49 protein-coding genes, 1 pseudogene and 1 riboswitch are annotated in these 57,671 nt (G+C 74.6%); of the genes and pseudogenes, 35 read left to right on the forward strand and 15 right to left on the reverse strand.

Going from position 1 to position 57,671, the window contains the following annotated elements:
- Window positions 1-250 precede the first annotated feature (250 nt).
- The 3 genes from thyX to RM555_RS25995 are packed head-to-tail and all read left to right on the forward strand — an operon-like array spanning window position 251 to window position 3,708.
- Entirely contained in the window at window positions 251-994 is a 744-nt protein-coding gene (thyX, locus tag RM555_RS25985; RefSeq protein ID WP_151457408.1) for an FAD-dependent thymidylate synthase, read from the forward strand.
- 46 nt (window positions 995-1,040) lie between these two features.
- Window positions 1,041-1,967 (forward strand): 4-hydroxy-tetrahydrodipicolinate synthase, encoded by a 927-nt coding sequence (dapA, locus tag RM555_RS25990; RefSeq protein WP_311414208.1) that lies wholly within the window; start codon window positions 1,041-1,043, stop codon window positions 1,965-1,967.
- A gap of 52 nt (window positions 1,968-2,019) precedes the next feature.
- Complete coding sequence (locus tag RM555_RS25995) at window positions 2,020-3,708, forward strand: ribonuclease J (protein WP_089001472.1); 1,689 nt, start codon at window positions 2,020-2,022, stop codon at window positions 3,706-3,708.
- A 55-nt stretch (window positions 3,709-3,763) separates the two neighbouring features.
- On the opposite strand, the gene RM555_RS26000 is transcribed toward RM555_RS25995, so the two are convergent.
- Both RM555_RS26000 and RM555_RS26005 read right to left on the reverse strand, forming a co-directional pair.
- Window positions 3,764-5,413, reverse strand: a complete 1,650-nt coding sequence (locus RM555_RS26000; RefSeq protein ID WP_311414209.1) for a type III secretion system chaperone family protein — start codon at window positions 5,411-5,413, stop codon at window positions 3,764-3,766.
- On the reverse strand, window positions 5,410-5,889 hold the full coding sequence (locus tag RM555_RS26005; RefSeq protein ID WP_311414210.1) for a type III secretion system chaperone family protein: 480 nt from the start codon (window positions 5,887-5,889) through the stop codon (window positions 5,410-5,412). The genes RM555_RS26000 and RM555_RS26005 overlap by 4 nt, the downstream gene beginning before the upstream one ends.
- Window positions 5,890-6,003: 114 nt before the next feature.
- Here RM555_RS26005 and RM555_RS26010 point away from each other — a divergent pair, with 114 nt between their 5' ends.
- Window positions 6,004-8,454, forward strand: coding sequence for an FtsK/SpoIIIE family DNA translocase (locus RM555_RS26010; protein WP_311414211.1), 2,451 nt, complete (start codon window positions 6,004-6,006; stop codon window positions 8,452-8,454).
- A 73-nt stretch (window positions 8,455-8,527) separates the two neighbouring features.
- Here RM555_RS26010 and RM555_RS26015 read toward each other — a convergent pair whose 3' ends face one another.
- Both RM555_RS26015 and RM555_RS26020 read right to left on the reverse strand, forming a co-directional pair.
- On the reverse strand, window positions 8,528-8,773 hold the full coding sequence (locus tag RM555_RS26015; RefSeq protein WP_311414212.1) for a hypothetical protein: 246 nt from the start codon (window positions 8,771-8,773) through the stop codon (window positions 8,528-8,530).
- 91 nt (window positions 8,774-8,864) lie between these two features.
- Window positions 8,865-9,179: a DMT family transporter gene (locus RM555_RS26020; RefSeq protein ID WP_132232868.1), complete on the reverse strand. Its 315-nt coding sequence runs from the start codon at window positions 9,177-9,179 to the stop codon at window positions 8,865-8,867.
- Between the two features lie 64 nt (window positions 9,180-9,243).
- Window positions 9,244-9,309: riboswitch (guanidine-III (ykkC-III) riboswitch) on the reverse strand.
- A gap of 89 nt (window positions 9,310-9,398) precedes the next feature.
- Between RM555_RS26020 and RM555_RS26025 the strand changes: the two genes are divergently transcribed.
- From RM555_RS26025 to pspM, 7 genes are all read left to right on the forward strand, one after another.
- Window positions 9,399-10,322: an ornithine cyclodeaminase family protein gene (locus tag RM555_RS26025; protein ID WP_311414213.1), complete on the forward strand. Its 924-nt coding sequence runs from the start codon at window positions 9,399-9,401 to the stop codon at window positions 10,320-10,322.
- A 74-nt stretch (window positions 10,323-10,396) separates the two neighbouring features.
- Complete coding sequence (rimO, locus tag RM555_RS26030; RefSeq protein WP_311414214.1) at window positions 10,397-11,896, forward strand: 30S ribosomal protein S12 methylthiotransferase RimO; 1,500 nt, start codon at window positions 10,397-10,399, stop codon at window positions 11,894-11,896.
- 77 nt (window positions 11,897-11,973) lie between these two features.
- Window positions 11,974-12,567 (forward strand): CDP-diacylglycerol--glycerol-3-phosphate 3-phosphatidyltransferase, encoded by a 594-nt coding sequence (gene pgsA / locus RM555_RS26035; protein WP_207913946.1) that lies wholly within the window; start codon window positions 11,974-11,976, stop codon window positions 12,565-12,567.
- Between the two features lie 113 nt (window positions 12,568-12,680).
- Window positions 12,681-13,268 carry a CinA family protein gene (locus RM555_RS26040; RefSeq protein WP_311414215.1) on the forward strand — a complete coding sequence of 196 codons (588 nt, stop codon included), beginning with the start codon at window positions 12,681-12,683 and terminating at the stop codon, window positions 13,266-13,268.
- Window positions 13,269-13,412: 144 nt separating this feature from the next.
- On the forward strand, window positions 13,413-13,847 hold the full coding sequence (locus RM555_RS26045; protein ID WP_121396018.1) for a helix-turn-helix domain-containing protein: 435 nt from the start codon (window positions 13,413-13,415) through the stop codon (window positions 13,845-13,847).
- A gap of 206 nt (window positions 13,848-14,053) precedes the next feature.
- Window positions 14,054-14,926: a PspA/IM30 family protein gene (locus tag RM555_RS26050; RefSeq protein ID WP_311414216.1), complete on the forward strand. Its 873-nt coding sequence runs from the start codon at window positions 14,054-14,056 to the stop codon at window positions 14,924-14,926.
- A gap of 23 nt (window positions 14,927-14,949) precedes the next feature.
- Window positions 14,950-15,729: a phage shock envelope stress response protein PspM gene (pspM, locus tag RM555_RS26055; RefSeq protein ID WP_311414217.1), complete on the forward strand. Its 780-nt coding sequence runs from the start codon at window positions 14,950-14,952 to the stop codon at window positions 15,727-15,729.
- A gap of 200 nt (window positions 15,730-15,929) precedes the next feature.
- On the opposite strand, the gene RM555_RS26060 is transcribed toward pspM, so the two are convergent.
- Window positions 15,930-19,574 (reverse strand): hypothetical protein, encoded by a 3,645-nt coding sequence (locus RM555_RS26060; protein WP_311414218.1) that lies wholly within the window; start codon window positions 19,572-19,574, stop codon window positions 15,930-15,932.
- A gap of 266 nt (window positions 19,575-19,840) precedes the next feature.
- Window positions 19,841-20,749, reverse strand: coding sequence for a zinc finger domain-containing protein (locus RM555_RS26065; protein WP_311414219.1), 909 nt, complete (start codon window positions 20,747-20,749; stop codon window positions 19,841-19,843).
- 110 nt (window positions 20,750-20,859) lie between these two features.
- Here RM555_RS26065 and RM555_RS26070 point away from each other — a divergent pair, with 110 nt between their 5' ends.
- A complete protein-coding gene (locus RM555_RS26070; RefSeq protein ID WP_311414220.1) occupies window positions 20,860-22,068 on the forward strand; it encodes a hypothetical protein in 1,209 nt (402 codons plus the stop codon).
- An 88-nt stretch (window positions 22,069-22,156) separates the two neighbouring features.
- On the opposite strand, the gene RM555_RS26075 is transcribed toward RM555_RS26070, so the two are convergent.
- On the reverse strand, window positions 22,157-22,945 hold the full coding sequence (locus RM555_RS26075; protein ID WP_311414253.1) for an SAM hydrolase/SAM-dependent halogenase family protein: 789 nt from the start codon (window positions 22,943-22,945) through the stop codon (window positions 22,157-22,159).
- 258 nt (window positions 22,946-23,203) lie between these two features.
- Window positions 23,204-23,569 (reverse strand): annotated as a pseudogene (locus tag RM555_RS26080) (GNAT family N-acetyltransferase); the annotation flags it as partial.
- Between the two features lie 146 nt (window positions 23,570-23,715).
- Here RM555_RS26080 and RM555_RS26085 point away from each other — a divergent pair.
- On the forward strand, window positions 23,716-24,312 hold the full coding sequence (locus RM555_RS26085) for a hypothetical protein (RefSeq protein ID WP_311414221.1): 597 nt from the start codon (window positions 23,716-23,718) through the stop codon (window positions 24,310-24,312).
- 9 nt (window positions 24,313-24,321) lie between these two features.
- On the opposite strand, the gene RM555_RS26090 is transcribed toward RM555_RS26085, so the two are convergent.
- Window positions 24,322-28,917: an ATP-dependent helicase gene (locus RM555_RS26090; RefSeq protein ID WP_396888846.1), complete on the reverse strand. Its 4,596-nt coding sequence runs from the start codon at window positions 28,915-28,917 to the stop codon at window positions 24,322-24,324.
- Between the two features lie 173 nt (window positions 28,918-29,090).
- Between RM555_RS26090 and RM555_RS26095 the strand changes: the two genes are divergently transcribed.
- The 10 genes from RM555_RS26095 to RM555_RS26140 all read left to right on the forward strand — a co-directional run bounded on the left by RM555_RS26095 (window position 29,091) and on the right by RM555_RS26140 (window position 39,521).
- Entirely contained in the window at window positions 29,091-29,477 is a 387-nt protein-coding gene (locus RM555_RS26095) for a hypothetical protein (protein ID WP_311414222.1), read from the forward strand.
- A 255-nt stretch (window positions 29,478-29,732) separates the two neighbouring features.
- Entirely contained in the window at window positions 29,733-32,567 is a 2,835-nt protein-coding gene (locus RM555_RS26100; protein WP_311414223.1) for a Na+/H+ antiporter subunit A, read from the forward strand.
- Window positions 32,564-33,037: a Na(+)/H(+) antiporter subunit C gene (locus RM555_RS26105; RefSeq protein WP_311414224.1), complete on the forward strand. Its 474-nt coding sequence runs from the start codon at window positions 32,564-32,566 to the stop codon at window positions 33,035-33,037. Before RM555_RS26100 ends, RM555_RS26105 begins: the two co-directional genes overlap by 4 nt.
- Before the next feature lie 25 nt (window positions 33,038-33,062).
- Complete coding sequence (locus RM555_RS26110; protein WP_311414225.1) at window positions 33,063-34,568, forward strand: Na+/H+ antiporter subunit D; 1,506 nt, start codon at window positions 33,063-33,065, stop codon at window positions 34,566-34,568.
- A complete protein-coding gene (locus RM555_RS26115) occupies window positions 34,565-35,146 on the forward strand; it encodes a Na+/H+ antiporter subunit E (RefSeq protein WP_311414226.1) in 582 nt (193 codons plus the stop codon). The genes RM555_RS26110 and RM555_RS26115 overlap by 4 nt, the downstream gene beginning before the upstream one ends.
- Window positions 35,143-35,412, forward strand: a complete 270-nt coding sequence (locus RM555_RS26120) for a monovalent cation/H+ antiporter complex subunit F (RefSeq protein WP_311414227.1) — start codon at window positions 35,143-35,145, stop codon at window positions 35,410-35,412. The genes RM555_RS26115 and RM555_RS26120 overlap by 4 nt, the downstream gene beginning before the upstream one ends.
- Complete coding sequence (gene mnhG / locus RM555_RS26125) at window positions 35,412-35,777, forward strand: monovalent cation/H(+) antiporter subunit G (RefSeq protein WP_311414228.1); 366 nt, start codon at window positions 35,412-35,414, stop codon at window positions 35,775-35,777. The genes RM555_RS26120 and mnhG overlap by 1 nt, the downstream gene beginning before the upstream one ends.
- Before the next feature lie 239 nt (window positions 35,778-36,016).
- Window positions 36,017-37,366: a hemolysin family protein gene (locus tag RM555_RS26130; protein ID WP_311414229.1), complete on the forward strand. Its 1,350-nt coding sequence runs from the start codon at window positions 36,017-36,019 to the stop codon at window positions 37,364-37,366.
- Window positions 37,363-38,427 (forward strand): hemolysin family protein, encoded by a 1,065-nt coding sequence (locus RM555_RS26135; protein WP_311414230.1) that lies wholly within the window; start codon window positions 37,363-37,365, stop codon window positions 38,425-38,427. The genes RM555_RS26130 and RM555_RS26135 overlap by 4 nt, the downstream gene beginning before the upstream one ends.
- 167 nt (window positions 38,428-38,594) lie before the next feature.
- Entirely contained in the window at window positions 38,595-39,521 is a 927-nt protein-coding gene (locus RM555_RS26140; protein WP_311414231.1) for a sporulation protein, read from the forward strand.
- A gap of 10 nt (window positions 39,522-39,531) precedes the next feature.
- Here the strand turns inward: RM555_RS26140 and leuE are convergent, their stop codons facing one another.
- Window positions 39,532-40,200 (reverse strand): leucine efflux protein LeuE, encoded by a 669-nt coding sequence (leuE, locus tag RM555_RS26145; RefSeq protein ID WP_311414232.1) that lies wholly within the window; start codon window positions 40,198-40,200, stop codon window positions 39,532-39,534.
- Window positions 40,197-41,441, reverse strand: coding sequence for a bifunctional pyridoxamine 5'-phosphate oxidase family protein/GNAT family N-acetyltransferase (locus RM555_RS26150; protein ID WP_311414233.1), 1,245 nt, complete (start codon window positions 41,439-41,441; stop codon window positions 40,197-40,199). The genes leuE and RM555_RS26150 overlap by 4 nt, the downstream gene beginning before the upstream one ends.
- A 34-nt stretch (window positions 41,442-41,475) precedes the next feature.
- Here RM555_RS26150 and RM555_RS26155 point away from each other — a divergent pair, with 34 nt between their 5' ends.
- From RM555_RS26155 to RM555_RS26200, 10 genes are all read left to right on the forward strand, one after another.
- Window positions 41,476-42,816 (forward strand): aminotransferase class I/II-fold pyridoxal phosphate-dependent enzyme, encoded by a 1,341-nt coding sequence (locus RM555_RS26155; protein WP_311414234.1) that lies wholly within the window; start codon window positions 41,476-41,478, stop codon window positions 42,814-42,816.
- Between the two features lie 148 nt (window positions 42,817-42,964).
- Window positions 42,965-43,669 (forward strand): UdgX family uracil-DNA binding protein, encoded by a 705-nt coding sequence (locus RM555_RS26160; RefSeq protein ID WP_311414235.1) that lies wholly within the window; start codon window positions 42,965-42,967, stop codon window positions 43,667-43,669.
- A 152-nt stretch (window positions 43,670-43,821) separates the two neighbouring features.
- Window positions 43,822-44,964: an acyl-CoA dehydrogenase family protein gene (locus RM555_RS26165; protein WP_311414236.1), complete on the forward strand. Its 1,143-nt coding sequence runs from the start codon at window positions 43,822-43,824 to the stop codon at window positions 44,962-44,964.
- Window positions 44,965-45,042: 78 nt separating this feature from the next.
- Window positions 45,043-46,350 (forward strand): MFS transporter, encoded by a 1,308-nt coding sequence (locus RM555_RS26170; protein WP_311414237.1) that lies wholly within the window; start codon window positions 45,043-45,045, stop codon window positions 46,348-46,350.
- A gap of 4 nt (window positions 46,351-46,354) precedes the next feature.
- Window positions 46,355-46,555, forward strand: a complete 201-nt coding sequence (locus tag RM555_RS26175; protein WP_121395993.1) for a DUF3046 domain-containing protein — start codon at window positions 46,355-46,357, stop codon at window positions 46,553-46,555.
- A gap of 184 nt (window positions 46,556-46,739) precedes the next feature.
- On the forward strand, window positions 46,740-47,786 hold the full coding sequence (gene recA, locus RM555_RS26180; RefSeq protein ID WP_311414238.1) for a recombinase RecA: 1,047 nt from the start codon (window positions 46,740-46,742) through the stop codon (window positions 47,784-47,786).
- A gap of 14 nt (window positions 47,787-47,800) precedes the next feature.
- Window positions 47,801-48,496 carry a regulatory protein RecX gene (locus RM555_RS26185; RefSeq protein WP_311414239.1) on the forward strand — a complete coding sequence of 232 codons (696 nt, stop codon included), beginning with the start codon at window positions 47,801-47,803 and terminating at the stop codon, window positions 48,494-48,496.
- Window positions 48,497-48,725: 229 nt separating this feature from the next.
- Window positions 48,726-49,439, forward strand: a complete 714-nt coding sequence (locus RM555_RS26190; RefSeq protein WP_311414240.1) for a 3-keto-5-aminohexanoate cleavage protein — start codon at window positions 48,726-48,728, stop codon at window positions 49,437-49,439.
- A gap of 680 nt (window positions 49,440-50,119) precedes the next feature.
- Window positions 50,120-51,886, forward strand: a complete 1,767-nt coding sequence (rny, locus tag RM555_RS26195) for a ribonuclease Y (protein ID WP_311414241.1) — start codon at window positions 50,120-50,122, stop codon at window positions 51,884-51,886.
- 118 nt (window positions 51,887-52,004) lie between these two features.
- Complete coding sequence (locus RM555_RS26200) at window positions 52,005-52,343, forward strand: hypothetical protein (RefSeq protein ID WP_311414242.1); 339 nt, start codon at window positions 52,005-52,007, stop codon at window positions 52,341-52,343.
- Between the two features lie 82 nt (window positions 52,344-52,425).
- Here the strand turns inward: RM555_RS26200 and RM555_RS26205 are convergent, their stop codons facing one another.
- From RM555_RS26205 to RM555_RS26220, 4 genes are all read right to left on the reverse strand, one after another.
- Entirely contained in the window at window positions 52,426-53,310 is an 885-nt protein-coding gene (locus RM555_RS26205; protein ID WP_311414243.1) for an amino acid ABC transporter permease, read from the reverse strand.
- Entirely contained in the window at window positions 53,310-53,984 is a 675-nt protein-coding gene (locus RM555_RS26210) for an amino acid ABC transporter permease (protein WP_311414244.1), read from the reverse strand. Before RM555_RS26210 ends, RM555_RS26205 begins: the two co-directional genes overlap by 1 nt.
- A gap of 78 nt (window positions 53,985-54,062) precedes the next feature.
- Window positions 54,063-54,932 (reverse strand): glutamate ABC transporter substrate-binding protein, encoded by an 870-nt coding sequence (locus RM555_RS26215; protein WP_311414245.1) that lies wholly within the window; start codon window positions 54,930-54,932, stop codon window positions 54,063-54,065.
- Window positions 54,933-54,990: 58 nt separating this feature from the next.
- Window positions 54,991-55,746: an amino acid ABC transporter ATP-binding protein gene (locus tag RM555_RS26220; protein ID WP_311414246.1), complete on the reverse strand. Its 756-nt coding sequence runs from the start codon at window positions 55,744-55,746 to the stop codon at window positions 54,991-54,993.
- Between the two features lie 184 nt (window positions 55,747-55,930).
- Between RM555_RS26220 and selD the strand changes: the two genes are divergently transcribed.
- Together selD and RM555_RS26230 are read left to right on the forward strand one after the other, a co-directional pair.
- Window positions 55,931-56,926, forward strand: a complete 996-nt coding sequence (selD, locus tag RM555_RS26225) for a selenide, water dikinase SelD (RefSeq protein ID WP_396888845.1) — start codon at window positions 55,931-55,933, stop codon at window positions 56,924-56,926.
- A gap of 212 nt (window positions 56,927-57,138) precedes the next feature.
- The gene (locus tag RM555_RS26230; RefSeq protein ID WP_151453951.1) at window positions 57,139-57,618 is read left to right on the forward strand and encodes a hypothetical protein; all 480 of its coding nucleotides are present in this window, start codon (window positions 57,139-57,141) and stop codon (window positions 57,616-57,618) included.
- Window positions 57,619-57,671 lie beyond the last annotated feature (53 nt).

Raw genomic sequence — 57,671 nt, forward strand, 5'->3', positions numbered from 1 at the left:
CCGCCCGCCCGCGCCCAGCCCGCCCGCGCCCCGCCCGCCCGCGCCCCGCCCGCCCACGCCACGCCACGCCCGGCCCGGCGTGAGGCGCCCGTTCACCGCAGCGCGGCGTGCCGAGCGCCGAGATATTGGACACCCGCCGGCCCGGGTGGACCCGTGCCCAGCCACAATCCGCAGCTCAACGACCGTTCGGCCGGCGAGCCCGGCTTTTCCCCGCGACCGCCGGGCCATTACAGTCCCAGGAATGCCGGAGATGGTGCAGCCCCAGGTCAAGCTCGTCGCGTGGACGCACTTCGAGGCCCCCGACGACGTGCCGTGGTCGACCGACGCCGAGGGCGGCCAGGCGCTCGCGGAGTTCGCCGGCCGGGCCTGCTACCAGAGCTGGAAGAAGCCGAACCCGGCCACCGCCACCAACGCCGGCTACCTCGCGCACATCCTGGAGGTCGGCCACCTGAGCGTGCTGGAGCACGGCTCGGTCAGCTTCTACTTCAGCGGGGTCTCCCGCTCGTTCACCCACGAGCTGATCCGGCACCGGCACTTCTCGTACTCGCAGCTCTCCCAGCGGTACGTGCCGGAGCGCGACGCCGCCATGGTCGAGCCCTCGGTGATCGCCGACGACCCGGAGCTGCACAAGAAGTTCGTGGAGGCGGCCGAGGCGAGCGTGCGCGCGTACAACGAGCTGCTGGAGGGGCTGGAGCGGCGCTTCGCCGACGTGGAGAACGCCACACTGCGGCGCAAGCAGGCCCGGCAGGCGGCCCGCGCGGTGCTGCCCAACGCCACCGAGACGCGCATCGTGGTCACCGGCAACTACCGGGCCTGGCGGCACTTCATCGCCATGCGCGCGACGGAGCACGCCGACGTGGAGATCCGTGAGCTGGCGGTGGAGTGCCTGCGGCAGCTCCAGGGCGTCGCCCCGAACGTCTTCGCCGACTTCGTCATCTCGGCCCTGCCCGACGGCACCGAGGTCGCGGCGAGCCCGCACGCCGAGCTGTCCTGAGGGCTTCCCCGGCGGGGCGCCGGTGGTCGTCCGCTAGGTTGGTGGCATGACGCACGACCACCCTGACACGCCCGCCCGGGCGGTGTCCCGCCCCTTCGGGCGAGTCCTCACGGCCATGGTGACCCCGTTCACCGCCGACGGCTCGCTCGACCTCGACGGCGCCGCGCGGCTCGCCAGCTACCTGGTCGACGAGCAGGGCAACGACGCGCTGGTGGTCAACGGCACCACCGGCGAATCCCCGACCACCACCGAGGCCGAGAAGGAACAGCTGATCCGGGCCGTGGTGGAGGCCGTCGGTGACCGCGCCAAGGTCGTGGCCGGGGTCGGCACCAACGACACCCGGCACACCATCGAGCTCTCCACGGCCGCCGAGAAGGCGGGCGCGCACGGCCTGCTCGTGGTCACGCCCTACTACAACAAGCCGCCGCAGAGCGGCCTGCTGCGGCACTTCACCGCCGTCGCGGACGCCACCGGGCTGCCGGTGATGCTCTACGACATCCCGCACCGGGCGGGTGTGCCGATCGACACCGAGACGATGGTGCGCCTGGCCGAACACGCCCGGATCGTCGCGGTGAAGGACGCCAAGGGCGACCTGACCGCCACGAGCTGGGTCACCAGCCGGACGAACCTCGCCTTCTACAGCGGCGAGGACGCGCTCACCCTGCCCGCGCTGGCCGTGGGCGGCGTGGGCGTGGTCGGCACCTCGACCCACTTCACCGGCGCCCTCACCAAGCAGATGATCGAGGCGTACGACGCGGGGGACACCGCCACCGCGCTGAGCCTGCACCGGCGGCTGCTGCCGCTGTTCACCGGCATCTTCCGTACCCAGGGCGTGATCCTGGTGAAGGCGGGCCTGGCGGCCGCCGGGAAGCCCGCCGGGCCGGTGCGTCTGCCGCTGGTCGAGGCGACCGACGACGAGATCGCCCAGCTCCGCGCGGACAGCGCGGCGGCGGGCCTGGAACTGCCCGAATGACCGAACGACACGACGGACGCCGAGTGACGGCGTCGCAGAATGAGGTGGACGCGTGACCGAGGCGCACTTCGAGACGGAACTGCCCCCGCCGCTGCCGGAGGGTGGGCTGCGGATCATCCCGCTCGGCGGGCTCGGCGCCATCGGTCGCAACATGACCGTCTTCGAGTACGACGGCAAGCTGCTGGTGGTCGACTGCGGGGTGCTCTTCCCCGACGTGGAGCAGCCCGGGGTCGACCTGATCCTGCCCGACTTCGGTCCGATCCTGGACCGGCTCGACGACGTCCAGGCGATCGTGCTGACCCACGGCCACGAGGACCACATCGGCGCGGTGCCCTACCTGCTCGCGCACAAGCCCGACATCCCGCTGGTCGGCTCCCAGTTCACCCTCGCCCTGGTCGAGGCGAAGCTGGCCGAGCGGCGGATCCAGCCCTACACGCTGACCGTGCGGGAGGGCGGCCGGGAGCGGCTCGGCCCGTTCGAGTGCGAGTTCTTCGCGGTCAACCACTCGATCCCCGACGCGCTCGCGGTGGCCATCCGCACGCCGGCCGGCCTGGTGCTGCACACCGGCGACTTCAAGATGGACCAGCTCCCGCTGGACGGCCGGATCACCGACCTGGCCGGGTTCGCCCGGCTCGGCGCCGAGGGCGTGGACCTGCTGCTCTCGGACTCCACCAACGCGGAGATCCCCGGCTTCGTCACCCCCGAGCGGGAGATCGGGCCGGTGCTCGACTCGATCTTCGCGAAGGCCAAGGGGCGGATCATCGTCGCGTCCTTCGCCTCGCACGTGCACCGGGTGCAGCAGGTGTTCGACTCCGCCGCCGAGCACGGCCGCAAGGTCGCCCTCATCGGCCGGTCCATGGTCCGCAACATGGGCATCGCCCGCGACCTGGGGCTGCTCAACATCCCGGCCGGGCTGGTCGTCGGGCTGGAAGAGGCGACGAACATGCCGCCCGAGCAGATCGTGCTGATGTCCACCGGTTCGCAGGGCGAGCCGATGAGCGCCCTGGGCCGGATGGCCAGCGGCGACCACCGGCACATCACCATCGCCCCCGGCGACACCGTGGTGCTCGCCTCCTCGCTGGTGCCCGGGAACGAGACCTCGGTCTACCGGGTGATCAACCGGCTGGCCCGGGCGGGCGCCGTGGTGGTGCACAAGGACGTGGCCAAGGTGCACGTCTCGGGCCACGCCCCCGCCGGCGAGCTGCTCTACCTGCTCAACGTGGTCCGTCCCAGCAACCTGATGCCGGTGCACGGCGAGTGGCGGCACCTGCGCGCGCACGCCCGCCTCGGCATCGAGTCCGGCGTCGCCCCCGACCGGGTGGTGCTCTGCGAGGACGGCGACGTCGTCGACCTCGTCGAGGGCCGGGCGAGCCTGGTCGGGCACGTGAAGAGCCGCTACGTCTACGTCGACGGCCTCGCCGTCGGCGACGTCAGCGAGTCGCTGCTCACGGAGCGCCGGATCCTCGGCGACGGCGGATTCATCGCCACCACCGTGGTGGTCGACTCGGTGACCGGCAAGGTGGTGGGCGGCCCGACCCTGTCGGCGAAGGGTTTCTCCGAGGACCCGGAGGCGTTCAGCCCGGTGATCCCGCTGGTCACCGAGGCCCTGAACCGGGCGGCCTCCGACGGCATCACCGACCCGCACCAGCTCCAGCAGATCGTCCGGCGCACCGTGGGACGGTGGGTGAACGACGCGTACCGCCGTCGGCCCATGATCGTCCCCACCGTCGTCGAGGTCTGACCCCGCGCCGCCGCGACGCCCGCCCGCACCCCGTGTGCCGGCGGGCGTCGTCGGCTCAGGGCAGGGCGGCGACCGCCTCGGCGTACGCGACGCCGGTGTCCACGGCCGCGTCGAGCAGGACCGTGAGCTGGGCCGGGGCCACCCCGTGCGCCAGGTCGGTGGCGACGTGACCGGCCAGCAGCAGCTCGCCCTCCCGCTCGTGCACGTACGCCTTCGGCAGCAGCCGGTCGTGGTTCCAGGCGTTGCAGAAGGCGTACGCCTCCGCGAGCCGGTCGGCCGGCAGCCGGCGGTTCGCCACGGACCGGGCCTGGAGGATCTCGCCCCGCTCGCCGGCCTGCCGGAACTGGATCAGCGCCTCGCCCCACCGGCCCGTGACGGCGCCACGGTCGTCCACCGCGTACCGGTCCCCGCGCCGGTCCAGCTCGGCGGTGATCATCGCCAGGCTCAGCGGGCGCGGCTCCTCGTCGGGCGGGTCGTCGTCGGGCGGGTCGTCGGCGGCGTCGTCCGCGGCGTCGTCGGGCGGCAGGGGCACCGGTGCGGCGGCCGGCCGTTCGGCCAGCCAGGACGCGATCCGGCCGGACTGATGGCCGGTGCCGTTGCGGGCGTCGAAGCTGCCGGCCAGCGCGGTGGCCACCCCGAGCAGGGTGGCGCCCAGCGTGGCCACGTCGAGCTCGGCGGCCGGCCGCACCCCGTACGCCGGGCGGTGCACCGTCCGCCCGCCGAGCCCCGCCTCCACGGCGAGGGCGCAGACCAGCGCCCCGGCGGCGGCGAACTCCATCGCGGACAGGTCGTCGTGCGGCCGGTCCAGCCGGGGCAACTGCTCGGCGAGGACGTCGACGCCCCGGGCGGGATGCCCGGCCAGCGCACACCACCGCAGGTGCGTCGCGAGCAGCGGGAAGGCGGCCCGCTCCCGCCGGTGCCGCCGGTACGCCCGCACGTGCGCCTCGGCCGCCCGCTCGGGCTCCCCGGTCCGTAGCCAGGACAGCAGCCCGGCGACCAGCGTCCGCTCCGGCTGCTCGGTGCAGTCGACGCCGCCGTGCGGGGAGTCCGGCAGGGCGGCCAGCGCGGCCCGGTGGTCGCCCCAGCCGGCGAGCAGTTCCGCCCGTCGGGCCGCCGCGCAGTCCGGGCAGCCACCGACCGGCCCCGGATCGGCCGTCGACCAGTGCTCGTACCACCGCCGGGCGGTGGGCTCGTCGCCGAGATGGTCGGCGATGCGGCAGCGCAGCTCGGCGACCACCGCCGGGTCGTCGGCGGCGCGCGCGGCGAGGTCGTCCAGCATGGCCCGGGCCTGGTCCAGCCCGACGCGGGGCGAGCCGAGCAGTGCCTCGACCGCGTACCGCCGGTAGCGCCGCAGCGGCTCGGCCTGGTCTGCCGCCAGCAGGTCGGGGCGGCGCTCCACCGTGGCGAGGCAGCGGCGCACCGGCTCGACCAGCCGCCACCGCTGCCCGTGCAGGAGGTACGCCTCGATGAGCGCGAACCGGGCCGCCAGCGCCGTCCGGTCGTCGCCCGTGGCGTCGGCGTGGGCCGCGATCCGTTCCAGCTCGGTGCTGCGGGCCTCGCCGTCGGGGGTGTCGCGGGCGTCGGCGAGCGCGCCGGCCAGCGCCGGGTCCGGCCCCCGGCCCCCGCGCCGCAGCCCGCTCCACCAGCCGGGCAGCCCGAACGGGTCGAGGCCGCGACCGGCCAGGTCCCCGCCGCGGCCCGTCACGCCACCACCCCGCCGGGCAGCCGGGCCACCTCGGTGGCGAGTTGACAGCCGGTGGCGATGCCACAGTCGAGCAACTGGTCGAGCTGGTGCGCGGTGACGCCGCGTTCCAGGTCGGTGATGACCTCGCCGCAGATCCGGGCCCGCCCGTCGTCCTCGACGTGCACGAAGGCCTTCGGCCAGAGCCGGTCGTGGTTCCACGCGTTGCAGAAGGCGTGCAGCGCCGGCACGTACTCGATGGGGAACGCCGGCGCGGTCAGGGTGCGGACCTGGAGCAGCTCGCCGTTGGCGCCGGGGCGCAGGAACCAGATCAGGCTGTCGTCCCAGCGGCCGACCAGGTCGCCGTCGGCGTCGGCCTGGACCCGGTATCCCCGGCTGTGCAGCACGGCGGCGATCAGCTCGCCGGTCAGCGGTTCCAGCGCCCCCGGGTGCCCGGCCAGGTGGCCGTCCCGACCGTCCTCGGTTCCCGGCGACGACATGGGGGCAACCCTTCTGAGGCAGATATCACGTGACGCGGCGGGGCCCGCGCTGCGACACGCGGACACGACCCGGAAAGGCGGCGATCTGCCGGGTCACGCCATTAGGTTGATGCTATGGCGGGCCGTACCTCTCAGGCGAGCCGGCGGCGCGGCGCGTCGCCGCGTGGCACCACGAACAGTCGTGCCCGTCAGCCGGCGAAGAAGACCGCCCGCGCGGCGGCCCGGCGGCGGCCGGCGGCCCGGTCCGGCCCGGGTCCGATGGTCGGGCAGGCGGTCCGCGCACTGTGGATGGGGATGGCGCACGGCCTCGGCTGGGCGTTCCGGCAGGCCGGCTCCGCCCGGGGGCTCGACCCGGAGCAGCGCCGCGACGGCGCGGGCCTGCTGGTCTTCGGCCTCGCCCTGCTCAGCGCGGTGGCCCTCTGGTTCTCCGGCGCCGGCCCGGTCGGCGCGCGGCTGGCCGACACCTTCCGCCTCTTCCTCGGGGCGATCTCGGTCGTGGTGCCGGTGCTGCTGATGATCGGCGCCTGGCGGTTGATGCGCGAGCCCGTCGATCCCGAGCACCGCGGCCGGGGCCTGGTCGGCTGGACCTCGATGCTGGTCGCCACCGCCGCGATGCTGCACATCGGACAGGACCCGGCCGACGCGGGCCAACGCGACTTCGCCGGCGGTCTGGTCGGCGCCGGCGTCGGCAGCCTGATGGAGCGGGCGGTCACCGCCTGGGTGGCCGTGCCGCTGCTGATCCTGCTGCTGGTCTTCGGCCTGCTGGTGGTCACCGCGACCCCGATCAACAAGGTCCCGGAGCGGCTCGGCCTGCTGTTCGGCACCCGGATCGCCCCGCCGGTGGCGGTGGAGGAGACGGACGAGGAGCCCGCCCGGCCGACGCCCCGCAAGCGCGCGGCGAAGCGGGCGGCCCCGCCGCCGCCCGACCCGGCGGAGTTCGACGACGACCTCGACGGGGTGGACCTCCAGGAGACCCTGGTGCTGCCCCGCAAGCCTCCGGGCCGCGTTCCGGCCACCCGCAGGCCGGCGGAGCCGCCGGAGCACTCGCCCGCCCCGACGCGGGCCGAGCAGCTCGCGCTGACCGGGCTGGCGGGCGACTACACGCTGCCGCCCGCGAACATCCTCGGCAGCGGCGCGGCCCCGAAGTCCCGGAGCAAGGCCAACGACGAGGTGATCGTCGCGCTCACCGGCGTCTTCGAGCAGTTCGGTGTGGACGCGGCCGTCACCGGGTTCACCCGCGGGCCGACCGTCACCCGCTACGAGGTGGAGCTGGGCCCGGGCGTCAAGGTCGAGCGGATCACCCAGCTCTCCCGCAACATCGCGTACGCGGTGAAGTCGCCGGACGTGCGGATCCTCAGCCCGATCCCGGGCAAGAGCGCGGTCGGGGTGGAGATCCCGAACACCGACCCGGAGAACGTGGCGCTCGGCGACGTGCTGCGGTCGCGAGCCGCCACCAGCGACCACCACCCGATGGTGGTGGCGCTGGGCAAGGACATCGAGGGCGGCTACGTGGTGGCCAACCTCGCCAAGATGCCGCACATCCTGATCGCCGGCGCGACGGGCGCGGGCAAGTCGTCCTGCCTGAACTCGCTGCTGGTGTCCATCCTCACCCGGGCCACGCCGGACGAGGTGCGGCTGCTGCTGATCGACCCGAAGCGGGTCGAGATGACGGGCTACGAGGGCATTCCGCACCTGGTCACCCCGATCGTGACCAACGCGAAGAAGGCGGCCGACTCGCTGGAGTGGGTCGTGCGCGAGATGGACATGCGCTACGACGACCTCGCCGCCAACGGGGTCCGGCACATCGACGACTTCAACCGCAAGGTGCGCAACGGCGAGATCAAGGCGCCGCCGGGCAGCGAGCGGGAGATGCGCCCGTACCCGTACCTGCTGGTGATCGTGGACGAGCTGGCCGACCTGATGATGGTCGCTCCGCGCGACGTGGAGGACTCGGTCGTCCGGATCACCCAGCTCGCCCGCGCGGCCGGCATCCACCTGGTGCTGGCCACCCAACGCCCGTCGGTCGACGTGGTCACCGGCCTGATCAAGGCCAACGTGCCGTCCCGCCTGGCGTTCGCCACCTCCTCGCTGGCGGACTCGCGGGTCATCCTCGACCAGCCGGGCGCGGAGAAGCTGCTGGGCCGCGGCGACGGCCTGTTCCTGCCGATGGGCGCCTCGAAGCCGATCCGGATCCAGGGCGCCTGGGTGACCGAGCGCGAGATCGCCGACGTGGTGAAGTTCTGCAAGGACCAGCGCGAGCCGGAGTTCCGCCCGGACGTGCTCGTCGCGCCGGACGCCGGCAAGAAGAAGATCGACGAGGAGATCGGCGACGACCTCGACCTGCTGGTGCAGGCGGTCGAGCTGGTGGTCACCTCGCAGTTCGGCTCGACCTCGATGCTCCAGCGCAAGCTGCGGGTCGGCTTCGCCAAGGCGGGGCGGCTGATGGACCTCATGGAGACCCGGGGCGTGGTCGGCCCGTCGGAGGGGTCCAAGGCCCGGGACGTGCTGGTCAAGCCGGACGAGCTGGAGGAGGTCCTGGTCGGCCTGCGCGGCGGCGAGGACTAGGAACCCCCGGCCACACACGCGACGGGCCCGCCGGCACGCCGGCGGGCCCGGTCTCCGCTGGGGGAGCGGTGGGTCAGTTGTTGACGAACGCGTTGATGATCAGCAGGCTGATCACGATGGCGGCCACGTTGGCGGCGGCGGCGTACCAGCCGAGCGGCTTGTCACCGAGCACGGCGCCGACGATGCCCAGGACCAGCCCGATCACGCCGAAGATGAGCGGGTTGAGCAGGAGCGCGAGGACCGCGAACACGAAGCCCACGATGGTGCAGATGCGGGCGGCGTTGGTGCGCGGGCGGGCGGTCGAGTGCATGTTGGCCATGTCTGCCTCCGTGGGTGAGAGCCTTTTCCGGTGCCAGGCACAGCTCTACCCACTGTGGTCGTCCGTCACGCCTCGCCCCTGTGGACGCCGCTCAGTGGAAGACCTTCAGGCCGACGACGCCGGCGACCACCAGCAGCAGGCAGGCTATCCGGGGCAGGCTGGCCGGCTCGTTCAGCGCGAGCATCCCGACCAGGGCGGTGCCGACCGCCCCGATGCCGACCCAGACGACGTAGCCGGTGCCGACCGGGATCTCGCGCAGCGCGTACGCCAGGCCGGCCATGCTGAGCACCAGGGTCACCACGAAGACCAGCGACGGGACGAGCCGGGTGAAGCCGGCGCTGCGGTCGAGGGCGATCGCCCACGCGGTCTCGAGAAGTCCGGAGACCACCAGCACGATCCAGGCCATGGAAGATCACCTCTGCGTAGGCGCCCGGACCAGCGGGCCGGGAGGAGTGGGTTCGGTACACACACGCGGGGCGTCTTGGCCTGACCGGGTACGCCCACCACTCGTCCGGGGCGACCTGGGGCCGCCACGAACGACGGTAGCACCGGCCGGGCGGCTTCCGGGGTGAGCCGGACCACCACGGGTTGACGTGAACCTCGCTTCAACTTGCAGTATCGGGGTATGTCGCTGCTCTTCTCCGATCCCGAGGTCGCCGCCGGGCTGGACGCCCCCGCCACGGTCGCCGCGATGCGGGACGCCCTGCTCGCCGCGTACGCCGGCCGCCTGGTGGCCCCGCCCCGGGCCGCCGCGCCGCTGGGCGGGGGACGGATGGTGCTCACCGCCGGCCACCTCACCGGAGAGTGGTACGGCTACCGCTCGTACGACACGTTCGGGCACCCGGAGAGCGAGCAGGTGGTCGTGCTGCACGACGGGCGCACCGGGGCGGTCCGGGCGGTGGCGGTCGGGGAGGAGTTGGGCTCCCGGCGTACCGGCGGGCTCGGCGGGGTCGCCGTGGACGCCCTTGCCCGGCCGGACGCCGCCACCCTGGGCGTGATCGGCTCCGGCGGGCAGGCGTGGACCCAGGTCTGGGCCGCCGCCGCCGTCCGCCCGCTGCGCGAGGTCACCGTGCACAGCCGCTCCGTCGCCCGGCGGGAGTCGTTCGCCGCCCGGGTCCGCGCCGAGCTGGGCGTGCCGGCGCGGGCGGTGGACTCGGCGCGGGCCGCCGTCCGGGACCGCGACGTCGTGGTGCTCGCCACCACCGCCGTCGGCCCCGTGCTCGACGCCGCCGACCTGGCCCCCGGCACCCACGTGAACACGGTCGGCTTCAAGCAGGTCGACCGGCACGAGTTCGGCACCGACCTGCTGGACGTCGCCGACCTGCTGGTCACCGACTCGCCGGCGCAGGCGGCCGCGTACGACCCGCCGATGCTGGCGGCGCTGCCCGCGTACGCCGGGCGGTTGCGCGACCTGGGTGCGGTGCTGGCCGGCGCCGTCCCCGGCCGGACCGGCGCGGACCAGGTCTCGGTCTTCTGCTCGACCGGCCTGGCCGGCACGGAGGTCTTCCTGCTCGACCGGCTGGTCGGGGTGGGCGCGGCGGCGGTCTGAGCGGGCCGTGGCCGCCGGGAGCGTACGGGCGGCCCGCCGTTGGCGGCCGCCGCCCGCGCGCCCGGTACCCTCGGATGGTGTCTGCCACCTCCCCTTCCCCCGCCGACGGCCGCCGTGTCGCCCTGCTGACCCTGGGCTGTGCCCGCAACGAGGTCGACTCGGAGGAGCTGGCCGCCCGGCTGCACGCCGACGGCTGGCAGGTCACCACCGACGGCGAGGGCGCCGACGTGGTGGTCGTGAACACGTGCGGCTTCGTGGAGAAGGCGAAGCAGGACTCCATCCAGACCCTGCTGGCCGCCGCCGACACCGGCGCCAAGGTGGTCGCCGCCGGCTGCATGGCCGAGCGGTACGGCCGCGAGCTGGCCGACAGCCTCCCCGAGGCGCAGGCGGTGCTGAGCTTCGACGACTACCCGGACATCGCCGCCCGGCTGGACGCGGTGGTGGCCGGCGAGCGGATCGGCGCGCACACCCCGCGCGACCGGCGCGAGCTGCTGCCCCTCACCCCCGTCTCCCGGCGGGACAGCGGGGTGTCGCTGCCCGGCCACGGCACCCCGGTCCGGGGCGTCACCGAGACCGACGAGCACACGCCGGCCCACCTGCGCCAGGTGCTGCGCCACCGGCTCGACACCGGCCCGGTCGCCTCGCTCAAGCTGGCCAGCGGCTGCGACCGGCGCTGCGCGTTCTGCGCCATCCCCGCCTTCCGCGGCGCCTTCGTCTCCCGTACGCCGGACGAGCTGCTCGCCGAGGCGGAGTGGCTGGCCAAGACCGGCGTCCGCGAGCTGGTGCTGGTCAGCGAGAACTCCACCTCCTACGGCAAGGACCTGGGCGACCCCCGGGCGCTGGAGAAGCTGCTGCCCCAGCTCGCCGCGATCGACGGCATCGTCCGGGTGCGGGCGAGCTACCTCCAGCCGGCCGAGACCCGGCCCGGCCTGGTCGAGGCGATCGCCACCACGCCCGGCGTGGCGCCCTACTTCGACCTGTCGTTCCAGCACTCCAGCGAGCCGGTGCTGCGCCGGATGCGCCGCTTCGGCTCCACCGAGCGGTTCCTGGAGCTGCTGGCGAGCGCCCGCGCGCTAGCCCCGGGCGCGGGCGCGCGGAGCAACTTCATCGTCGGCTTCCCCGGCGAGACCCGCGGCGACTACCAGGAGCTGGTCCGGTTCCTGACTGAGGCGCGGCTCGACGCGATCGGTGTGTTCGACTACAGCGACGAGGACGGCACCGAGGCCGCCGGGCTGCCCGGCAAGGTCTCCGCCGCCACGGTCAAGCGCCGCTACGACAGGCTCAGCGCGCTCGCCGACGAGCTCTGCTCGCAGCGCGCCGAGGAACGCCTGGGCTCCACGGTCGAGGTGCTGGTCGACTCGGTCGACGACGGCGTGGTCGAGGGGCGGGCGGCCCACCAGGCCCCCGAGGTCGACGGCTCGACCACCCTCGTCGCCCCGGCCGACGGCGGGGTGGACCTGGCCGCGCTGCGCCCGGGTGACCTGGTGCGGGCGACGGTGACCAGCACCGAGGGAGTGGACCTGGTGGCGGTCCCGGATGAGATGATCTCGGCGGCGCCCGGCGCAACACGGTGACGGCGGGCCCGGACGGAGCGGGGGAGCCACGTGGTGGGGTGCCAGGTACGCCACGGCCGCCGGAGCGGGGCGCGGCGGTGACCGGGGCGACGGAATCGACGCCCGCGCCGGTGGTGGCCGGCGTGCCGGTGATGAACGCGGCCAACGCGCTCACCGCGCTGCGGCTGGTCCTGGTGCCGGTCTTCGCGGCGTCCGTGGTCGCCTCCGCCATGGACCACGCCGGCTGGCGGATGGTCGCCTGCCTGATCTTCGCCGTCGCCTCGGCGACCGACCTCGTGGACGGCTGGATCGCCCGCCGGTTCGCCCTGGTCACCTCGGTGGGCAAGGTCGCCGACCCGATCGCCGACAAGGCGCTCACCGGCGCCGCGCTGCTGCTGCTCTCCTGGTACGACCAGCTGCCCTGGTGGGTGACCGCCGTGATCCTCGTCCGCGAGCTGGGCATCACCGCGCTGCGCTTCTGGGTGATCCGCCACGGCGTGATCGCGGCCAGCCGGGGCGGCAAGATCAAGACTGCGCTCCAGATCCTGGCCATCACGTGGTACCTGTGGCCCATGCCGGCCGTGCTCGCCGCCGTCGGCCCGTGGATCATGGCCGCCGCGGTCGGCGTCACGGTGGTCACCGGCTTCGACTACGTCGCGCAGGCCCTCCGGCTGCGCCGCCCCGCCGCCTGACCGGCGCCCGTACCGCCCGTCCTCTCCCGCCCGGCCCCGCCCCTCTCCCGCCCGGAGCCGCGCCCGTCGGGAAGGATGAGTAGGGCCGACGGGGCGGGGAAAGGATCCGGGACATGGACAGTGACGCTGAGGGAACGCGGCCGGCCGGAAGCCCGGCGGCCGGCGTGGTGCACAGCCTCTCGGAACGGCACGAGACCCTGGCCACCGTCGAGTCGCTCACGGGCGGCCTGCTGGCCGCCTCGATCGTGGAGATCGCCGGAGTGAGCGGCATCTACCGGGGCGGCCTGGTGGTCTACGCCACCGAGCTCAAGTCGCTGCTCGCCGACGTGCCGGAGGACCTGCTGGCCGAGCGGGGGCCCGTCGACCCGGACGTGGCGGTGGCCCTCGCCGAGGGCGGACGGCGCCGCTGCGGGGCCGACTGGGGTCTGGCCACCACCGGGGTGGCCGGTCCCGAACCGCAGGACGGCAAGCCGGTCGGGCTGGTCTACGTCGCCGTGGCCGGGCCGTCCGGCACCGAGGTCCGGCAGCTCGACCTGGCCGGCGGTCGCGACCACGTCCGCTCGGCCGCGGTCGTCGAGGCGTTGCGGCTGCTCGCCGCGCGGATCCACGAGACCGACGCCGCCGGGGCGGCGGCGTCCGACGGGCGGGCGGCCGGAGCCGACGGCGGGCGGACCGACGCGGCCGGCGCGGGTCGCCGCTGACGGCCTTCCAGGATCCGAGGGGCGGGGTGGGATGTCGTGGGGGCCCGCAACGGGTACGGTTGCGGGAAGGCTCCGACGACCGGTCCGGCTCGACGTGCCGGACGGGCCGCCTGGAAGAGTGGTGTCCCTCAGGGGGAGGTGCGAATGGTCCTGCTACGCCGCGTGATCGGTGACGCACTGCGGGCGCGCCGGCAGGGGCAGCACCGCACCCTGCGCGAGGTCTCCTCCGCCGCCAACGTCAGCCTCGGCTACCTCTCCGAGATCGAACGCGGCCAGAAGGAGCCCTCCAGCGAGCTGCTGGCCGCGATCTGCGACGCCCTCGGTGCGCGCCTGTCCGAGCTGCTGCGTGAGGTCAGCGACACCGTCGCCCTCGCCGAGCAGATGCCCGGCGTGCTGGTGCCGGTGCAGGACGAGCCGGCCGCGCCCGTCGCCGTGCGTAGGAGCACGGGTCGGGGCGTCCACCAGGTCAGCTCGGACGGCACGGTCGCCGTCCAGGTCCGCCAGGACTCCCCGCTCAAGGCCACCCTGCGCAGCTCCCGGGTCCGGGGCAGCGAGCGCGACGTGGTCTGCGCCGCCTGACCCACCCCCTCTCCCTCGCCACGTGGTCGGCCTCGACGCCGCCGCGTACCCTTGATCGCGGACGGCGTCGGCGCTCGCTTCGCTCGCCGGTACGGATGCCCCGGTGGCGTCCGGCTGGGACGATGGAGCCACTGCCGCGCCGGAGCCGGCCGGGAGCACCCGGCGCGGTCCAGGCGGAGCGACGCTACTGAGGGGACAACGCAAAGATGGCGAACCCGTTCGTCAAGGGGTGGAAGTACCTGATGGCGCTCTTCGGCGCCAGGATCGACGAGCACGCCGATCCGAAGGTGCAGATCCAGCAGGCCATCGAGGAGGCCCAGCGTCAGCACCAGGCGCTGGTCCAGCAGGCCGCCGCCGTGATCGGCAACCAGCGGCAGCTGGAGATGAAGCTGTCCCGTCAGATGACCGAGGTCGAGCGGTTGCAGGCCAACGCCCGCCAGGCCCTGGTCCTCGCCGACCAGGCCCGCGCCCGCGGCGACGAGGCCGAGGCCGGCCGCTACGAGCAGTCCGCACAGGTCCTGGCGACCCAGCTGGTCTCGGCCGAGCAGGCCACGGAGGACCTCAAGACCCTGCACGACCAGGCGCTCGCCGCCGCCGCCCAGGCCCGTCGGGCGGTCGAGAACAACTCGATGATCCTCCAGCAGAAGCTCGCCGAGCGCACCAAGCTGCTCAGCCAGCTCGAGCAGGCCAAGATGCAGGAGAGCGTGGCCCGCTCGCTGGAGTCGATGTCGTCGCTGACCGCCCCCGCCAACACGCCCTCGCTCGACGAGGTGCGCGACCGCATCGAGCAGCGGTACGCCACGGCGATGGGCCGCGCCGAGCTGGCCGGCAACTCCGTCGAGGGCCGCATGCTGGAGATCCAGAAGTCGACCCTCGACTCGGCCGGCTCGTCCCGCCTGGAGCAGATCCGGTCGAGCATGGCCGGCGAGCAGCTCGGCGGCAAGCAGGAACGACCGGCCGCGGAGCAGGCCCAGCCCGCCGCGCCGGCCGCCGACCCGGCGGCCGCCGCCCGGCTCGACGAGCTCCGGGCCAGCATGGGCCGGGAGCGCGGCACCGGAGACACCACCGCCGCCGGCTGAGCGGCCGGTTCGAGGAGGCAGAGGTGGCAGACGAGCGCACGCGGTACTTCCGGCGCCTGAACCGGTTGCGGGGTTCCGCGCGCCGGTGGAGCGTCACGGCCGGCGGCCTGGGCGGCGCCGCCGCCGTGCTGACCCCGTACGCCGGGTTGGGGCTGCCCGACGCGGCCTGGGCGGCCGGGGCGGGCGGCGCGCTGGTGCTCGCCGCCTGGCGCTGGGTCGACCTGCGGGCGCTGGCCGCCCGGCCGGCACCACCGGCGCTCGACCCGGCCGAGGCCGCTGCCCGGTCCCGCGCCAGGCTGGTCGCCGCCGTGGAGCGGCTCCCCGTCGGCCCCGGCGTGCTGGCCGAGGTCCGCCGGGTGCGCTCCCGGGTGGCGCTGCGCGGCACCAGCGCCGCCGAGCCGTGGGCCCGGCTGGACCGGGCCGCCCTGACCCTCGCCGGGATGACCGGCCGGCTCACGGGGCTCGCCTCGCCGGCCGTGCTGGAGGCCGCCGAGGCGGACCGGTCGCTGCGGGACCTCGCCGACCGGGTGGCCAGCGTCGAGCGCACGCTGCGGCTCGCCCCGGCCGAGTCCCGGCCGGCGCTGGCCGAGGCGCACCGGGCCCTGAGCGCGCAGCTGGAGCAGGGCGTCACCGCGTACGAGCGGCTCGTCGTGGCCGCCGCCGGCTACGTCGCCGGGGAAGCCCACCCCGACGCTGCGCACCCGGCCGCCTCCCGGCTCACCGAGGCGACCGACCTGCTGCACGGCGTCGCCACGGCCCTGACCGAACTCCGCGGCGTCGGCGCCCCCCTCCGCACCCCCTGACGCCGCCCCTCCCTGCCCCGCCCCTCCGAGCCTCCCGCCCCTCCTGCGCGGTCCGAGTGCCTCGACCCTCCTGCGCGGTCGATCATGCAGTTGTGGTGCCGGCTCGGTACCTGTTCGGGCGTTTTGCACCCCACCACAGCTGCATGATCGACGCGGGCCCCGGCGGGGACGCGGGCAGGGACGCGGCGCGGGGGAGGGGGTCAGGGGGGTGTGGTTATGGGGATCGGGCCGGTGAACGGGGAGCTGCCGACGACGTTGAACGACCGGATCCGGTAGTGGTAGGTGACGCCGCGCGCCAGCCCGGTGTTGGTGAAGCCCCGGCCCGTGACGGTGAAGGTCGCCACCTCCCGGCCGAACGCCGGGTCCAGCGCCCGCTGCACGATGAACCCCGCGCCCGGTGCGGCCGGCGTGCTCGCCGCCCAGGCGAGGATCACCGTCGCCGTGTCCGGCCCGGGTGCCGTCGCGGTGGCGGTCACCCCCGTGGGCGGGCCCGGCGCCGGCGGGGTGGTCGCCCGGGCCACCGTCGACCAGGCCGACGCGGCGCCGAGATAGGTGGTCCGCACCCGGTAGTAGTACGTGGTGTCGGGGGCGACGGCGATGTCGAGATGGTTGTCGCCGACGCCGATCGCGGTGGTGCCCGGCCCGCTGCTGAACGTCGGGTTGGTGGCCCGCTGCACGTCGATCCCGGTGGCGAAGGAGCGGTTGGCCCAGCGCAGCGCGATCCGCAGCGGCGCGGCCGGCGGGATCGCCGCGGTCAGCCCGGCCGGCGCGGCGAGGTGTACCGAGGCCGGCACGCTGTTGGACCACGTGGAGCAGCTCACCGCGTTCTCCGCCCGGATCCGGTAGTGGTAGGTCACCCCGGGGGTGACGCTGGCGTCGGTGTAGCGGGTCGCCGTGGCCGCCACGGTGATCGCCGTGAGGCCCTCCGTGAAGGCGGCGTCGGTGGCCCGCTGGAGCAGGTGGCTGGTGGCCGGTGGCCGGCTTCCGTTGCCCGTCCAGGTCAGCGCGATCGCGGGCAGCGCGGTGGCCGAACCGGGGGCGGGGGTCGCGGTCAGCCCGGTCGGTGCCCGGGGCGAGACCCGCAGCACCAGCGGCCGGATCATGCCCTGGTCCCGGTGGCCGCCGAGCTGGCTGTGCCAGTGGTACTCCCAACCGAGGTTGACGAGCTGGTTCACCACGACCGCGGGTCGGCCGTCGACCGGGCTGACCGGGGTCGAGCCGGTCCGGGCGCCCGCCGGCCGGAGCGGGTCGAGCAGCCGTACGCTGTCGCCGATCTTGAACGGCAGGGGCGGCGCGACCGGCCGGAGCGCGACGATCACGTCCTCGCGCGGGTCGACCCGGACGACCTGCTTCCAGCCCCGCTCCGCCGGGTGCGGCGGCCGGGTGGCGCCGTCCCAGCCGACCCGGCCGACCAGCTGCACGTCGCAGCCGGTGAACCGCACCGGCTGGGTCTGCCGGCTGTTGCCGCGGATCCGCCAGAGCTGGGTGCCGTCGCCGGGCCCGCCCACCGCGACGGCCGGATCGCTGACGTGCAGCACCTCCGTGGCCGGGTCGGTCGGCCCGAGCGGCAGGACGGTGGGGGAGAGCGGCCCGGCGTGCGGGTGCCCGACGCCGAGCCGGCCGACGAGCCGGCCGTGGTCCGGTTCGAAGACCTGCTGCACCGCCTTGACCTCCAGCGGCAGGAGCACCGGGGCGGCGGCGCCGGCCGGGACGAAGCTGACCGTCGCGGCGTGCACCGGGACCACCGTGTCGCGCGCGGTCCGGGTGCCGAACGCCCCGTCGTACGCCGGCTGCGGCACGATCGGCGGGCGCTGGCTGGCCGCGTACGCCTCGGGCAGGCGCTCGCGCAGCCGCGCCAGGTCGTACGGCGGCGCCGGGGTGCCGACGACCCGGAACTGGAGCAGGGTGCGGGTGTTCGGCCCGTACCCGGGGCGGGTCGGCGGCGCGCCGCCCTCGGCGCTGCGGTCCGGGGCGCCCGTGAAGTGGTCGGCGCGCGGGTCGAAGCCGGGCAGCGGGGCAGGGCAGTCGTTGTAGAGGATCAGCGTGCCGCCGGGCGCGACGGTGGAGAAGTCGACAAGCACGTCGGCCGCCTCCCCCGGGGCGAGCAGCAGCGCGTGCGCGTCGACGTTGAGCACGGTCGGGTCGCGCCGGTCGTACCGGTAGCTCACCGGCCGGTTCGGCACCACCACCGGCGCGGGCAGCAGGCCGCACTCGTTGCCGATCTGGACGAGCTCCGGGCCGGCGGCGCGCGGGTCCGGCACCCCGCCGTCGCGCCCGTCCGTCGGCCAGCCGGCGGGCCGCTCCGGCGCGCGTACCGCCTCCACCATCGGCACCTCGCCGGCGTCGGCGTCGGCCAGCCCGCCGTCCGGGTCCCACATCGGTCCGTCGGAGCGGGCCCGGTAGAGCTGGAGGTTCAGGCCGCGGTCCAGGCAGGCGTTGAGGATCCGGAACCGGTACGTCCTCGGCTCGACCTCCAGGTACGGGTACGCGATCCCGTTGACCAGCACGGTGTCGCCGAACGCGTCCGGCACCGCCGACGGGTGCGGGACGCCGGGCGCGAGCGGCGGCTCGTCGGGGTCGGCGACGGGGTCGTGATGCGGGTTCGGCACGGGGTCCGCCCGGTGCCGCGTACCGCCGTGCTCCCGCTGCCCGGCGTCGTCGCCCGTACGCGACCACGGGCCGTAGTCCCACCGGCCGGTCGGGTTCGTCCCGTCGGCCCGGTGCGGGTTCTGCCTGGGCTGGTAGACGTGCGGGTGCCAGAGGCTGCCCCGGGAGCCCCAGCGGTCCCGGTCCCACGTCGGGTCCTCCCCGGCGAGCTGGGCGTCCTCCGGCACGAACGTCTTGTCCTCGATCACCAGGGGCAGCTGCTCGGCGGGGAGCACCTCGTCGGCGACGAGCCGCTCCTCGGCGGGATCGGTGAGCAGGTAGAGGGCGACCTGCCCGGAGTAGACGGTGAGCCGGGCCAGGCCGACGGTGTTGTCGTGGAACCAGCACAGCCGCCCGCTCTGCTCGTTCGGGTAGTAGAGCGTGGTGGCGCCCGCGCCGGGCGGTGGCATGTCGGGCACGTGGGCCAGGCCGGGCCCCGTCGGGTAGGGGGTGATCTCGCCGGCCGGGGTCACCCACTGCCAGGGGTTGCCGGCGCTGGTCCAGCCGGTGTGCGCGCCCGCCAGCCGCAGCACCGCCCGGTTCTGCGGGTAGGGCGCGGGGCCGTCGAGCGGGCCGGCCCCGGCGCCGTCGACGGTGGGGTCGACCGGCAGGAAGAGCTCGCCGGAGCGGCCGGTGGGGAGCTGGTTGATGAACTTGACCCGGACCGGCCGGCCGCGCCGGGCCAGGATGAGCGGGCCGAGGTGCCAGGGGCGCCCCGCCGGCGCGACCGTGTTGTGCCCGTGGGCGTCCGTGCCGAGGTTGAGCTGTCGGTAGCCGCGCAGCCGGGTCGCCGGCAGGTCCCGGTGCAGCCGCTGGGCGTACTGCTCCAGGCCGATCTCGTAGTAGTCGCAGCCCGGATAGCTGACGGTGTCCGGCACCGCCACCGGCAGGTGGGCGCCGAGCTGGGTGCGGCCGAGCACGCCGGGGCGGGGCAGTGCGTCGACGAACTTGCGGATGCCGGTGCCGGGCACCACGCAGCCGTCGGCGTCGACCACCGGCAGCGGGCTGCGGGCCTGGTTCGGCAGCGGGCCGAAGTAGCGCGGCACGGCGGCCGGGTCGAGGCTGGCCGGCGCGGCGACCGGCTCCGCCGCGCGCCGGGCCGCCGGCACGGGCCCCGCCCCGGTCCCGTCGGCGTCGTGCTCGGCGCGGGCGCTCGCCCGCTCCGCCCACGGGATCCGGAGTCTGCGGAACAGCTCCATGGCTCTCCCCGGTGTCCGGGCGCGGCGGCCACCACGTCGGCGTGGCGGACCGGTCGCGCGTCGCTGACGATGCGTGAGGAGTCAACCGCAGCATGCAACCTCGACGGCGATGTTAGGAAGTACCCAATCGTCCGTATCTGTGGCAAGGACGCGACTCGCCGCCCTGCCGGCGGAGTGTCCCGCCCGACACGCCGACCGGGTGGCTGCGGGCGGCTACCCGCCATGCGCGACGCAGGACACGCGCGTGTCGCACCGGCCCCGCAGGGTCAGTCGGCGGGACGCTCCGGCTGGCAGACCGGGCACCAGTAGGTGACCCGCTCGCCCAGTTCCTCCTTGCGGATCGCGGTGCCGCACCGCCGGCAGGGCTGGGCGCGCCGGCCGTAGACGTAGCTGGTCTGCCCCCGGCGCAGCGATCCGGTGGTGCTCTGCGTCCAGCGGCCCCGGTTCGCCGCGAGCAGCTTCTGCGCGAGGGCGACGGTGCCGGCGAGGTCCGGCACCGCGCGCACCGGGGTCCACGGCGAGACGCCGCGCAGGAAGAGCACCTCGCACCTGTAGAGGTTGCCGACGCCGGCCAGGTTGCGCTGGTCCAGCAGCGCCTCGGAGATGGTGACGTCCGGGTCGGCGGCCAACCGGCGCACCGCCTCCGCCGGGTCCCAGTCCGTGCCGAGCAGGTCGGGGCCGAGGTGCCCGACGAGCGACTCCTCCTCGGCGGTCGGCACCAGCGCCAACTCGTGCAGGTGGTAGCCGACGGCGACCGCCCGCGCGCTGCGCAGCACGACCCGGATCAGGTGCGCCGGCCGGGCCGCCCAGCGCTCCTTAGGCGCGTACGCCCGCCAGGCGCCGTCCATCCGCAGGTGCGAGTGCAGCGTCCAGCGCGCCCCGCCGTCGTCTCCCGGTGCCGCGCCGCCGCCCTGTGCCGGGGCCGCACCGGCCTGCGTCGAGGCCGCACCGCCCTGCGGTCCGATCGGGGCGTCGGGCGGGGGCGTGGCGTGCGGTGGGGCGGTGAGCCGCAGCAGCAGGTGCTTGCCCCGGCTGGCCGACTCCCGCACCGTCCAGCCGGCGAGATCGGTCGCGGCGAGCTGCGGCACCCGGAAGTCGCTGCCGGTCAGGCGGGCGCCGGCCAGGGCACGGTGCAGTACGCGGGCGGTGTTCCAGACGGTGTCGCCTTCGGGCACCCGTCCATCCTTCCTCGTCCGAGCCGAATTCGCATGTGTCGCTATTTGTATGGAGGTTCCTGTCGATCTACTGACAAGGGCACGATCAGGGAGTTCTGAGGAGAATGCCCATGATTCTGCCCCAACGTCGCGCCCGTACCGCCGCCCTGACCGTCATCCTCGCCCTCGCCCTCGTACCCGCCCCGAGCCCCGCGCTCGCCGCCGCCGGCGGCGGCGAACGGTGGAGCACCGACCTCTCCCGCGTCGACGCCGACGACGTCAACGTCCGGCACACCCGCGCCGGGCTCCGGCTGGCCGACCCCCGCCCCGCTCGGTCCCGCGCGCCCCGCAGCGCGGTCGCCGAGGGGATCTTCCTCGCGCCGCCGCGCACCCTGGCCCGGCCGGCCACCCGGATCCGCGCCGCCGTCGACGCCCGCACCGCCGCCGGCGGCACCGCCGAGGCCCAGGTGCGGGGCTGGCGGGCGGCGGGCTGGACCGAGTGGCGCGAGGCCACCGGCGGGGCGGTCTTCGACCGGCCGGTCACCCGCGTGCAGACCCGGGTGGTGCTCACCGCGAGCCGGCCGGGCGCGACCGCGGAGGTGCGCGCCGTGCGACTCACCGCCGACACCGTCGCCGCCGTCGCCGCCTCGCCCGGCCTCACCTACCGGGTGTACGCGACGCGCATCGGGCTGGTCGGCGAGGTGACCGCCAACGGGCACACGATCGTGGCCGGGGACCACTTCGTCGCGCTGCCGTCGCGGCGCGGCCTGGCCCCGGCGAACACCGGCGACTACACCGTGCGGGTCTGCACCACCACGGGCAGCCGCTGCGAGTACGCCCCGGTCTGGGACGTCGGCCCCTGGAACACCCGGGACGACTACTGGAACCTCAGCGCCGTCCGGGAGAACTGGAAGGACCTCCCGCAGGGCCGGCCGCAGGCACAGGCGGCCTACCAGTACGGCTACAACGGCGGGCGGGACCAGTTCGGGCGGGTCGTGTTGAACCCGGCCGGCGTCGACCTCGCCGACGGCACCTTCTGGGACGGGTTGCAGCTCACCACCAACGCCTGGGTGGACGTGGCGTACCTGTGGACCGGCAGCGGTCCGCGCGGCGTGGTCGGCGACGGTCCGCTCAACATCCGCGCCGGCGCCGGCACGGGGTACGCGGTGCGCGGCCTGGCCGCCCGGTACGCCAACGTGCCGATCGAGTGCTACGTGACCGGGCAGACCGTCGTCGGCCCGTACCGGACCACCAACCGGTGGAACCGCCTCACCGGCGGGCAGTACGTCAGCCACGCGTACGTCTCGGCGGTCTACGGCGGCACCGTGCCGCTCTGCTGACCACCACCCGCGTACGCCCGCCGGGCCGGCCGGCTCCGGTCCGGCGCCCGGGTCGCCCGCCCGGCACCTCGCCGGGCCGGCTGGCTGCTCAGCCGGCCGTGACGCGCAGCAGGTCGCCCGGCGCCACCGCCAGCAGGTCCACCGCCCGGCCGCCGTTGACCGCCACGGCGACCAGGCCGGCGGAGTCGGCGTGCACCAGCAGCCCGCCCGGTCCGGCGTCGCCGAAGGTACGCCCGTGCACGGCCTCCCGGCCGGGCCCGGCACCCGCGCCCGGTCGCACCCGGACCCGGACCGGCAGCGGCGCCAGCAGGCCGGCCGGCGCGGCCAACTGGACGTTGCCGAAGTGGTCGACGGTCAGCACCTCGGCCGTGAACCCGTCCGCCTCCCGCCGGAGCACCGGCGCCGGCAGCCGGACCAGGGACTCCGGGTCGACCGCCGGGCCGACCCCGGACAGCGGTGCGCCGAGCGCCAGCCGCGCGGCGACCGGCGCGAAGACGTCCCGGCCGTGGAACGTGCGGGACACCTCGGACGCGAGCCACTTCGGGTCGGTCAACTCGACGGCCGCGGTCACCCCGCCCAGCGCCTCGGCGGCCTCCACCAGCAGGCCGTTGTCCGGCCCCACCAGCATCCCGCGGGGCGTGGCCAGCGCGACGCCCCGCCGGGTGGTGCCCACGCCCGGGTCGACGACGGCCACGTGCACCCCCTGCGGCAGGTGTGGCACGGCCTGCGCGAGCACCGCCGCGCCCCGGCGTACGTCGGCCGGCGGGACGAGGTGGGTCACGTCGACGACCCGGGCCTCCGGCGCCAGTCGCGCGATCACCCCGTGGCAGGCGGCGACGAATCCGTCGGCGAGGCCGTAGTCGGTGGTCAGCGAGATCCACGGGGCGCGGGGCGTGCCGGCGGGCGGGCCGGCGACGACCTGCCGACCGTGGACCGGGCGGCCGGCGGGGACCGGTCCGTCGGCGGTGAGGGGCGGTTCCGGGGCCGGTCCGTCGGTGGTGAGGGGCAGTTCCAGGACCAGTTCGTCGTGCAGCGGGATGCCGTCCTCGCCGATCACCGGGATGCTCGGCTTGAGCCGGCGGGCCCGGTCCACCGCGCCCCGGTCCACGCGCACCAGCCGCAGCCCGCGCCGCTGGTAGAAGCGCAGCGCCCGCAGGTTGTCGTTCGTGGTGACGAGCCAGAGCCGGGCCCGGCCGCCGGCCCGGGCCACCTCGCCGGCCGCCGCCAGCAGCGCCGTGCCGACGCCGCCGCCGGGCGTCGCGGCCACCACGCTGACCACCTCCAGCCCGTCGGCGTCGTCGTGGTGGGCGAGCGCCCCGACGACCGTCCCGGCCCCGTCGGTCGCCACCAGCGTGGGCAGCGTACGCAGGTCGTACCGGGTGTCGTGGGCGACGACGTACGGCCCGCCCCACTCGCGTTCGTGCAGCGCGTCCACGGCCGCCCGGTCCCCGGCCCGCGCCGGCCGGACGGTCAGCCCGTCCGCCCCGTCCACCACGGTCATCGTCGGCTCCCCTCGTCGACCGGTCGGGATCGTACCGACGCCGCCAGACCGCGCCGGTCGACCGGGGCGGTCTGGCAGAAATGGGACAGCCGCACTGACCGACCGGCCACTGCCGGGACGGGATCCGGTTGGGCAGACTGCCAGGGGTGACCAACCGGAGCCTGCCCGCCGTCGCGGTGCTCGTGATCGCCGCCGCCCTCACCGCCGCCTGCGGCGACGACGCGGAGGACCGGCGCGCCGCGCCGCCGGCCGCCACGGCGTCGACCCCGGCCGACGTACCGTCCCCGGGCCCGACCGGCGCGGCGGAAGCCACGGCGACGCCCGCCGCCCCGCCGAGCGCCCGGCCGACGGGGCCGGGTCCGGCGGCTCCGAGCGCCGGCGGACCGACTCAGCGCCGCCCCGCCAGCCCGCCGCCGGCCAAGCTGCCGGCCCGCCCGACCGGGACGCCCGGCGCGCGGCAGGTCGTCGACGCGTTCAAGGCCGCCGGGCTGAAGGTGCCGAACCCCCGGGACCGGTCGGTGGAGTGCGGCCCGGACGGGCTCGGCCTGGGCTGCTCCGAACTGGTCGCGACCGACGCCGTCACCGTGTATGTCTTCCCCGACGAGACCAGCGCCAGCGACATCGCCGAGACGTGGGGCGGCCAGTCGTTCCGGCGGGGCACGGTGGTGCTCAACTACCTGGAGGCGAAGACCCCCGCCGCCGATCGCGCCAGGTACGAGAAGGTCCTCACGGGCCTGCGCTGACTGTGCGGGTCAGCCGCGCAGGCGCAGGCCGCGCGGGGTGGCCCGGAAGCCGGCGGCGGTGAGGGCGTCGCGCAGCGGCGAGGAGCGCACCGCCTCGCCGTCGGCCCGCTCCACCGACATCGCGCCCAACGCGCCGGAGTGGACCGCGTCGGCGAGCGCCTTCCCGGCCGCCGTCAGCAGGTCGGTGTCGTCGGTGAAGGAGAGGATCGTCCGCCCGCCGCGTTCGACGTAGAGCACCAGGTCACCGGCGACCAGCACCACCACGGCGCCGGCCTTGCGCCCCGCCCGGTGCCCGGTCGCCGGGGCCGCCCCGTCGCCCGAGTCGACCACCCGCTCCGGCCAGGACAGCGCCGCACCGTACGGGTTGGCCGGATCCGTCGCGGCGAGCACCAGGGCGGGCCCGCCCCGCCCCCGCCCGCCGTCGGTGGGCTCGGCCAGCGCCCGGATCCGGTCCACCGCCCCCGGCACCGCGAACTGCGCCGCGCCCAACCCCTCGACGAAGTAGCCGCGACGGGCGGCGCCGCGCTCCTCCAGCGCGGAGAGCACCGGGTAGACCGCGGCGAAACCACCGGCCACCTGCTCGGCCATGACCGCGCCCCGGGTCACCACGCCGTGCCGTTCGAGCAGCACGTCGGCCAGGGCCGCGGCGCGCCGGGTCGGGTCGGTGTCGCGCTCCGGCAGCCGCGACCAGCGGCCGGCCACGGTCGGCGGGCCGCCGCGCGTCGGCAGGGCCACCCGCCCGGGGCGCCGGTAACGGGTGCGCGGCGCGGTGGCACGGGACCGGTGCGCCCCGCCGCCGCCGAGCGCCGCGCGCAGCGGCGCCAGGGTGTCGTTGGTGAGGTGACCGGCCCACACCAGGTCCCAGACGACGGCGCTCAGCGCGGCGTCGTCGGTCGAGCCGACCCGGTCGGACAGCGACCGGAAGAACAGCGCCTGCCCGTCGTCGAGGGCGTCCAGGACCGCGTCGTGCAGCGGGGTGCGGGTGAGGGCCTCGTCGGGCGGGGCGAGCAGCAGCGGCGCGACGTCCGCGTAGGCCAGGGTGACCCAGCCGTCCCCGCCGGAGATGGCCCCGGAGCCGGCCCAGAGCACCTCGCCGCTGGCGCAGAGCTCGTCGAGCTGGGCGGGGGAGTAGTCGGCGACCCGGCCGGGCAGCACCAGCCGTTCCAGCGCCGACGCCGGCACCGCCGCGCCCTGCAACTGTTCCACGGCGGCGGCCAGCGCCTCCACCCCCCGCGCGGACGAGCCGACCTGCTGCCAGCGGGGCAGGAACGCGGCCAGCGCGCGGGGCGGCACCGGCTCGATCTCCCGGCGCAGCGCGGCCAGGGACCGGCGGCGCAGCAGCCGCAGCACCTCCGCGTCGCACCACTGGCTGCCGGCCGTGTCGGGGGTGAACTCGCCGGCGACCACCCGGCCGGTGGCGGCGAGCCGGCGCAGCGTCTGCTCGACCACGAAGACGCCGAGCCCGAAGCGGGCCGCGCAGGTGGCGGCGGCGAACGGCCCGTGCGTACGCGCGTAGCGGGCGACCAGGTCGCCGAGCGGATCGGCCACCGGGGCGAGGTACGCCTCGGCCACCCCGACGGGCAGGGCCACGCCGAGGGCGTCGCGCAGCCGCGCGGCGTCCTCGATGCCGACCCAGCGCTCCTCGCCGGCGACGCGCACCCGCAGCACCCGGCGGGCCGCCGCCAGCTCGGTCAGCCATGCGGGGGAGGCACCCCGCTCGGCCAGCTCCGCCTCCGACAGGTCGCCGACCACGCGGAGCAGCTCGACCACGTCCTCCGCGTCGCGCGGGCCGCGCTGCTCGGTCAGCCAGCGCAGCTGCCGCTCGGTCTCGGCCAGCACCGCCGGATCCAGCAGCTCCCGCAGGTCGACCCGGCCGAGCAGCTCGCCGAGCAGGGTCGAGTCCAGCGCCAGCGCGGCGGCCCGGCGCTCGGCCAGCGGCGCGTCGCCCTCGTAGAGGAAGGCGCCGACGTAGCCGAAGAGCAGCGACCGGGCGAACGGCGACGGCTGCGCGGTCTCCACCTCGACCAGGCGCACCTTGCGGGCGGCCAGGTCGCGCATCAACTCGGCCAGCGCGGGCTGGTCGAAGACGTCCTGGAGGCACTCCCTTGCGGCCTCCAGGGTGACCGGGAAGTCGGCGTACTCGCGGGCGACGTCGAGCAGCTGGGCGGCGCGTTGCCGCTGCTGCCACAGCGGCTGGCGGCGGCGCGGGTCGCGGCGGGGCAGCAGCAGCGACCGGGCGGCGCACTCGCGGAACCGGGACGCGAAGAGCGCGGACGTGCCGACCGACTCCTCGACGAGCTGGGCGATCTCCTCGGGCTCGAAGACCACCACGTCGGCGCCGGGCGGCTCGTCCGCCGTGTCCGGCAGGCGGACCACGATGCCGTCGTCGGACGGCATCACCTGGGCGTCCACGCCGTAGCGCTCGGCGAGCCGGCGGCCGATGGCCAGCGCCCACGGCCCGTTGACCCGGGCGCCGAGCACGCTGTGCACGGCCAGCCGCCAGTCGCCCAGCTCGTCGCGGAACCGCTCGACCACGACGGTACGGTCGTCGGGCAGGGACCGGGTGGCGGCGCGCTGCTCGCGCAGGTAGGCCATCAGGTTGCCCGCGGCCCAGTCGTCGAGGCCGCCGGCCCGCAGCGCGGCGACCGCCGTCTCGTCGCTCTGCCGCAGCAGCGAACGCACCCGGGCGCCGATGGCCCGGCCCAGCTCGACGGGGCGGCCGAGCTGGTCGCCCTTCCAGAACGGCATCTTCGCTGCCTGCCCGGGGGCCGGGGAGACCAGCACCCGGTCGGGGGTGATCTCCTCGATCCGCCAGGAGGACGAGCCGAGCAGGAAGACGTCGCCGACGCGGGACTCGTAGACCATCTCCTCGTCCAGCTCGCCGACCCGGGCGGCCCGCTCGGCCCCCGCCAGGAAGACGCCGAAGAGGCCCCGGTCGGGGATCGTGCCGCCGCTGGTCACCGCGAGCCGCTGCGCGCCGGGCCGGCCGGTGAGCGTGTCGGTGGCGCGGTCCCAGACCAGCCGGGGCCGCAGCTCGGCGAACGCGGTGGACGGGTAGCGGCCGGAGAGCATGTCGAGCACGGCGTGCAGCGCCGAGTCGGGCAGCTCGGCGAAGGGCGCCGCCCGGCGTACGAGCACGGCCAGGTCACCGACGCGCCACGGCTCCAGCGCCACCATGGCGACGATCTGCTGGGCCAGCACGTCGAGCGGGTTGCGCGGGTGGTGCAGCTCCTCGATCGCGCCCTCGGCCATCCGCTCGGCCACCACCGTGCACGAGAGCAGGTCGCCCCGGTGCTTGGGGAAGACCACCCCGCGGGAGACCGCGCCGACCTGGTGCCCGGCCCGCCCCACCCGTTGCAGGCCGGCGGCCACGCTGGGCGGCGCCTCGATCTGCACCACCAGGTCGACGGCGCCCATGTCGATGCCCAGCTCCAGGCTGGAGGTGGCCACCACGGCGGGCAGCTGGCCGGACTTGAGCGCCTCCTCGATGTGCTTGCGCTCCTCCCTGGAGACGCTGCCGTGGTGGGCGCGGGCGATCACCGCCGGTGCGCCGGCCGCCGCGCCGGCCTGCGCCATCAGCTCCGCCGGCGTGCGGCCGACGCGCACCGGCCCTTCCGGGCCGCCCCACTCCTGTGCGCCGCGCGGCGACGGCGTGGGCCCGCCGGCCTGTTCCTCGCCGGCCAGCTCGTTGAGCCGGGCGCAGAGGCGCTCGGCGGAACGCCGGGAATTGGTGAAGACGATGGTCGAGCGGTGTGCCCTGACCAGGGAGAAGACGCGTTCCTCCACCGCCGGCCAGATGGACGCGCGGCGCGCGCCGGGGCCGCCGAGGTCGTCCTCCGGCGGCTCCTGCTCGTCGAGGCGCGTCATGTCCTCCACCGGCACCTGGACGCTGACCTCGATCGTCTTGGCGGTGGGCGGCGCGACCACGTCGACGGGGCGGGCGCCGCCGAGGAAACGGGCGCACGCGTCGACGGGCCGGACGGTGGCGGAGAGGCCGATCCGCTGTGCCGGGGCCGGCAGCAGCTCGTCGAGGCGTTCCAGGGAGAGCGCGAGGTGGGCGCCGCGTTTGGTGCCGGCGACCGCGTGCACCTCGTCGAGGATCACCGTCTCGACGCCGCGCAGGGAGTCGCGGGCGGCGGAGGTGAGCAGCAGGAACAGCGACTCGGGTGTGGTGATGAGGATGTCCGGCGGGGTGCGGGCGAAGGCCCGCCGCTCGTCGGCGGGGGTGTCGCCGGTGCGCATCCCCACGGTGATCTCCGGCGGGGCGACGCCGAGCCGGGTGGCGGCCTGGCGGATGCCCGTGAGAGGGGTGCGCAGGTTGCGCTCGACGTCGACCGCGAGCGCCTTGAGCGGGCTGACGTAGAGCACCCGGCACCGCTGCCGGGGGTCGGCCGGGGCGGGCTCGCGGGCGAGCCGGTCGAGCGACCAGAGGAACGCGGCCAGCGTCTTGCCCGAGCCGGTGGGGGCCACCACCAGCGCGCTGCGCCCGGCGGAGACGGAGCCCCAGGCGCCGGTCTGGGCGGCGGTGGGCGCGGCGAAGGCGGCGCCGAACCACTCCCGGGTGGCCGCGCCGAAACCCGCCATCGCATCCGTCACGCCCTCCATCCTGCCCCGGCGGTGTGACATCGAGGTTCCGGGCTGAGGGGCCATTGCCCCGCTCCGGCTCATACGCGATGGTTGCGCGTTCAATCCGTTAAGTCTTACTTAACTGCTTGCTTGTGTACCACAACATAAAGTAACTTCACCCGGAGCGTCGGCCCGGGGTGGAGGAGATCGGATTGACCGTCGAGCAGCGGAGCTTCGAGCCCGGCACCGACGTGCTCATCCGCAAGGTCGACAGTCACCTCGCCGCCGTCCGCGCCGGGCTGTCCGGCCCGGAGCTGGAGCTGGCCGAGCGGCTCGCCGCCGCGCTGCGGGAGCTGGTCGTCTCCACCGCGCAGGCCAGCGCGGCCGACCGGGGGCAGGTCCGCGCCGCGGTGCACTACTTCGTGCTGCGCCGGGAGGGTCGGGGCCGGTTGCTGCCGGTGCGCTCCCTCGCCGCCGCCCAACGGGTGGTCAACAAGGTCGTGGTCCAGCTCGGCCGCCCCGACCTGCTGGTGGAGCCCCGTCGCGAGCGCCCCGCCCGGGAGCCCGTCGCCCCCACCGCCGACGTCGCCGTCGGCTGACGGCCGCCCCTCCGCCTGCGCCCGGCCGCCCTCCCGCCTGCGCCCCGGCCGGCTCCCCGCCTCCGCCCGGCCGCCCCTGCCGTGCCGCCCCTCGGCTGACGGTCGGCCGACCGTTTCGGTCGGTTACCCGGACGCAGGCGACAACGGGACGAATTCGCGCAAAACCGCCCGCCGGGCGACGATCTGGCGTGTGATCGCACCTAGGTGCGATCCCACCTCCGGCGCGCGCCGCAGCCACCTCGACCGGGAGCGCGGGTGCTCGTACTGCTGATCCTCCACTTCGTGGCGGCCCTCGTCGCGCCGCTGCTCGTCCGGTGGTGGGGTCCCCGCGCCTGCTACCCGCTGGCGCTGGTGCCGGCGGCGGCGTTCGGCTGGGCGCTGGCCCGCACGCCCGCCGTCCACGACGGCGGCGCGGTGGTCGAGACGTACCCGTGGATCGGCCAGCTCGGCGTCGACCTGGCGCTGCGGCTGACCACCCTGTCCTGGCTGATGACCCTGCTCGTCGGTGGCGTCGGCGCGCTGGTCCTGGTCTACAGCGCCCACTACTTCGGTCGGGAGTCCGCCGGCGTGGCCCGGTTCGCGGCCGTGCTGGTGGCCTTCGCGGGGGCGATGCTCGGCCTGGTCCTCGCCGAGGACCTGCTGCTGCTCTACGTCTGCTGGGAACTCACCACGATCTTCTCGTACCTGCTGATCGGGCACAGCACCGAGCGACGCGCCAGCCGGTGGGCGGCGGCGCAGGCGCTGACCGTGACCACGTTCGGCGGGCTGGCGATGCTGGTGGGGTTCATCATGCTCGGCGGACACGCCGGCACCTACCGCTGGTCGGAGATCGCCGCCGCCCCGCTGCCGGACGGGGGGTACCTCGTCGTGGCGGTCGTGCTGATCCTGGCCGGGGCACTGTCCAAGTCGGCGCTGCTGCCGTTCAGCTCGTGGCTGCCGGTGGCGATGGCGGCGCCGACGCCGGTGAGCGCGTACCTGCACGCCGCCGCGATGGTGAAGGCCGGCGTCTACCTGATCGCGCTGCTCGCCCCGGTGCTGGCGAGCGCCGGCCCGTGGCGGCCGGTGGTCGTGGTCGCCGGCCTGGCCACCATGCTGAGCGGGGGCTGGGCGGCGCTGCGGCAGACCGACCTGAAGCTGCTGCTGGCGTACGGCACGGTCAGCCAGCTCGGCCTGATCGCGGTGGCCGTCGGGGCCGGCACCCCGGACACCGCGCTGGCCGGGGTGGCGATGCTGCTGGCGCACGCCCTGTTCAAGGCGCCGCTCTTCCTCGTCGTCGGCATCATCGACCACGGCACCGGCACCCGCGACCTGCGGGAGCTGTCCGGACTGGGTCGCCGGGCGCCGCTGCTCGTCACCGTGACGGTGCTCGCCGCCGCCTCGATGGCCGGGCTGCCGCCGCTGGTCGGCTTCGTCGCCAAGGAGGCCGTGCTGGCCGCCTTCACCGACCGGCCCGCCGTCGTCGCCGTGCTGGTGGTGGGCACCGCGCTCACCGTCGCCTACAGCGCCCGCTTCGTCTGGGGCGCGTTCGCCACCCGGCCGGGCGTGGAACCGGCCGTGCTCGGGCGGATCCCCGCGTCGATGCTCGCCCCGCCGGCCCTGCTGGCCGCCGTCGGGCTGGCCGCCGGCCCGGCCGCCGGGATCCTCGACGGCCTGCTCCGCCCGTACGCCGAGTCGTTCGGCGTCGTCGGCGAGGACCTGGCGCTCTGGCACGGCCTCAGCCCCGCGCTCGGCCTCTCCGCGCTGGCCGTGGCCGGCGGCGCGGCGCTGTTCGCGCTGCGCGGCCCGCTCGCCCCGGTGCTGGCCCGGCTGCACGTCCCGGTCAGCGGCAACCAGGGGTACGAGTGGACCACCCGCCGCTTCGACCGGCTGGCCATCGAGGTCACCGGCGCCACCCAGCGCGGCTCGCTGCCGCAGTACCTCGGCGTCATCCTGCTGGTGCTCGCGGTGGTGCCCGGCGGGGCGATGCTGGCCACCCGACCGTGGCGGGACCGGATCGCCCTCTGGGACAGCCCGTTGCAGGTCCTGGTCGTGACGGTGGTGACCGTCGCAGCGGTGCTCGCGGTGGGCGCCCGGCGGCGGCTGACGGCGATGCTGCTGGTGGGCATGACGGGCTACGGCACGGCGATGCTCTTCGTGGTCTACGGCGCGCCGGACCTGGCGCTGACCCAGTTCCTCGTCGAGACGGCCACCATCGCGGTGTTCGTGCTGGTGCTGCGCCGGCTGCCGGAGCGGTTCTCGGCCCGCCCGAGACGCCGGCGGTGGGTGCGCCGCGCGATCGGCGTGGTCGTCGGCGTCGTGGTCGGTGGGCTGGCCCTGACCGCCGCGGGGGCCCGCCAGGCGCCCACCATCTCCGACGCGTTCCCGGACCTGGCGGTCACCCAGGGGTACGGCCGCAACGTGGTCAACGTGACCCTGGTCGACATCCGGGCCTGGGACACGATGGGCGAGCTGTCGGTGCTGGTGGTGGCGGCGACCGGCGTGGCGAGCCTGATCTTCCAGCGCTCCCGCACCGGGCCCCGCCCCCGTCGCCCCGAGCCGCCGAAGCGGGTGCAGCGGCCAGGGCACCGGGTCTGGCTGCGCGGCGGGGCGACCCTGCACGAACGGCAGCGTTCGATCGTGCTGGAGGTGGTGACGCGGCTGATCTTCCACACGGTGGTGGTCTTCTCCCTGTTCCTGCTCTTCTCCGGCCACAACGCGCCGGGTGGCGGCTTCGCGGGCGGCCTGGTCGCGAGCCTGGCGCTGGCCGTGCGTTACCTGGCCGGCGGGCGCTACGAGCTGGCCGAGGCGGCCCCGGTCGGCGCCGGCACGGTGCTCGGCGCCGGCCTCTTCGTCTCGATCGGCACCGGGGCCGTCTCGCTGCTTGCCGGCGGGTCGGTGCTCGAGAGCGCCCGGATCGACCTGTGGCTGCCCGTGATCGGTGACTTCTACCTGATCACGTCCCTCTTCTTCGACGTCGGCGTCTACCTGGTCGTGGTCGGGCTGGTGCTGGACATCCTGCGCAGCCTCGGCGCCGAGGTGGACCGGCACATCGAGGCGGCCGGCGAGTCCGGGGGCGGGCTGCGGGTCGACCGGCGGGGGGAGCGGGCGTGAGGAGCGGCGTCGAGGGACCGACCCTGGTGCTGGTCGTGGCCGCCGGGGTGCTGTGCGGCTGCGGGGTCACCCTGCTGCTGGAACGCAGCCTGAGCCGGATCCTGCTCGGCGTCATCCTGCTCGGCAACGGGGTCAACGTGCTGATCCTGCTGGGCGGGCGCGCGGGGGCCGCCCCGGTGGTCGGCACGGCGCCCGCCGGCACGCTGAGCGACGCGTTGCCGCAGGCCATGATCCTCACCGCGATCGTGATCACCTTCGGGCTGACCGCGTTCCTGCTGGCGGTCAGCTACCGCAGCTGGTACCTCACCGGCGACGACGAGGTCCCCGACGACATCGAGGACCGGCAGGTCCGGCAGGCGGCCGAGCGCAACGAGCTGGCCACCGCCGACCTCGGGGGCGAGGGCCCGGACGCCGACCCCGAGCAGGTCGACCCGGAGCCGCCGCGCCGGCGCGGGGACGGCCCCGGATGACCGGGTACGCGGGACGGGGCGCCCGATGAGCCGGCTCGTGCCGCTGCCCGTGGTGGTGCCGCTGCTGGGCGCGGCGCTGACCCTGTTGCTGGCCCGGTGGCCCGGGCTGCAACGCGTCGTCAGCGTGACCTGCCTGACGGTCACGCTGGTGGTGGCGGCGGTGCTGCTGGTGCAGGCGTACCGGCACGGGCCGGTGGTGGTCCAGGTCGGCGGGTGGCCGGCGCCGGTGGGCATCGTGCTGGTCGCGGACCAGCTCGCCGCGCTGATGCTGGTGGTCTCCTCGGCGGTGACCCTGTGCGTGCTGCTCTACTCCGTCGGCCAGGGGCAGGGCGACTTCGGCGAGACCGTGCCGGTCACCATCTACCACCCGACCTACCTGGTGCTGACCGCCGGCGTGACCAACGCGTTCCTCGCCGGCGACCTGTTCAACCTCTTCGTCGGCTTCGAGATCCTCCTCGCCGCGAGCTTCGTGCTGATCACCCTCGGGGGCACCGAGACCCGGATCCGCACCGGCTCGACGTACGTGGTGGTCAGCATCCTGTCCTCGATGATCTTCCTCGCCTCGGTGGGGCTGGTGTACGCGGCCACCGGCACGCTGAACATGGCCCAGTTGGCGCACCGGCTGGACGCGCTGCCCGACGGCGTACGGCTGACCCTTGAGCTGATGCTGCTGCTCGCCTTCGGGGTCAAGGCGGCGGTCTTCCCGCTCTCGGCCTGGTTGCCGGACAGCTACCCGACGGCGCCGGCCCCCGTCACGGCGGTCTTCGCCGGCCTGCTCACCAAGGTCGGCGTGTACGCGATCATCCGCACCGAGACGCTGCTCTTTCCCGGCGGCCACGTCTCCGGGCTGCTGATGGTGGTGGCCGGGCTGACCATGGTGGTCGGCATCCTCGGCGCGGTCGCCCAGTCCGACTTGAAGCGGCTCTTCTCCTTCACCCTGGTCAGCCACATCGGCTACATGATCTTCGGAGTGGGGCTGAGCACCGTCGCCGGGCTTTCCGGCGCGATCTTCTACGTGGTGCACCACATCACCATCCAGACCACGCTGTTCCTGGTCGCCGGCCTCGTCGAGGAGCGGGCCGGCAGCACCGACCTGCGTCGCATCAGCGGGCTGGCCCGCACGGCCCCGCTGCTCGGCGTCCTCTTCTTCGTCCCCGCCATGAACCTCGCCGGGATTCCGCCCTTCTCCGGGTTCCTCGGCAAGCTCGGCCTGCTCCAGGCCGGCGTCGCGGCCGGCGAGCCGCTGCCCGGCGTGCTGGTCGCGGCGGGGACGGTGACGAGCCTGCTCACCCTCTACGTGGCCTCGCGGGTGTGGAACATCGCCTTCTGGCGCGCCCCCCGGCTGGCCACCACCGAGCCGGTCGTCCACCTGCCCGCGCTGATGGTCGGCGCGACGATCGCGCTGGTCGGGCTGGGGCTGGCGCTGACCGTCGTCGCCGGGCCGCTGTTCGACGTCACCGCCGACGCGGCGGTCGACCTGCGCGAGCGCACCCCGTACATCCGTTCCGTGCTGCCGGTCGGTGTCCCGTGACCCCGGCCTCCGGGGCGCCGCCGCGCGGGCGGGGGCGGCGGCGCGACCGACTGATCGCCTTCGGCTGGCTGGTGCTGGTCTGGAGCCTGCTCTGGGGGGACTTCTCCTGGGGCAACCTCGCGGGCGGGACACTGGTGGCCGGCGCCGTGCTGGTGTTCTTCCCGCTGCCGCCGGTGAGCTTCGGCGGTCGGCTGCGCCCCGGGCCGCTGGTCGTCTTCGCGGTGCGCTTCGTCGGCGAACTGGTCAGCGCCAGCGCGCACGTCGCCCGGGTCGCGGTGCAGCCCGGCTACCGGCCCCGGGGGGCGATCATCGCGGTCCGCCTGCGGGTGCGTACCGACCTGAACCTGGCGCTCACCGCCGAGGCGATCTCGCTGGTGCCGGGCACGCTGATCGTCGAGGTGGACCGGGACGTCGGAGTCCTCTACGTGCACGTGTTCGACACCCACGGCCCGCAGGACCTGCGCGGCAGCCGGCAGCGGATCCTCGCCGTCGAGCGGCGGCTCGTCCGCGCGGTCGGCTCCGACGCCGAGGTGCGCCGGGTCAGCGCCGATCCCGTCGAGAGGGGACCCGAACCGTGATCACGTTCCTCGCCGCCACCCTCACCATCCTGTTCTCGGTGACCGCGCTGCTGGCCCTGATCCGGCTCTACCGGGGGCCGTCGCTGATCGACCGGGTGGTCGCGGCCGACATGCTGCTCGCCACCATGGTGGGCGCGGTCGGGGCGGAGGCCGCGGTGAACCGCCACGCCACCACCCTGCCCGTGCTGGTGGCGCTGTCCATGCTCGGCTTCGTCGGGTCGGTGTCGCTGGTCCGCTTCGCCGTGCGCGAGGACGGGGAGGCCTGATGTGGGGCACGCTGGCCGACTGGCTGGGCGGCGGCTGCCTGGTGGCCGGCGCCCTGCTGAGCCTCGCCGCCGGGATCGGGGTGCTGCGCTTCCCGGGCACGCTGGACCGGATGCACGCCGCGACCAAGCCGCAGGTGCTCGGGGTGCTGCTCCTGCTGCTCGGCGTGGCACTGCGCCTGCGTACCCCGGCCGACCTGGGCATGGTGGCGCTGGTCGGGATCTTCCAACTGGCCACCGCCCCCGTGGCGGCCCAGATGATCGGCCGGGCCGCGTACCGGGCCGGCCGGGTCGAGCCGGGCCTGCTCGACGCCGACGAGCTCGCGTCCGCCGATGGCCGTACGGGTGGCGGAGGCGATCCGTCCTGACCCGCGGCCTGCGGCCGATCGCATCCGAGGAGCACCCAGAGCTGATGCCGGGCAGGCCCCCCCGCCGGCTCCGTGCCGCGGACGACGGGGGGCCTTCGGCACACCTTCAGCGGATATCCAGCCGATCCCGATAAAATGGGCCGCATGATCGACTCTTCTGCCCAGGAGGGCAGCAGTAGCCAGCCGGGTCGTGCCCGGCGTATCCCGACCCCGACGACCCCGGGAGCCCTGAGCGACCCGTGTTGATCGTCGTTGGTCTTCTTCTCATCACCGTTCTCACCGTCGCCACGGGTTACTTCGTGGCCCAGGAGTTCGGCTACGTCGCCGTGGACCGTGGCCGGCTCAAGCAGCTGGCCGACGACGGCGACAAGGCCGCCGCCCGCGCGCTGGAGGTGACCGGGCGGCTGTCGTTCATGCTCTCCGGCGCGCAGCTCGGCATCACCGTCACCGCCCTGCTGGTCGGTTACGTCGCCGAGCCGTTCCTCGGTGCCGGGCTCGCCGAGCTGCTCGGGGGCGCGGGCGTCTCCACTGCCGTCACGCTGCCGCTCTCCGTGGCCCTGGCCCTGGTCCTCGCGACCGTGGTGCAGATGGTCCTCGGCGAGCTGGCCCCGAAGAACCTCGCCATCGCCCGGCCCGAGCCCCTCGCGAAGGCCCTGAGCAGTTCCACCCTGATCTACCTCAAGATCGCCGGCCCGCTGATCAAGCTCTTCGACCGGGCCGCGGTCCGGCTGCTGCGACGCGTCGGCATCGAGCCGATCGAGGAGCTGCCCAGCGGCGCCACCCCGCAGGACCTGGAACAGATCATCGCCGAGTCCCGCCAGGAGGGGCACCTCACCGACGAGATGTCCACGCTGCTCGACCGGGGGCTCGACTTCCGGGGGCTGACCGCGGGCGAGGTCATGGTGCCCCGCGTCGACGTGCACACCGTACGCGCGCACGAGCCGCTCAGCCGGGTGGTCGAGCTGCTCGACACGGGCAAGTCCCGCTTCCCCGTACGCGGCACCGAGGGCGTCGACGACCTCGTCGGCGTGGTCGGCATCGCCGACGTGCTCGGCGTACCCCCGGAGAGGCGCGCGAGCACCCCGGTCAGCGCGGTCGCCGGCCCCCCGCTCCTGGTGCCGGAGACCCTGCCGCTGCCGACGGTGCTGGACCGGCTGCGCTCCGGCCACCGGCAGCTCGCCTGCGTGGTCGACGAGTACGGCGGCTTCGCCGGCGTGATCACGCTGGAGGACATCGCCGAGGAACTCGTCGGCCCGATCCGGGACGAGGACGACCCGCCGGAGCGTGCCCCGGCCCGCCAGGAGGACGGCTCCTGGGTGGTGCCGGCCCGCTGGCGCATCGACGAGGTGGCCGACAGCACCGGCATCTCGCTGCCCGAGGCACCGGAGTACGACACGCTCTCCGGCCTGGTCATGCGGGAGCTGGGGCGGGTCCCCGAGGTCGGTGACCGGCTGGAGATTAGCCTGCCGGCCGACGGCGAGGACGGCGCGGAGGAGCCGCGCGCCCTGGTCGAGGTGCTGGCCGTCGACCGGCACGTGGCCGACTCGGTCCGACTGCGGATCGCCGAGCCCGGGGAGGTGTCCGCATGAGCCCCGGCATCGCACTCTTCACGTCGGTGATCCTGCTGGCGTTGAACGGCTTCTTCGTGGCCGCCGAGTTCGCCCTGGTGGCCAGCAAGCGCTACCGGCTGGAGCACGCGGCCGCCGGAGGCGGCCGGGCCGCCCGGGCCGCGCTCGACGGCGTACGCGAGCTGTCCCTGATGCTCGCCGGCGCGCAGCTCGGCATCACGCTCTGCACCCTGGGGCTCGGCGCGCTCGCCGAGCCGGCGATCGAGCACCTGCTGAGCCCGCTGCTGCACGCGGTCGGGCTGCCGGACACCGCGAGCCACGTGATCGCGCTGATCTTCGCGCTGAGTCTCGTCACCTTCCTGCACCTGGTGGTCGGGGAGATGGCGCCGAAGTCCTGGGCGATCACCGACCCGGAGCGCTCGGCGGTGCTGCTGGCGCTGCCGTTCCGCGCCTTCGCGCGGGTCGCCCGCCCGTTGCTGTCGGTGATGAACGCCCTGGCCAACGCGATGCTGCGGCTGGTCAAGGTCAACCCGCAGGACCAGCTCGCCCAGGTACACGGCCCGGACGAGCTGCGCATGCTGCTGGAGCAGTCGCGCGAGCACGGGCTGCTGGGCGCGGAGCAGCACCAGATGCTGACCAGCATGCTGGAGTTGCAGGGCACCACGGTGGCCCAGGTGATGGAGCCGTTCGACCAGATGGTGACGGTGCGCCGGGACGAGGGCGCCGACCGGATCGAGCAGGTCAGCCGGGACAGCGGCCGGTCGCGGCTGGCCGTGCTGGACGCCAACGGCGACGTCTGCGGCCTGGTCCACGTCCGGGAGGCGGTGCGGGCCACCACCACGGGGCGCGCGGTCACCGCCGGCGACCTGATGACCAACGCCCTCACCCTGCCGGCCTCGGCGTCGGTGACCGACGCCGTGGCGGAGATGCGCGCCCGGCAGTCCCAGCTCGCGCTGGTGCGCAACGGTGGCGGGCCGACCCGGCCGGTCGGGTTCGTCGCGCTGGAGGACCTGCTGGAGGAGGTCATCGGCGAGTTCGACGACGAGACCGACCCGGTGCCGCGCGGTCGACGCATGAGGTGAAACCGGATAGGTGGCCGCTCTTCGTCGAAGTCGGGGCGGCCACCCGCCGGGTCCGCGACGATGGGGGTGGCCCCACCCGCCGGGTCCGCGACGACAGGGGCGACCCCACGCGCGGGGTCGGCGGCCGTGGGTGGCCGGACCGGCCCAGTCGTGGACGGGGGAGTGCCGTGCGGTTGACGGGGGTGTCGCCCGAGTCCGGCTGGACCGGCCTGTCGGTGCGGACCGCCCTGGCCAACGCGAGCACCCGTCCCGGGCTGCGGCTGCCGGGGCGGGTCACCGTCGTCGCCGGCTCCACCGACGTACCCGTCCTGCACGTCCGGCTCGGCCTGGTCACCACGGCCGAGCCGGACGACCCGGAGGCGCCCCGTCGCCTGGTGCAGTTCCACCAGGCGACGGTGGCCGACGCCTTCGTGCTGCCGGCCGGGCGGGGCCGGTCGATCCCGTTCGAGTTCCCGCTGCCGTGGGAGACCCCGGTGACCGTGTTCGGCGGGGTGCCCCTGCTCAGCCTGCGGATGGGGCTGCGTACGGAGGTGGCGGTCGAGCCCCGCCTCGGCCAGGGCGCGATGGTGCCGGTCTTCGTACATCCGCTGCCCACCCAGGCGCACGTCCTGGCGGCCCTCGACACGCTCGGCTTCAGCATGCGCCAGGCCGGCCTGGTCGACGGGCGGCTGCCGGGGGTGGCGCAGACCCTGCCGCTGCACCAGCGGCTGGGCTACTGGGTGGCGCCGCTCTACGCCGGGCCGATCACCGAGCTGGAGCTGATCTTCATCGCCGAGCCGGCCGGCCTGGAGGTGATCCTCTGGCTGGACCGGCGGCTGGCCCTGGCCGGGATCACCCACCAGAGCATCAGCCGGTTCCGGGTCTGGCACGTCGGCGCCGACCAACGGGACTGGATCGCGACCGTGGACGCCTGGCTGCGTACGGCGATCAACCGGCACGCCGCGGCCGCCGCGCACGCCGACTGGTCCGCGACCCTCTCCGGGTCGGCGCACGTCAGCCGCCCGCCGGACGAGCCGATCCACCCCGGCTTCGGACTGGGCGGCACGGCCGGCGGAGCCGGCGTCGGGGGCTCCGGCGGCGGCGACGGCACCTGACCCGCCCGGGTCAGGCGGTGGCGGTGGCCAGCTTGAGGCTGAAGCCGAGGAAGAGCGCGGCGACGCCCGTGGTGGCGCCGGCGGCCAGGCGGTGGCGTCGACGGAACTGGGCCGCCAGGAACGTGCCCGTGAAGATCAACGCGGTCAGGTAGAGCGCGCTGGTGACCTGGGCGATCAGCCCGAGCAGCAGGAACGACAGCGCCGGCCAGGCATAGCCCGGGTCCACGAACTGGATGAAGAACGAGACGAAGAAGAGGATCGCCTTCGGGTTGAGCAGGCTGATCACCAACGCCTTGCGGAAGGGGCTGCGCAGCGCCGCCGGCTCCGCGGCGTCGATGAGCCGCGGGGTGGCCGGGTCGTTGCGCGTCCGCCAGCGCCGCCACGCCCCGCGCAGCATCGTCAACCCCACATAACCGAGGTACGCGGCGCCGGCGTACTTGATCACGAGGAAGAGCGGCGGGTACGCCTGGACCAGCGACGCCACGCCGGCGGCGGAGAGGAACATGAGTATCCCGTCGCCGACGAAGACCCCGCCGGCCGCCCGGTAGCCGGTCGCCACGCCCCGCTGCGCGGCGGTGGAGAGCACGAAGAGGGAGTTGGGACCGGGCAGCAGAACGATCGCCACGGTGCCCAGCACGTACGTCCAGATGTCGGTGATGCCCAGCACGCCCGCCATCATGGGGCCACGGGTGCCGTCCGGCGAAGCCTTTCCCGGAGCGTGACCTGTGCGTTCGGCCACTCGTCGACGATCATCGAATACTGCACGGTGTCCCGCCAGGAGCCGTCCGGGCGGAGCCGGTGCCGGCGCAGCACCCCCTCGCGGGACGCGCCGAGGCGCTCGATGGCCCGCTGCGAGCGCTCGTTGCGGATGTCGGTGTGCCAGACCACCCGCTCCGCGCCCAGCTCCTCGAAGGCGCGGGTGAGCAGCAGCAGCTTCGCCTCGGTGTTGATCCCGGTGCGCCACCAGGGCCGGCCCAGGTAGGTGTAGCCGATCGCCACGGCCCGGCGCTCCGGGTCCACCTCGTAGAAGGAGGTGGTGCCGACCACCGCACCGGTCACCGCGCAGCGCTGCGCCCAGGGCACCCGCTCGCCCCGCCGGTGGGCGGCCAGCGCGGTGGCGATCCCGTCGGCGGTGCCGGCGGCGTCGGCCGGCTGCGGGCTGCCCAGGTGCCGCCAGACCTCCGGGTCGGCGGTCGCGGCGTGCAGCTCGTCGGCGTGCGCGAGGTCGAGTGGTTCCAGCAGCACGTGCTCCCCGCGCAGCACCGCCGGGTCGAGCCACGGCGAGGTCCGCTCCCGCAGGTACGCCGGCACCGGCGCGGTCATCCCGGCGTCGGGCTCGGGCAGCCCGGCGGTCAGCCGCAGCGGCACCACGCCGGCCCAGTGCGGCAGGGCGAGGTCGGTCTCCTCGTCGCGTACGCCGCCGGTGCGGGCGCGCACCGACACCTCGCGCAACGGCAGGGCCAGCACGGCCGTCTCGGCCAGCTCCCGGCGCGACGGGGGGCGGCTGTCGGCGCTGCGCCCCGCGGCGGCCTTCTCCACCAGGGCGGTCAGCATCCGCAGCTTCTCCCGCTGGTCGGTGACCAGGCGGGCGGTGCCGTGGGCGACCACCGAGCGGTAGTTGGCGCTGTGGTGGAACTGCGAGCGGCCGTAGACGAGGCCGTCGAGCAGGGTGACGGCGACGCAGACCGGCAGCCCGTCGCCCCGGGCGGCGAGCAGCGGCCGGCTGCCGGTGGAGCCGTGCAGGTAGAGGGTGTCGCCGACGCGGACGTGCAGGGTGGGCAGCACCCGGGGCTCGCCGTCGACGGTGAACCCGAGCGCGCAGTCGTACGCCTCGTCGAGGATCGCGTGCGCGGCGGCCTCGTCGTAGCTCATCCGGTCCCGGGAGCGGCTGGCGGTGGTCCGGTCGGTGGGTGCGTACATGGCTCGACCTTTGTTCTAGTACAATCCTTGATTTGTGTCAGCACGCTATCAGGTCGCCGGTACGACGGCCGCCGAGATTTCGGCCAGCATCGAATCGGGCATCCGCTCCGCCGCCCTCGCTCCGGGCGACGCGCTGCCCCCGGTGCGGGAGCTCGCCGCCCGGCTCGCGGTGAGCCCGGCCACCGCGGCCCGGGCCTACCAGGAGCTGCGCCAGCGCGGCCTGGTGGTCACCGCCGGCCGGCACGGCACCCGGGTCCGGCCCCGGCCGCCGGTGGCGTCCCGCCGCTCCGCGCTGCGCCCGCCGACCGCCCCCGGCCTGCGCGATCTCTCCCGGGGCGAGCCGGACGTGCGGTTGCTGCCGCCCCTCGGGGCGCACCTCGCCGGCCTCGCCGCCGCCGCGGGCGAACCGGTCGGCTACCCCGCAGCCGGTGTGCTGCCCGAACTGGCCGAGGCGGCCCGCGAGCGGCTGGCCGCCGACGGCGTACCGGCGACCGAGCTGACCGTCACCGGCGGCGCGCTGGACGGCATCGAGCGGCTGCTCGGCGCGCACCTGCGCCCCGGCGACGCGGTCGCGGTCGAGGACCCGGGCTGGGCCAACCTGCTCGACCTGGTCGCCGCGCTCGGGCTGCGGCCGATCGGCGTGCCGGTCGACGACGACGGTCCGCTGGTCGCCGGGGTCGGCGCCGCGCTCGCCGCCGGCGCACGGGCGCTGATCGTGACGAGCCGGGCCCAGAACCCCACCGGCGCGGCGGTCTCCGCCGAGCGGGCCGGGGAGCTGCGTGCCCTGCTCGCCGGCCGGTCCGACCTGCTGCTGATCGAGGACGACCACGCCGCCGAGCTGGCCCGCGTACCGCTGCACCCGCTCGCCGGGGCGACCCCGGCGTGGGCCTTCGTCCGCTCGGTGAGCAAGCCGTTCGGGCCCGACCTGCGGGTCGCCGTGCTGGTCGGCGACGAGACCACGGTGGCCCGGGTGGCCGGCCGGGCCCGGGTCGGCGCCGGCTGGGTCTCCACCGTGCTGCAACGGCTCGTCCTGGCGCTCTGGCGGGATCCCGCCGTGGCCGGGCTGGTGGACCGGGCCGCCGGCAGCTACGAGCGGCGGCGCACGGGGCTGATCGACGCGCTCGCCGGCCACGGCCTGGTCGCCCACGGCCGCAGCGGCATCAACGTCTGGCTGCCGGTCGACGACGAGACCAGCGTGCTGACCGCGCTGCGCGACGCCGGCTGGGCGGTCGCGCCCGGCGCGCTGCACCGGATCGCCGGCCCGCCGGCGCTGCGGATCACCGTCAGCTCGCTCGACGAGGCGGAGATCCCGGACCTGGCCGAGGCTGTGGCCCGGGCGGTCCGGCCCGCCCCCGGCGCCGGCTTCACGGCGTGAGCGGGGAGCCTGCCGCGACCCCCGACGGCCCGGGGTGGGCGACGCCGGGTCGGCACTCCGCCCACACCGTCCACTGTGTGCACACCGGCGTGTCCCGCCCGGCGGGTCCCCGCGCGTGTTCCCTCCCGCACCGGGTAGAACAGTCGCCATGGCCGAGCAGACCGGGACCGCGCCGGGCGCGCAGAAGTTCATCCCGCCGCGCGCCGACACCCTCGACGACCTGCGCGCCGCCGCCGCCGGCTGCCGGGGCTGCGAACTCCACCGGGACGCCTCGCAGACCGTCTTCGGTCGCGGCGACGCCGGCGCCCGGGTGGTCTTCGTCGGCGAGCAGCCCGGCGACCTGGAGGACCAGAAGGGCCTGCCGTTCGTCGGCCCCGCCGGCCGGCTGCTGCGCAGGGCGGTCGACGACGCCCGGCTCGACCCCGGCCACATCTACCTCACCAACGCCGTGAAGCACTTCCGCTTCGAGCTGCGCGGCAGGCGACGCATCCACCAGACCCCGGACCGGGTGCACGTCACCGCCTGCCGGCCCTGGCTGGTGGCCGAGTTCGCCCAGCTCCGCCCGGAGATCGTGGTGGTGCTCGGCGCCACCGCCGCCAAGGCCCTGCTCGGCCCGACGTTCCGGGTCACCCGCCAGCGCGGCGAGCTGCTGCCCTGGCCGGAGTCGGCCCAGCACCCGGAGGACTTCCGGCGGGTGCCGGTGGACTCCGCGGACGGCGTCGCGGACGCCCCGCCGGCCCGGCTGCTGGCCACCATCCACCCGTCCGCCGTGCTGCGCGCCGACGACCAGGACAAGGCGTACGAGGGGCTGGTCGCCGACCTCACCGTGGCCGCCCGCGCCCTCGCCGGCTGACCGACCGGTTGCCCGCCGGTCGGCGGTCCGCCCGGCCACGCGAGAACTCCACGTCGATCTTGGACAGTTGCCGTTCGCCGCGAACGACAACTGTCCAAGATTCGCCCGTGGCACCGACCGGCGGACGGCTGAGCGGTGCCACACTTGCCGCCATGGAGCAGCATCTCTACGAGCGTGACCACGAGGAGTTCCGCGAGCTGTGCCGCGAGTTCCTGACCCGCGAGGCGGTGCCCCACCACGAGCGCTGGGAGGCCGACGGCATCGTCGACCGCGAGGTGTGGCGCCGGGCCGGGGCGGCCGGCCTGCTGGGCACGGACGTCGACGCGGAGTACGGCGGCGGCGGGCAGCGGGACTTCCGGTTCAACGCCGTGCTGGACGAGGAGATCGTCGCCAGCGGCTGCACGGGGCTCGGCTTCGGCCTGCACAACGACGTGGTGGCGCCGTACCTGACCGAGCTGACCACCGACGAGCAGCGCAAGCGCTGGCTGCCCGGGTTCTGCTCCGGCGACCTGGTCACCGCGATCGCGATGAGCGAGCCCGGCGCCGGCTCCGACCTGGCCGGGATCCGCACGAGCGCGGTCCGCGACGGCGACGGCTGGGTGCTCAACGGCCAGAAGACCTTCATCACCAACGGTGAGATGGCCGACCTGGTGGTCGTGGTCGTGCGTACCGCGCCGGAGCAGGGCGCGCACGGGGTGAGCCTGATCGCGGTGGAGAGCGGCACCCCCGGCTTCTCCCGGGGCCGGCGGCTGGCCAAGGTCGGGCTCAAGGCCAACGACACCGCCGAGTTGTTCTTCGACGACTGCCGGGTGCCGGCGGAGAACCTGATCGGCACCGAGAACCACGGCTTCTACCACCTCATGGCCAACCTGCCCCGGGAGCGGCTCAGCATCGCGGTCGTCGCGGTGGCCGCCGCCGAGCGGCTGCTCGCCGTCACCCTCGACTACGCCCGCTCCCGGCAGGCCTTCGGCCGGCCGATCGGCGCGTTCCAGCACAACCGCTTCCTGCTGGCCGAGCTGGACACCGAGGTCACCATCGCCCGTACCTTCGTCAACCACTGCGTCGCGGAGTACGGCGCCGGCCGGCTCTCGGTCACCGACGCGGCGAAGGCGAAGTGGTGGACCACCGAGTTGCAGAACAGGGTCGCCGACCGCTGCGTGCAGTTGCACGGCGGCTACGGCTACATGCTGGAGTACCCGGTGGCGAAGGCGTGGCTGGACGGGCGGGTGCAGACGATCTACGGCGGCACCACCGAGATCATGAAGGAGATCATCGGCCGGGGCCTGGGGTTGTAACGTCGACGGGCTGCCGGGTGGCGGGGCGGGTGCGCAAGGATGAGATGGCACCTCGCCCCTTACCTCGAAGGAGCCGCCATGGCCACCGACCTCGCCGCGCCGCTCGTCGCCGCCGACGTCGCGCCCATCCAGCGGCGTACCCTGCGGCTGCTCTTCGTCACCCAGATCGTCGGCGGGATCGGGGTGACCATCGGCGTCGCCGTCGGGGCGCTGCTCGCCTCCGACATCGCCGGCACCGCCGTCGCGGGCCTGGTCAGCAGCGCCGCCGTGGTGGGCGGGGCGTTGCTCGCCGTGCCGGTCACCCGGATCATGACCGTGCGTGGCCGACGGCCCGGCCTGGTCGTCGCGTACCTCACCGGCGCGGCCGGCGGCGCCCTGGTGGTCCTCGCCGCGGTGACCCGCTGGGTCCCGCTGCTCTTCCTCGGCATGCTCCTGTTCGGCGGCGGCAGCGCGGCCAACCTCCAGGCCCGCTACACGGCGGTGGACCTGGCCGAGCCGGCGCGCCGGGGCCGCCAGCTCTCGCTGATCGTCTGGGCCACCACCATCGGCGCGGTCGCCGCGCCGAACTTCGCCTCGCTCGCCGACCGCACCACCCGCGGCTGGGGGCTGCCGACACTGGCCGGTCCGTTCGCGTTCAGCGCCGTCGCGCTCGTGCTGGCCGCCGGGGCGATCCTGGCGCTGCTGCGGCCGGACCCGCTGCTCACGGCGCGCCGGCTGACGGCGGCCGGCACCCCGGCGACCCCCGTCGTCACGCCGGCACCGACCGCCCGGCGCGGTGCGGGCATGCGGGCCGCCTGGGCGGTGGTACGCATGCGGCCGGCCGCCCGGCTCGGCATCGTCGCGGTGGCTGTCGGCCACCTGGTCATGGTCGCGGTGATGGTGATGACCCCGGTGCGCCTGCACGAGTGGCACGACGACGCCGACGTGCTGCGGGTGGTCGGTCTCGTGCTGAGCCTGCACATCGCCGGCATGTACGCGCTCGCCCCGGTGGCGGGCTGGCTCACCGACCGGGTCGGCCGCCGGGCGGTGATCCTCGGCGGCGTCGGGCTGCTGCTCACGGCGTGCGCGGTCGCCGGCACGGCCGGGCACCACACGGCCTGGCTCTCGGTCGGGTTGTTCCTGCTCGGCCTGGGCTGGTCGGGGACCATGGTCGCGGGCTCGACGCTGCTGTCGGAGTCCGTGCCGGTGGGGATCCGGCCGAGCGTGCAGGGGCTCTCCGACCTGACCATGGGCCTGGCCGGCGCCGCCGCCGGGGCGGTCAGCGGGTTTGTCGTGGAGGCGGCCGGTTACCCGGTGCTCACCGGGCTCGCGGCGGTCGCGGTGGTGCCCCTGGTGACGCTAGCGTTGCGGCCGGTGCCGGTGGGGGCACCGGACGAGGAGGACTGATCACGTGCGGCTGACCGACTTCTGGTCCCGGCTGGAGGAGGCCTTCGGGCCCGGCTACGCGGGCAGCATCGCCCGCGACCAGGTGCTCTCGCAGCTCGGTGGGCGGACCATCGAGCAGGCCCTGGCGTCGGGTGAGCAGACCCACGTGGTGTGGCGGGCGGTCTGCGCCGCCTATCCCGACCGGGTGCCCGCGCGGCTCCGCTGAGCAGCCGTTTCGTGGCTTCCGCGTGTCGCTTGCCGCCTCGTACACCTGTTCGGCTATTGTCCACAGCGGGGTGCTCGTCCACAGCTCACGGCCGGTCGGCTGGTTTTCTGTCGGACCCAGCGCCTAGCGTGTCCGCGTGACGCGAAGCTCAGGAAAGACGCCGGCGAAGGCAGGGGTGGCAAACATGGCCGCAGGGCCCGACCGGGAGAAGGCACTCGACCTTGCTCTCGCTCAGATCGACAAGCAGTTCGGCAAGGGTTCGGTGATGCGGCTGGGAGAGCGGCCGGTCGTCCAGACCTCGGTGATTCCGACGGGTTCGATCGCGCTCGACGTGGCGCTCGGCGTGGGCGGTCTGCCCCGAGGCCGGGTCGTCGAGATCTACGGTCCGGAGTCCAGTGGTAAGACCACGGTGGCCCTGCACGCGGTGGCCAACGCCCAGCGGGCCGGCGGCATCGCCGCCTTCGTCGACGCCGAGCACGCGCTCGACCCGGAATATGCCAAGGCCCTCGGCGTCGACACCGACTCCCTGCTGGTCTCCCAGCCGGACACCGGCGAGCAGGCGCTGGAGATCGTGGACATGCTGGTCCGCTCCGGCGCGATCGACATCATCGTCATCGACTCGGTGGCGGCCCTGGTGCCGCGCGCCGAGATCGAGGGCGAGATGGGCGACAGCCACGTGGGTCTGCAGGCCCGGCTGATGAGCCAGGCGCTGCGGAAGATCACCGGTGTGCTCAACAACACCGGCACCACGGCGATCTTCATCAACCAGCTCCGCGAGAAGATCGGCGTGATGTTCGGCAGCCCCGAGACCACCACGGGCGGCCGGGCGCTGAAGTTCTACGCCTCGGTCCGGCTCGACGTGCGCCGCATCGAGAGCCTCAAGGACGGCACCGACGTGGTCGGCAACCGCACCCGGTGCAAGGTCGTGAAGAACAAGGTCGCCGCGCCGTTCAAGCAGGCCGAGTTCGACATCATGTACGGCAAGGGCATCTCCCGCGAGGGCTCGCTGATCGACGTGGGCGTGGAGCAGGCGATCATCCGCAAGTCCGGCGCCTGGTACACCTACGACGGCGACCAGCTCGGCCAGGGCAAGGAGAAGGCCCGGGAGTTCCTCAAGGAAAACCCGGATGTCGCCGCCGAGATCGAAAAGAAGATCCTCGAGAAGCTCGGCGTCGGGGTGGGCGCGGGCGACGCCGCCGGTGGCCCGGAGCTGCCGCCGGTCGACTTCTGACCGGTCCCTGACCCGTGGCAGGACGACGCGCCCGCACCGGGCGGGGCTGGGATGCCAGCCCCGTCCGCGCGGGTGACGACAGCGCGCCCCGGCCCCGTCGGGCCCGGCGCGGCCGTACCGACGACACCGACCCCGAGGCGCCCCCGGCCCCGCCGCGCGACGAGGCCGAGCTGGCGCGGGAGATCTGCCTGCGCCAGCTGGCCGTCCGGCCCCGCACCCGGGCCGAGCTGGCCGGGGCGCTGGCGAAGCGGGGCGTCTCCGACGAGGTCTCGGCGGAGGTGCTCGACCGCTACGACGAGGTCGGCATCATCGACGACGCCGCGTTCGCCCGGGCCTGGGTGGCCAGCCGGCACTCCGGCCGGGGCCTGGCCCGCCGAGCGCTGGCCAACGAGCTGCGCCAGCGCGGGGTGGACGGCGAGGTCGCGAGCGAGGCCCTCGGGGAGCTGGACGAGGAGACCGAGGCCGAGACCGCCCGCGCCCTGGTCGAGCGGAAGCTGCGGACCGCCCGGGGCGAGCCGGACGCGGTCTTCCGGCGGCTGGTGGCCATGCTGGCCCGCAAGGGCTACCCGCCGGGCGTGGCGATCCGGGCGGTGAAGGACGCGCTCGCCGCGCAAAGCGCCGAGGCGGCCGAGTTCGCCGAGCAGATCGACGCCGACGCGCTCGCCGACGCCGAGGGCGAGCTGGAGCGGGACAGCCGCTCCCACGGGTGAGCGAGCACCGGGTCGGAAGGGTCCGCTGCTGAAGGCACGTGGCGACGGGCCGCTGAGCCCGGTGGCGGGGCCCCGTGCTGGGGCGCGTCGCGACGGAGCGCTGAGATCGGGCGGCGGGGCCCCGTGCTGGGGCGCGTCGCGACGGAGCGCTGAGATCCGGCGGCGGGGCCCGGGTTGGAGGCGTGTGGCGGCAGGGCCGCGGGCCCGGCGGTGGGCGGAGGGAGACTTCGTGTTGAAAGCGTGCCTCAACGGGGCCCGAGGGCGTGACGAGCATCCGGCGGTGCCGGTCACCCCGGCCGAGTTGGCGGCCGACGCGGCCCGCTGCGCGGGGCTCGGCGCGGGGGCGGTGCACGTGCATCCCCGGGACGCCGACGGCCGCGAGTCCCTGCACCCACTGGTGGTCGCCGCCGCGCTGGACGCGATCCGGGCCGCCCGGCCGGGGCTGCCGGTGGGGGTGAGCACCGGGGCCTGGATCGAGGCGCAGCCGGCCGCCCGGGTGGCCGCGGTCCGGGCCTGGACCGTGCTGCCCGACTTCGCCTCGGTCAACGCTCACGAGCCGGGCGCGGAGGCGGTGGCGACGGCGCTGCACGAGCGGGGCGTCCTGGCCGAGGCGGGGCTGTGGACGGTCGACGCGGTCGGGGCGTACGCGCGGTGGCGGGTGCCGGCCGGGCGGATCCTGATCGAGTGCATGGCCGAGGACCGGGCGGTGGCGCTTGCGGACGCCGCCGCGATGCTGGCCGCGCTGCCGTCCCCTGCGGCCGGGAGCCCGCCGGTCCTGCTGCATGCCGAGGGGCCGGCGACCTGGCCGGTGCTGGCCGAGGCGGTGCGCCGGGGCCTGCACAGCCGTGTCGGGCTGGAGGACACGCTGTCACTGCCCGACGGCTCGCCCGCGCCCGACAACGCCGCACTGGTGGCGGCGGCACTGGCGGCGGGCGCCCGCTGACCCACCCGGTCGGGGGAGTGGTGCGTTCGTGGGCTCCGGCGAGCGTCGTGGGGCAGAGGGTTGCGTCACAGCCGGTCGGCGGTGCGCCGGCGGCTACGCGTACGGGCGCCGGATGGCGCGTGCGAGGGTGCGTACGGGCCGCCCCGCTGAGCAGGGCCGACGCGCCGCGCGACCCGATCCGCTGCCGTTTTGTCCGCCGGTGTCCGGGCGCGCATCAGCGGTGCGTGACGCGACAACTTCTCTCCGTTCGGGGGGTTTGATCATGAGTTCTTGACCGGAGCCCCCCGGGAGACCTAGCCTCGCCATACAGGCTCACATTGCCCGACCAAGCGCAGGCTAAGCGCACAACATAGATCGCGTAACGGAACAGCATCACTTTGGCCGATCCGATCGGCCATTGGCGGCAGCTCCGGACTGGCCGGTCCGACGCTGGCGCGACAACTGCACCCGGCCGTCGGCGATGCTCCCGCGTGGAGCACCGCCGACGGAAGCTACCCCACGGCCAGTCGCTCCGGTCGGGCGTCCACAGCCGCAGGGTGCGTGCCCATCGGCACGGTCGCTGCGGTCCCGACGTTCAGGGGAGGCGGCCATGGCGAGGCGGCGCAGTTCCACCGGAGTCCCGACATGAGCGGGCCGGTCGGGCCGGGCCCTGTGGCCATCGGGCGGAGCGGGGCGCCGGCATGAGCGGGTTCGACATCGTGATCCTCGCCGTGGTGCTGGTCCTGACCGTGGTCGTGCTCGGGGCGGTGCTGCTCGGCGTACGGGCGCTGCGCCGGTTCGGTGCGGCACCGGCGCCCGAGGACCCCGCCTTCATCGCCGAGAAGGACCGGCAGGAGCAGTCCCTCGCGGCCCTGCGTACCGCCGCCGACGAGGCCAACAGCACGATCGACGTGGCGAAGTCCGCCGCCGCGGCGGCCCGCGCCGAGGCGGCTGCCGCGAAGGCCGAGGCGAAGGCGGCCCGGGCGGAGGCCCGCCGGGTGCTCGACGACGCCCGGGCGGAGGCCGACACCGTCCTGGAACGGGCCCACAAGCAGGCCGAGGCCGACGCGGAGCAGTTGCGGGCCACCGCCCGGCGCAGCGGCGAGCGGGAGGTCGCGGTGCTCGCCGCCACCACCCGGGAGCAGGCCGCCGAGGTGGAGCGGCGGGCGGCCCGGATGGACGAGCGCGAGCGGCTGCACACCGAGGAGGTGGAGCGCCTCGCCGAGCGGGAACGGCAGCTCACCGCCGCCAGCGCGGCCCTGTCGGCCCGCGAGGCCGCCCTCGCCCAGCGCGAGGCCGAGCTGGCCGAGGCGGAGGAGCAGCGGCGCCGCGAGCTGGAGCGGGTCGCCGGCCTCACCGCCGACGCGGCCCGAACGGAGCTGATCGAGGCGATCGAGGTCCAGGCCAAGCGGGAGGCCGCCCTGCTGGTCCGCGACATCGAGTCCGACGCCCGCGGCACCGCCGAGCAGCGCGCCCGGCACATCGTCGTCGACGCCATCCAGCGGGTCGCCAGCGAGCAGACCGCGGAGAGCGTGGTCAGCGTCCTGCACCTGCCTGGCGACGAGATGAAGGGGCGGATCATCGGCCGGGAGGGCCGCAACATCCGCGCCTTCGAGTCGGTCACCGGCGTGAACCTGATCATCGACGACACCCCCGAGGCGGTGCTCCTCTCCTGCTTCGACCCGGTGCGCCGGGAGGTCGGGCGGCTGACCCTGGAGAAGCTGGTCCTGGACGGGCGGATCCACCCGCACCGCATCGAGGAGGTCCACGACCTCGCCCGGCACGAGGTGGAGGAGCTCTGCCAGCGGGCCGCCGAGGACGCCCTGGTCGAGGTCGGCATCACCGAGATCCACCCGGAGTTGGTCACCCTGCTCGGCCGGCTGCGCTACCGGACGTCGTACGGGCAGAACGTGCTCAAGCACCTGGTGGAGACCGCGCACATCGCCGGCATCATGGCCGCCGAGTTGCGGCTGGACGTGCCGATCATCAAGCGCTCGGCGTTCCTGCACGACATCGGCAAGGCGCTCACGCACGAGGTGGAGGGCAGCCACGCCATCATCGGCGCGGACCTCGCCCGCAAGTACGGCGAGAACGAGGACGTCGTGCACGCCATCGAGGCGCACCACAACGAGGTGCCGCCGCAGACCATCGAGGCCGTCCTCACCCAGGCGTCCGACGCCTGCTCGGGCGGCCGACCGGGGGCCCGGCGGGAGAGCCTGGAGGCGTACGTCAAGCGGTTGGAGCGCATCGAGGAGATCGCGGCCGGCAAGCTCGGCGTGGAGAAGGTCTTCGCCATGCAGGCCGGCCGGGAGATCCGGGTGATGGTCAAGCCGGACGACGTCGACGACATCGGCGCCGCCGTGCTGGCCCGGGACGTGGCCAAGCAGATCGAGGAGGAGCTGACCTATCCGGGTCAGATCCGGGTGACCGTGGTCCGCGAGTCCCGGGTCACCGAAATCGCCCGCTGACCAGTCCCGTCCGGAACGTTAGGTGAAGCGTTCACTACGGAGGGCTAGATACAAGACGGCATATATGTATATTCTTCTGGCTCTTGCAATGATCATTGCAGCAGAGACGGGAGAGAGCATGCGTAAGAGGCTCAGTCGTGGTCTGGTCAGCGCAGGGTTCGTCGTGGCGGCCGTCGCCTCCGGCGTCGTGGTGGTGAGCGCGGCGCCGGCGCAGGCGGCACCCTGTAGTGCGTCGCGGGACTACACCTACACCTGGGGCGTCAAGTCCACGTGCGCGCCCGACACGTTCCGTTGGTGGCACCGGGCCTGGGTCAAGTGCGTCGAAGGCCCGAACAACACGACGAGGACCTACTACGGCAACTACGCGGGGGGGCTGTCGGTGTCCAAGGTGCAGTGCGGTTCGGGTGCGACCAAGAGCATCTCGAGCTACGGGGTGGAGCAGGGGCAGGACGACTGAGTCGTCGGAACCGATGATGAGGCGGGGCGGGGAGTGACATCACTCCCTGCCCCGCCTCATCGTTGACACCCGCCGCCGTGCGTCAGCCTTGTGGTTCGGCGACCGCGCCTCCGCCGGCTGGAGTGGAGTCGGGAGCGGTCTGCTTGGGGATCCGGTACGCCCGCCGGCTGCTGCGCCGGTCGAGCCAGGTGGCGAGCGCGGTGAGCAGCGAGTTGAGCACGATGTAGATGCCGGCCACCACGATCGCGGCGGCGACCACGTTCCCCTTGTTGGCGGAGAGGTCGTTGACGCCGCGCTGCAGCAGCTCGGGGTAGGCGACGATGTAGCCGAGCGCGGTGTCCTTCAACAGCACCACGAGCTGGCTCACGATCACCGGCAGCATCGCGCGGGCCGCCTGCGGGATCAGGATGAGCTGCATGACCTGGCTCTTGCGCATGCCGATCGCGTAGGCCGCCTCGGCCTGGCCGCCCGGCAGGGACCGGATGCCCGCCCGGAACGCCTCGGCGAGCACCGAGCCGTTGTAGAGGGTCAGTCCGATCACCACGGCCCAGAACGCCGACACCGGCCCCTGGATGAGGAACGGCACGCCGTAGAAGATGAAGAAGATCATCAACAGCAGCGGGACGGCGCGGAAGAACTCGACCACGGCGCCGGCCGGGATGCTGATCCAGCGGTGTTCGGAGAGCCGGCCGACCGCGAAGATGATGCCGAAGGCGAGGGAGAGCACCATCCCGACAGCCGCTGCCCAGAGCGTGGCGCGCAGGCCGGACCAGATGAACTGGGTCCACGTGGCCTTCTCCGTGAACGGCTGCCAGAGGTAGCCCTCCCACTGGCCGGCCTCGTCGAACTTGGCGTACACCCACCACAGCAGGCCGGCCAGGGCGACGCCGAAGACGACGGTCAGCACCGCGTTGCGGACGCGGGCGCGTGGCCCCGGGTGGTCGTAGAGGATGGAACTGGTGCTCATCAGCGCTTCACCGCCAGTCGGTTGGCCAGCCAGCCGAAGAAGTAGCCGGTCGGGATCAGGAGCGCGGCGAACGTGCCGGCGAAGACCAGGAAGATCGGGATGACGGCGTCACCGTTGCTGTTGATGAGGTCCTTCATCACGTTGGAGGACTCCATCAACCCGATGGTGCCGACGATCGTCGCGTTCTTGCAGAGCGCGATCAGGATGCTGCCCAGCGGGGCGATCACCGAGCGGGCGGCCTGCGGCAGGACGACGATCCGGAGGGTCTGGGCGAAGGTCAAACCGACCGCCCGGGCGGCCTCGGCCTGGCCGGCGGGCACCGTGTTGATGCCCGAGCGGATCGCCTCGCAGACGAACGCGGCGGTGTAGACCGACAGGCCGACGACCCCGAGCCAGAAGTTGTTCAGGTCCAGGTCGTCCGCCAGGCTCAGCCCCAGTGTGGAGAAGAGGCCGAAGTAGCAGAAGAAGATGACCAGGGTCAGCGGGGTGTTGCGGAAGATGTTGACCCAGGCCGCACCGAAGCCACGCAGCACGGGCACGGGCGAGACCCGCATGGTGGCCAGCAGGACGCCGAGCACCAGCGCGAACACTGCCGAGGCACCGGTCAGCTTGAGGATCCAGAGGAAGCCCGACAGATAGGCGTCGAAGTTCGTCGGGTCAGCGAATACGTGCATGCGTCGGCTCCCGGGGCAGGTCGTCGGCGTCCGGACAGACCGGGGCCGGCATCCCTCCGGATGCCGGCCCCGGTACCGTCAGACGCTGCCGCAGTTGGTCAGCTTGGTGGTGTCCAGCTCGGGCGCGGCCTTGCCGCTCTTGCCCAGGGTGGCGTCCCAGGCGGCCTTGTACGTGCCGTCCGAGGCCGCGGTCTTGAGGATCTCGTTGACCTTCTCGCAGCCGTCCTTGTCGTCCTTCTTCAGACCGATGCCGTACGGCTCGCTGGAGAAGGTCTTGCCGACGACCTTGAACTTGCCGGCGTACTGGTCCTGGGCGGCGTAGCCGGCGAGGATGATGTCGTCAGTGGTGACGGCGTCGACCTGGCCCTTCTCCAGCAGCGGCAGGCACTTCGAGTACGAGTCGAACTGCTGGAGCTTGGCCTTCGGGTAGTCCGTCTGGACCCGCTTCGCCGGGGTCGACCCGGACACGGAGCACACCGTCTTGCCGTCCAGACCCTCCGGGCCGGCCAGCGTCGAGTCGGCCTTCACCAGAAGGTCCTGGCCGGCGATGAAGTACGGCCCGGCGAAGTTGACCTTCTGCTTGCGCTCGTCGTTGATGGTGTACGTCGCGATGACGAGGTCGACGGTGCCCTGCTGGATGAAGGGCTCGCGGTTGGAGGACACGGTGGTCTTCCACTCGATGTTGTTCGCGTCCACGCCGAGACCCTTGGCGATGATCTTGGCGACCTCGATGTCGAAGCCCTCGTACTGGCTGCCGGTCTGCAGACCCAGGCCCGGCTGGTCGGCCTTGACGCCGATGACCAGCTTCTTCTGGCTCTGCGCCTTGCCGACGATGCCCTTGGCCGAACCACCGGAACCGCTGTCACTGTCGCTGTCGCCACCGCAGGCGGTCATCGCGAGCGAGAGGGCGGCCACCGCGGCGACCGCGGCCACGCGCTTCATACGCATACACTTCTCCTTCTTCGAAGGAACCCGCCGGGGGACGGCGTGCTCCAGGTACGGACGCCTAGTGCGTGAGGATCTTGGAGAGGAAGTCCTTGGCGCGCTCGCTGCGCGGGTTGGCGAAGAACTCGGCCGGCGGCGCGTCCTCGACCAGTTTCCCGTCGGCCATGAAGATGACGCGGTTCGCCGCGTGCCGGGCGAAGCCCATCTCGTGGGTCACCACGACCATGGTCATGCCATCGCTGGCCAGCGACGTCATCACGTCCAGCACCTCGCCGACCATCTCCGGGTCCAGCGCGCTGGTCGGCTCGTCGAAGAGCATCGCCTTGGGCTGCATGGCCAGCGCCCGGGCGATCGCCACCCGCTGCTGCTGGCCGCCGGAGAGCTGGGCCGGGAACTTGTCGGCCTGGTTGGCGATGCCGACCCGGTCCAGCAGGGCCAGGCCGCGCTCGCGCGCCGCCGCCGGCTTCTCCTTGCGGACCTTGACCGGCCCGAGGGTGACGTTCTCGAGGATCGTCTTGTGCGCGAAGAGGTTGAACGACTGGAACACCATGCCGACCTCGCTGCGCAGCTTCGCCAGCGCCCTGCCCTCGGCCGGCAGCGGCTGCCCGTCGAAGGTGATCGTGCCGGAGCTGATCGGTTCGAGGCGGTTGATGGTGCGGCACAGCGTCGACTTGCCGGAGCCCGACGGGCCGATCACCACGACCACCTCGCCGCGCCCGACCGACAGCGAGACGTCGTCCAGCACGTGCAGCGGCCCGAACCACTTGTTGACCGAGTCCAGCACGATGAGCGGTTCGCCCGTCGTCACGTCGTTCACCGTCCCTGTCGTCGCGCGGGGTCGGGTGACCCCCGGTTGGGCAACTGTAGGCGGGGGGATGTGGCGGGACGCAACTCAGTTGGTCACGGAGCGATAACACCAGTTCAGAACGGGGTCAAGAGTCCGATTTTGACCGCGATCGGGGCACGCCGGTTGCCATGGGATGGAGCGGTTCGGAGATCATGTGGAGATGACCGAACCGGTACGGCTCACCCGGTACGCCCGGGGCGGCGGCTGCGCGTGCAAGATCCCCCCGGGGGAGCTGGAGACCATGGTCGCCGGGCTCGGCCCGGCCACCGGCACCGCCGAGCTGCTCGTCGGGCTCGATCACGGCGACGACGCCGCGGTGGTCCGGCTCGACGAGCGCACCGGCCTGGTCACCACGGCCGACTTCTTCACCCCGGTGGTCGACGACGCGTACGACTGGGGGCGCATCGCCGCGACGAACGCCCTCTCCGACGTGTACGCCATGGGCGGCACCCCCCTCGTCGCGCTCAACCTGCTCTGCTGGCCGCGCGACGTGCTGCCGCTGGAGCTGGCCCGGGAGGTGCTGCGCGGCGGGCAGGACGTGGCCCGCGACGCCGGCTGTCACCTCGCCGGCGGGCACAGCGTCGACGACGAGGGCCCCAAGTACGGGCTGGCCGTCACCGGCGTGGTCCGGCCGGAGGAACTGATCACCCTGGACGCCGGCCGGGCGGGGTTGCCGTTGTCGCTGACCAAGCCGCTCGGCGTCGGGGTGCTCAACACCCGGCACAAGGCCACCGGCGAGAGCTTCCCCGAGGCGGTCGCCGCGATGACCACCCTCAACCGCGACGCGGCGCGGGCCGCGGTGGCGGCCGGGGTCCGCTGCGGCACCGACGTGACCGGCTTCGGTCTGCTCGGGCACGCGTCCAAGCTGGCCCGGGCGAGCCGCCTGACGGTGGCGATCGACGCGGCCCTGGTGCCCTACCTGGCTGGCGCCCGCGAGGCGGTACGCGACGGGCACGTCAGCGGCGGCAGCCGGCGCAACCTGGAGTGGGTCACCGGGTGGACCGACTTCGGCGGTGTCGGCGAGGAGGAGCGGCTGCTGCTGGCCGACGCGCAGACCTCGGGCGGGCTGCTGGTCGCCGGCGAACTGCCGGGCGCCACCGTGATCGGCGAGCTGCTGCCGCCGGGGGAGCACCGCGTGGTCGTGCGCTGAGGGCGGGCCGCCCGGCGTGTGGCGTCGGGATCGGGCCACGGTACCCGATAAACTGTCACCTTTCCGCTACTCGGAGCAATGGCGCTCGGGGAAATTTTGCCCGGAATGGTCACAGACCGGTAACTTGCCCCCGGCTGAGGTCATATGCACCCCACCATCGTCAGTAAGGCCCGATCCGGAGGCCGGTGGGACGAGCACAGCGAGGAGGCGGCATGACCGAGCTGTGGAACTGGAGAATCGAGCAGGTGCGGCCGGTGGAGGTCTACCCGGCACTGGCCGAGGCGCTCGGCCGGGTGGTGATGCCCCTGGCGGCGGCGGACCCCGCCCGTCTGCCGACGTACGCGGTGATCTGCGACGTCTGGCAGGCGCCGGGGGAGTTCGCCACGATCGTGGACTGCTACGGGGTGCCCGAAGGGCTCTCCGAGCACGGCAGCATCGCCACGCTGGCGCGGCTGCTGGACCGCAACTGCCTGCTGCGCGACGACACGCTGGACGCCGGGCGGCACCTGCTCGTCGCGCCCGACGGCACGATCCGGCCGGTGCACTTCGACGTCCGGGAGACCGACGACGGCGAGGAGCTCGCCGACCAGCGGCTGTGCACCGACGCCGACCCCCGCTGTCGCGGCTGGTCGCAGTGCCACCGCTCGCGCTGGGCGCCCGACTCGGTGCTCCCGGCGCTCGCCGCCGCCTGACCCGCGCACCCGCTGCCGGCCCCGTGCGGCACGGCGGAGGCAGCCCGGGAGCC

Source organism: Micromonospora reichwaldensis (assembly GCF_031845925.1).
GTDB classification, from domain to species: domain Bacteria; phylum Actinomycetota; class Actinomycetes; order Mycobacteriales; family Micromonosporaceae; genus Micromonospora; species Micromonospora reichwaldensis.

Bases quoted from the DNA above. Each gene is read 5' to 3' on its own strand.
- thyX (WP_151457408.1), top strand. From the start codon at position 251: ATGGTGCAGCCCCAGGTCAAGCTCGTCGCGTGGACGCACTTCGAGGCC.
- dapA (WP_311414208.1), top strand. From the start codon at position 1,041: ATGACGCACGACCACCCTGACACGCCCGCCCGGGCGGTGTCCCGCCCC.
- RM555_RS26005 (WP_311414210.1), bottom strand. From the start codon at position 5,889: ATGTCGTCGCCGGGAACCGAGGACGGTCGGGACGGCCACCTGGCCGGG.
- RM555_RS26010 (WP_311414211.1), top strand. From the start codon at position 6,004: ATGGCGGGCCGTACCTCTCAGGCGAGCCGGCGGCGCGGCGCGTCGCCG.
- RM555_RS26015 (WP_311414212.1), bottom strand. From the start codon at position 8,773: ATGGCCAACATGCACTCGACCGCCCGCCCGCGCACCAACGCCGCCCGC.
- RM555_RS26020 (WP_132232868.1), bottom strand. From the start codon at position 9,179: ATGGCCTGGATCGTGCTGGTGGTCTCCGGACTTCTCGAGACCGCGTGG.
- RM555_RS26025 (WP_311414213.1), top strand. From the start codon at position 9,399: ATGTCGCTGCTCTTCTCCGATCCCGAGGTCGCCGCCGGGCTGGACGCC.
- rimO (WP_311414214.1), top strand. From the start codon at position 10,397: ATGGTGTCTGCCACCTCCCCTTCCCCCGCCGACGGCCGCCGTGTCGCC.
- RM555_RS26040 (WP_311414215.1), top strand. From the start codon at position 12,681: ATGGACAGTGACGCTGAGGGAACGCGGCCGGCCGGAAGCCCGGCGGCC.
- RM555_RS26045 (WP_121396018.1), top strand. From the start codon at position 13,413: ATGGTCCTGCTACGCCGCGTGATCGGTGACGCACTGCGGGCGCGCCGG.
- RM555_RS26050 (WP_311414216.1), top strand. From the start codon at position 14,054: ATGGCGAACCCGTTCGTCAAGGGGTGGAAGTACCTGATGGCGCTCTTC.
- RM555_RS26060 (WP_311414218.1), bottom strand. From the start codon at position 19,574: ATGGAGCTGTTCCGCAGACTCCGGATCCCGTGGGCGGAGCGGGCGAGC.
- RM555_RS26070 (WP_311414220.1), top strand. From the start codon at position 20,860: ATGATTCTGCCCCAACGTCGCGCCCGTACCGCCGCCCTGACCGTCATC.
- RM555_RS26090 (WP_396888846.1), bottom strand. From the start codon at position 28,917: ATGGAGGGCGTGACGGATGCGATGGCGGGTTTCGGCGCGGCCACCCGG.
- RM555_RS26110 (WP_311414225.1), top strand. From the start codon at position 33,063: ATGAGCCGGCTCGTGCCGCTGCCCGTGGTGGTGCCGCTGCTGGGCGCG.
- mnhG (WP_311414228.1), top strand. From the start codon at position 35,412: ATGTGGGGCACGCTGGCCGACTGGCTGGGCGGCGGCTGCCTGGTGGCC.
- RM555_RS26135 (WP_311414230.1), top strand. From the start codon at position 37,363: ATGAGCCCCGGCATCGCACTCTTCACGTCGGTGATCCTGCTGGCGTTG.
- leuE (WP_311414232.1), bottom strand. From the start codon at position 40,200: ATGATGGCGGGCGTGCTGGGCATCACCGACATCTGGACGTACGTGCTG.
- RM555_RS26150 (WP_311414233.1), bottom strand. From the start codon at position 41,441: ATGTACGCACCCACCGACCGGACCACCGCCAGCCGCTCCCGGGACCGG.
- RM555_RS26160 (WP_311414235.1), top strand. From the start codon at position 42,965: ATGGCCGAGCAGACCGGGACCGCGCCGGGCGCGCAGAAGTTCATCCCG.
- RM555_RS26165 (WP_311414236.1), top strand. From the start codon at position 43,822: ATGGAGCAGCATCTCTACGAGCGTGACCACGAGGAGTTCCGCGAGCTG.
- RM555_RS26170 (WP_311414237.1), top strand. From the start codon at position 45,043: ATGGCCACCGACCTCGCCGCGCCGCTCGTCGCCGCCGACGTCGCGCCC.
- recA (WP_311414238.1), top strand. From the start codon at position 46,740: ATGGCCGCAGGGCCCGACCGGGAGAAGGCACTCGACCTTGCTCTCGCT.
- rny (WP_311414241.1), top strand. From the start codon at position 50,120: ATGAGCGGGTTCGACATCGTGATCCTCGCCGTGGTGCTGGTCCTGACC.
- RM555_RS26200 (WP_311414242.1), top strand. From the start codon at position 52,005: ATGCGTAAGAGGCTCAGTCGTGGTCTGGTCAGCGCAGGGTTCGTCGTG.
- RM555_RS26205 (WP_311414243.1), bottom strand. From the start codon at position 53,310: ATGAGCACCAGTTCCATCCTCTACGACCACCCGGGGCCACGCGCCCGC.
- RM555_RS26210 (WP_311414244.1), bottom strand. From the start codon at position 53,984: ATGCACGTATTCGCTGACCCGACGAACTTCGACGCCTATCTGTCGGGC.
- RM555_RS26215 (WP_311414245.1), bottom strand. From the start codon at position 54,932: ATGCGTATGAAGCGCGTGGCCGCGGTCGCCGCGGTGGCCGCCCTCTCG.
- RM555_RS26230 (WP_151453951.1), top strand. From the start codon at position 57,139: ATGACCGAGCTGTGGAACTGGAGAATCGAGCAGGTGCGGCCGGTGGAG.